The organism is Hamadaea flava, assembly GCF_024172085.1.
Classification (GTDB): Bacteria; Actinomycetota; Actinomycetes; order Mycobacteriales; family Micromonosporaceae; genus Hamadaea; species Hamadaea flava.
Genome location: NZ_JAMZDZ010000001.1, coordinates 2397397 through 2453549 on the forward strand (window position 1 = coordinate 2397397; position 56153 = coordinate 2453549).

At 70.2% G+C, this 56153-nt stretch carries 56 protein-coding genes (2 of these 56 only partly in view); 30 read left to right on the forward strand and 26 right to left on the reverse strand.

The genetic code is table 11. The features are described from left to right. From HDA40_RS11285 to HDA40_RS11300, 4 genes are all read right to left on the reverse strand, one after another. Positions 1-1378 carry the 5' portion of a carbohydrate-binding module family 20 domain-containing protein gene (locus tag HDA40_RS11285; protein ID WP_253754746.1) on the reverse strand. 848 nt of this gene lie to the left of the window's left edge, so 1378 of the gene's 2226 nt are visible here — the first part of the coding sequence; its start codon is at positions 1376-1378; the stop codon falls past the left edge of the window. Positions 1379-1807: 429 nt separating this feature from the next. After that, the gene (locus tag HDA40_RS11290; protein ID WP_253754748.1) at positions 1808-3457 is read right to left on the reverse strand and encodes a cellulase family glycosylhydrolase; all 1650 of its coding nucleotides are present in this window, start codon (positions 3455-3457) and stop codon (positions 1808-1810) included. A gap of 216 nt (positions 3458-3673) precedes the next feature. Beyond that, positions 3674-5263 (reverse strand): ABC transporter permease, encoded by a 1590-nt coding sequence (locus HDA40_RS11295; protein WP_253754750.1) that lies wholly within the window; start codon positions 5261-5263, stop codon positions 3674-3676. After that, positions 5260-6186, reverse strand: a complete 927-nt coding sequence (locus HDA40_RS11300) for an ABC transporter ATP-binding protein (RefSeq protein WP_253754752.1) — start codon at positions 6184-6186, stop codon at positions 5260-5262. Before HDA40_RS11300 ends, HDA40_RS11295 begins: the two co-directional genes overlap by 4 nt. 61 nt (positions 6187-6247) lie before the next feature. Here HDA40_RS11300 and HDA40_RS11305 point away from each other — a divergent pair, with 61 nt between their 5' ends. After that, positions 6248-6763, forward strand: coding sequence for a GbsR/MarR family transcriptional regulator (locus HDA40_RS11305; protein ID WP_253754754.1), 516 nt, complete (start codon positions 6248-6250; stop codon positions 6761-6763). A 3-nt stretch (positions 6764-6766) separates the two neighbouring features. Here HDA40_RS11305 and HDA40_RS11310 read toward each other — a convergent pair whose 3' ends face one another. Next, on the reverse strand, positions 6767-8431 hold the full coding sequence (locus HDA40_RS11310) for a glycoside hydrolase family 10-like protein (protein WP_253754757.1): 1665 nt from the start codon (positions 8429-8431) through the stop codon (positions 6767-6769). A gap of 180 nt (positions 8432-8611) precedes the next feature. On the opposite strand from HDA40_RS11310, the gene HDA40_RS11315 reads away from it, so the two are divergent. Continuing rightward, on the forward strand, positions 8612-10297 hold the full coding sequence (locus HDA40_RS11315) for a serine/threonine-protein kinase (protein WP_253754758.1): 1686 nt from the start codon (positions 8612-8614) through the stop codon (positions 10295-10297). On the opposite strand, the gene HDA40_RS11320 is transcribed toward HDA40_RS11315, so the two are convergent. Together HDA40_RS11320 and HDA40_RS11325 are read right to left on the reverse strand one after the other, a co-directional pair. After that, complete coding sequence (locus tag HDA40_RS11320) at positions 10294-11004, reverse strand: SDR family NAD(P)-dependent oxidoreductase (RefSeq protein WP_253754760.1); 711 nt, start codon at positions 11002-11004, stop codon at positions 10294-10296. The genes HDA40_RS11315 and HDA40_RS11320 overlap by 4 nt on opposite strands. Further along, positions 11004-11744 carry an SIR2 family NAD-dependent protein deacylase gene (locus HDA40_RS11325; RefSeq protein WP_253754762.1) on the reverse strand — a complete coding sequence of 247 codons (741 nt, stop codon included), beginning with the start codon at positions 11742-11744 and terminating at the stop codon, positions 11004-11006. The genes HDA40_RS11320 and HDA40_RS11325 overlap by 1 nt, the downstream gene beginning before the upstream one ends. Before the next feature lie 63 nt (positions 11745-11807). On the opposite strand from HDA40_RS11325, the gene HDA40_RS11330 reads away from it, so the two are divergent. Further along, on the forward strand, positions 11808-12455 hold the full coding sequence (locus HDA40_RS11330; RefSeq protein ID WP_253754764.1) for a hypothetical protein: 648 nt from the start codon (positions 11808-11810) through the stop codon (positions 12453-12455). Here the strand turns inward: HDA40_RS11330 and tsaA are convergent. Next, the gene (tsaA, locus tag HDA40_RS11335; RefSeq protein ID WP_253754766.1) at positions 12421-12831 is read right to left on the reverse strand and encodes a tRNA (N6-threonylcarbamoyladenosine(37)-N6)-methyltransferase TrmO; all 411 of its coding nucleotides are present in this window, start codon (positions 12829-12831) and stop codon (positions 12421-12423) included. The two genes, HDA40_RS11330 and tsaA, sit on opposite strands and share 35 nt — an antisense overlap. 230 nt (positions 12832-13061) lie before the next feature. Next, entirely contained in the window at positions 13062-13940 is an 879-nt protein-coding gene (locus tag HDA40_RS11340) for an AurF N-oxygenase family protein (protein WP_253754769.1), read from the reverse strand. Positions 13941-13997: 57 nt separating this feature from the next. On the opposite strand from HDA40_RS11340, the gene HDA40_RS11345 reads away from it, so the two are divergent. The 5 genes from HDA40_RS11345 to HDA40_RS11365 are packed head-to-tail and all read left to right on the forward strand — an operon-like array spanning position 13998 to position 18093. After that, positions 13998-14657: a TetR family transcriptional regulator gene (locus tag HDA40_RS11345; protein ID WP_253754773.1), complete on the forward strand. Its 660-nt coding sequence runs from the start codon at positions 13998-14000 to the stop codon at positions 14655-14657. After that, positions 14654-14920 carry a DUF4873 domain-containing protein gene (locus tag HDA40_RS11350; protein WP_253754776.1) on the forward strand — a complete coding sequence of 89 codons (267 nt, stop codon included), beginning with the start codon at positions 14654-14656 and terminating at the stop codon, positions 14918-14920. Before HDA40_RS11345 ends, HDA40_RS11350 begins: the two co-directional genes overlap by 4 nt. Continuing rightward, the gene (locus tag HDA40_RS11355) at positions 14917-16389 is read left to right on the forward strand and encodes a flavin-containing monooxygenase (RefSeq protein ID WP_253754778.1); all 1473 of its coding nucleotides are present in this window, start codon (positions 14917-14919) and stop codon (positions 16387-16389) included. The genes HDA40_RS11350 and HDA40_RS11355 overlap by 4 nt, the downstream gene beginning before the upstream one ends. After that, positions 16379-17296: an SDR family oxidoreductase gene (locus tag HDA40_RS11360; RefSeq protein ID WP_253754780.1), complete on the forward strand. Its 918-nt coding sequence runs from the start codon at positions 16379-16381 to the stop codon at positions 17294-17296. The genes HDA40_RS11355 and HDA40_RS11360 overlap by 11 nt, the downstream gene beginning before the upstream one ends. Next, entirely contained in the window at positions 17293-18093 is an 801-nt protein-coding gene (locus HDA40_RS11365; RefSeq protein ID WP_253754782.1) for an alpha/beta fold hydrolase, read from the forward strand. Before HDA40_RS11360 ends, HDA40_RS11365 begins: the two co-directional genes overlap by 4 nt. Here the strand turns inward: HDA40_RS11365 and HDA40_RS11370 are convergent, their stop codons facing one another. From HDA40_RS11370 to HDA40_RS11385, 4 genes are read right to left on the reverse strand one after another with little or no spacing between them, the layout of a single operon-like run. Further along, on the reverse strand, positions 18094-18771 hold the full coding sequence (locus HDA40_RS11370) for a hypothetical protein (protein WP_253754784.1): 678 nt from the start codon (positions 18769-18771) through the stop codon (positions 18094-18096). A gap of 24 nt (positions 18772-18795) precedes the next feature. Further along, positions 18796-20058 carry an MFS transporter gene (locus HDA40_RS11375; RefSeq protein WP_253754786.1) on the reverse strand — a complete coding sequence of 421 codons (1263 nt, stop codon included), beginning with the start codon at positions 20056-20058 and terminating at the stop codon, positions 18796-18798. Between the two features lie 6 nt (positions 20059-20064). Then, on the reverse strand, positions 20065-20622 hold the full coding sequence (locus HDA40_RS11380; protein ID WP_253754788.1) for a winged helix-turn-helix domain-containing protein: 558 nt from the start codon (positions 20620-20622) through the stop codon (positions 20065-20067). 29 nt (positions 20623-20651) lie between these two features. Further along, positions 20652-21089 carry an NUDIX domain-containing protein gene (locus HDA40_RS11385; RefSeq protein ID WP_253754790.1) on the reverse strand — a complete coding sequence of 146 codons (438 nt, stop codon included), beginning with the start codon at positions 21087-21089 and terminating at the stop codon, positions 20652-20654. Positions 21090-21106: 17 nt separating this feature from the next. Between HDA40_RS11385 and HDA40_RS11390 the strand changes: the two genes are divergently transcribed. From HDA40_RS11390 to HDA40_RS11410, 5 genes are all read left to right on the forward strand, one after another. Beyond that, positions 21107-22126, forward strand: coding sequence for a Gfo/Idh/MocA family protein (locus HDA40_RS11390; RefSeq protein WP_253754792.1), 1020 nt, complete (start codon positions 21107-21109; stop codon positions 22124-22126). Between the two features lie 212 nt (positions 22127-22338). Then, a complete protein-coding gene (locus HDA40_RS11395) occupies positions 22339-22815 on the forward strand; it encodes a DinB family protein (protein ID WP_253754794.1) in 477 nt (158 codons plus the stop codon). 47 nt (positions 22816-22862) lie between these two features. Then, positions 22863-25307, forward strand: a complete 2445-nt coding sequence (locus HDA40_RS11400) for a Tex family protein (protein WP_253754796.1) — start codon at positions 22863-22865, stop codon at positions 25305-25307. 177 nt (positions 25308-25484) lie between these two features. Next, on the forward strand, positions 25485-26588 hold the full coding sequence (macS, locus tag HDA40_RS11405; RefSeq protein ID WP_253754799.1) for a MacS family sensor histidine kinase: 1104 nt from the start codon (positions 25485-25487) through the stop codon (positions 26586-26588). Further along, positions 26585-27235: a response regulator gene (locus HDA40_RS11410; protein WP_253754801.1), complete on the forward strand. Its 651-nt coding sequence runs from the start codon at positions 26585-26587 to the stop codon at positions 27233-27235. The genes macS and HDA40_RS11410 overlap by 4 nt, the downstream gene beginning before the upstream one ends. Here HDA40_RS11410 and HDA40_RS11415 read toward each other — a convergent pair. The 4 genes from HDA40_RS11415 to HDA40_RS11430 form a co-directional block, all read right to left on the reverse strand. Further along, positions 27232-27858 carry an ATP-binding cassette domain-containing protein gene (locus tag HDA40_RS11415; RefSeq protein ID WP_253754802.1) on the reverse strand — a complete coding sequence of 209 codons (627 nt, stop codon included), beginning with the start codon at positions 27856-27858 and terminating at the stop codon, positions 27232-27234. The genes HDA40_RS11410 and HDA40_RS11415 overlap by 4 nt on opposite strands. Then, positions 27855-28700, reverse strand: coding sequence for an ABC transporter ATP-binding protein (locus tag HDA40_RS11420; RefSeq protein ID WP_253763607.1), 846 nt, complete (start codon positions 28698-28700; stop codon positions 27855-27857). Before HDA40_RS11420 ends, HDA40_RS11415 begins: the two co-directional genes overlap by 4 nt. Continuing rightward, complete coding sequence (locus HDA40_RS11425) at positions 28700-31771, reverse strand: ABC transporter permease (RefSeq protein ID WP_253754804.1); 3072 nt, start codon at positions 31769-31771, stop codon at positions 28700-28702. The genes HDA40_RS11420 and HDA40_RS11425 overlap by 1 nt, the downstream gene beginning before the upstream one ends. 199 nt (positions 31772-31970) lie before the next feature. Beyond that, positions 31971-33467 (reverse strand): aldehyde dehydrogenase family protein, encoded by a 1497-nt coding sequence (locus HDA40_RS11430; RefSeq protein ID WP_253754807.1) that lies wholly within the window; start codon positions 33465-33467, stop codon positions 31971-31973. Between the two features lie 125 nt (positions 33468-33592). Here HDA40_RS11430 and HDA40_RS11435 point away from each other — a divergent pair, with 125 nt between their 5' ends. Then, positions 33593-34426 (forward strand): hypothetical protein, encoded by an 834-nt coding sequence (locus HDA40_RS11435; protein ID WP_253754808.1) that lies wholly within the window; start codon positions 33593-33595, stop codon positions 34424-34426. A gap of 95 nt (positions 34427-34521) precedes the next feature. Here HDA40_RS11435 and argS read toward each other — a convergent pair whose 3' ends face one another. Then, positions 34522-36192, reverse strand: coding sequence for an arginine--tRNA ligase (argS, locus tag HDA40_RS11440; RefSeq protein WP_253754811.1), 1671 nt, complete (start codon positions 36190-36192; stop codon positions 34522-34524). 437 nt (positions 36193-36629) lie between these two features. Between argS and HDA40_RS11445 the strand changes: the two genes are divergently transcribed. The 5 genes from HDA40_RS11445 to HDA40_RS11465 all read left to right on the forward strand — a co-directional run bounded on the left by HDA40_RS11445 (position 36630) and on the right by HDA40_RS11465 (position 39570). After that, positions 36630-36887 (forward strand): DUF6232 family protein, encoded by a 258-nt coding sequence (locus HDA40_RS11445; RefSeq protein ID WP_253754813.1) that lies wholly within the window; start codon positions 36630-36632, stop codon positions 36885-36887. Between the two features lie 124 nt (positions 36888-37011). Continuing rightward, complete coding sequence (locus tag HDA40_RS11450) at positions 37012-37923, forward strand: helix-turn-helix domain-containing protein (protein WP_253754815.1); 912 nt, start codon at positions 37012-37014, stop codon at positions 37921-37923. Between the two features lie 83 nt (positions 37924-38006). Continuing rightward, positions 38007-38204: a DUF397 domain-containing protein gene (locus tag HDA40_RS11455; protein WP_253754817.1), complete on the forward strand. Its 198-nt coding sequence runs from the start codon at positions 38007-38009 to the stop codon at positions 38202-38204. A 198-nt stretch (positions 38205-38402) separates the two neighbouring features. Beyond that, a complete protein-coding gene (locus HDA40_RS11460) occupies positions 38403-38600 on the forward strand; it encodes a DUF397 domain-containing protein (protein ID WP_253754819.1) in 198 nt (65 codons plus the stop codon). A gap of 46 nt (positions 38601-38646) precedes the next feature. Then, the gene (locus HDA40_RS11465) at positions 38647-39570 is read left to right on the forward strand and encodes an ADP-ribosylglycohydrolase family protein (RefSeq protein WP_308197690.1); all 924 of its coding nucleotides are present in this window, start codon (positions 38647-38649) and stop codon (positions 39568-39570) included. A gap of 39 nt (positions 39571-39609) precedes the next feature. On the opposite strand, the gene HDA40_RS11470 is transcribed toward HDA40_RS11465, so the two are convergent. Further along, positions 39610-40161 (reverse strand): RNA 2'-phosphotransferase, encoded by a 552-nt coding sequence (locus HDA40_RS11470; protein WP_253754821.1) that lies wholly within the window; start codon positions 40159-40161, stop codon positions 39610-39612. 75 nt (positions 40162-40236) lie between these two features. Between HDA40_RS11470 and HDA40_RS11475 the strand changes: the two genes are divergently transcribed. The 3 genes from HDA40_RS11475 to HDA40_RS41440 are packed head-to-tail and all read left to right on the forward strand — an operon-like array spanning position 40237 to position 41664. Continuing rightward, positions 40237-40911, forward strand: coding sequence for an endonuclease V (locus HDA40_RS11475; RefSeq protein ID WP_253754823.1), 675 nt, complete (start codon positions 40237-40239; stop codon positions 40909-40911). 22 nt (positions 40912-40933) lie between these two features. Beyond that, positions 40934-41335, forward strand: coding sequence for a VOC family protein (locus HDA40_RS11480; protein WP_253754825.1), 402 nt, complete (start codon positions 40934-40936; stop codon positions 41333-41335). Positions 41336-41364: 29 nt separating this feature from the next. After that, complete coding sequence (locus HDA40_RS41440; protein WP_275978220.1) at positions 41365-41664, forward strand: DivIVA domain-containing protein; 300 nt, start codon at positions 41365-41367, stop codon at positions 41662-41664. Positions 41665-41723: 59 nt separating this feature from the next. On the opposite strand, the gene HDA40_RS11490 is transcribed toward HDA40_RS41440, so the two are convergent. The 7 genes from HDA40_RS11490 to HDA40_RS11520 all read right to left on the reverse strand — a co-directional run bounded on the left by HDA40_RS11490 (position 41724) and on the right by HDA40_RS11520 (position 48309). Beyond that, positions 41724-42962: an SAM-dependent methyltransferase gene (locus HDA40_RS11490; RefSeq protein WP_253754827.1), complete on the reverse strand. Its 1239-nt coding sequence runs from the start codon at positions 42960-42962 to the stop codon at positions 41724-41726. 10 nt (positions 42963-42972) lie between these two features. After that, positions 42973-44367, reverse strand: coding sequence for an FAD-binding oxidoreductase (locus HDA40_RS11495; RefSeq protein ID WP_253754829.1), 1395 nt, complete (start codon positions 44365-44367; stop codon positions 42973-42975). A gap of 82 nt (positions 44368-44449) precedes the next feature. Beyond that, positions 44450-44686 (reverse strand): DUF6158 family protein, encoded by a 237-nt coding sequence (locus HDA40_RS11500; RefSeq protein WP_253754831.1) that lies wholly within the window; start codon positions 44684-44686, stop codon positions 44450-44452. A 176-nt stretch (positions 44687-44862) separates the two neighbouring features. After that, complete coding sequence (locus HDA40_RS11505; RefSeq protein ID WP_253754833.1) at positions 44863-46038, reverse strand: ABC transporter permease; 1176 nt, start codon at positions 46036-46038, stop codon at positions 44863-44865. Next, positions 46035-46727, reverse strand: coding sequence for an ABC transporter ATP-binding protein (locus HDA40_RS11510; RefSeq protein ID WP_253763609.1), 693 nt, complete (start codon positions 46725-46727; stop codon positions 46035-46037). Before HDA40_RS11510 ends, HDA40_RS11505 begins: the two co-directional genes overlap by 4 nt. Before the next feature lie 2 nt (positions 46728-46729). Next, the gene (locus HDA40_RS11515) at positions 46730-47761 is read right to left on the reverse strand and encodes a peptidoglycan-binding protein (protein ID WP_253754835.1); all 1032 of its coding nucleotides are present in this window, start codon (positions 47759-47761) and stop codon (positions 46730-46732) included. Continuing rightward, a complete protein-coding gene (locus tag HDA40_RS11520; protein ID WP_253754837.1) occupies positions 47758-48309 on the reverse strand; it encodes a hypothetical protein in 552 nt (183 codons plus the stop codon). The genes HDA40_RS11515 and HDA40_RS11520 overlap by 4 nt, the downstream gene beginning before the upstream one ends. A 116-nt stretch (positions 48310-48425) precedes the next feature. Here HDA40_RS11520 and HDA40_RS11525 point away from each other — a divergent pair, with 116 nt between their 5' ends. The 8 genes from HDA40_RS11525 to HDA40_RS11560 form a co-directional block, all read left to right on the forward strand. Beyond that, positions 48426-49142, forward strand: a complete 717-nt coding sequence (locus tag HDA40_RS11525) for a response regulator transcription factor (protein ID WP_253754839.1) — start codon at positions 48426-48428, stop codon at positions 49140-49142. Beyond that, positions 49139-50761, forward strand: coding sequence for a sensor histidine kinase (locus HDA40_RS11530; protein ID WP_253754841.1), 1623 nt, complete (start codon positions 49139-49141; stop codon positions 50759-50761). Before HDA40_RS11525 ends, HDA40_RS11530 begins: the two co-directional genes overlap by 4 nt. A 98-nt stretch (positions 50762-50859) precedes the next feature. Beyond that, on the forward strand, positions 50860-51600 hold the full coding sequence (locus HDA40_RS11535; RefSeq protein WP_253754843.1) for a Type 1 glutamine amidotransferase-like domain-containing protein: 741 nt from the start codon (positions 50860-50862) through the stop codon (positions 51598-51600). Between the two features lie 203 nt (positions 51601-51803). After that, a complete protein-coding gene (locus tag HDA40_RS11540; RefSeq protein ID WP_253754845.1) occupies positions 51804-52388 on the forward strand; it encodes a GTP-binding protein in 585 nt (194 codons plus the stop codon). 38 nt (positions 52389-52426) lie between these two features. Continuing rightward, complete coding sequence (lpdA, locus tag HDA40_RS11545) at positions 52427-53812, forward strand: dihydrolipoyl dehydrogenase (protein WP_253754847.1); 1386 nt, start codon at positions 52427-52429, stop codon at positions 53810-53812. A 17-nt stretch (positions 53813-53829) separates the two neighbouring features. After that, positions 53830-54807, forward strand: coding sequence for an aldo/keto reductase (locus HDA40_RS11550; protein WP_253754849.1), 978 nt, complete (start codon positions 53830-53832; stop codon positions 54805-54807). Positions 54808-54897: 90 nt separating this feature from the next. Next, positions 54898-56010 (forward strand): DUF4352 domain-containing protein, encoded by a 1113-nt coding sequence (locus HDA40_RS11555; RefSeq protein ID WP_253754852.1) that lies wholly within the window; start codon positions 54898-54900, stop codon positions 56008-56010. Positions 56011-56017: 7 nt separating this feature from the next. Further along, positions 56018-56153 carry the start of an SDR family oxidoreductase gene (locus tag HDA40_RS11560; RefSeq protein WP_253754854.1) on the forward strand. Its footprint extends 647 nt past the window's final position, so only the first 136 of its 783 coding nucleotides appear in the window; the start codon lies at positions 56018-56020; its stop codon lies off the right edge, out of view.

Sequence of the window (56153 nt, forward strand, 5' to 3'; positions counted from 1 at the left end):
CGCAGTAGGTTCCGTTGGCGAGGCCGGTGGTGTAGGTGGCAGTCGACGGGCCGGCCGAGGCGTTGATGCCGACCCAGCCGAGCGACCCCCGGTGGAACCCGATGATGTTGCTCGCGGTCGCGGTGAAGTCGCTGACCGTCGTCACGGTCGCGGTCGCGTTGTGCCAGCCGACCATGCCCTTGACGCCGGTCGACTGCGTGATGCACTGCCAGGCGCCGGAGGTGCAGCTCGCGTCCGTCACGAACCCGTTGGCGTCGGCAGGCGGCGACTGCCCCGTGCTCGACGTCGAGAACGTGAATCCGTCGTAGACGGACGGTTGGCCGTACGGGTAGGCCAGCAGGAAATAGTTGGCCAAGGTGTACTTCGTGCCGTCCTGGTACCGCAGGGTCGTGCCGTCCCGCTCGAGGTCGTGGTTGGTGACCATGGCGTACGTCTGATCGCTGGTCGCGTCCAGGGACCAGGACGGGATGGTCGACAGGTTCGCGAGCGTGCCGTTGGTGAACTGCGTCTTGAGGCCCATCGCGTACGAGAAGCCGAGGACGTCGCCGTTGGAGGTGAACGCCGCCGGCTTCAGCTCGCTGTTCGACGCGCCGGTGAAGACCTCCTGCGCGATGTAGGGCGCCTTGTTCTCGGCCGTCGTGTTGTTGAGCAGCGCCCGGATCGCCGCGAAGTCGGCCACCGAGACGTGCTTGGCCGCGTCGACGCGGAAACCGTCGACGCCGAGGCCGATCAAGTCGTTCAGGTACGCCGCGATCTTCGCCCGCACCGTGCTGCTCTGCGTCTTCAGGTCCGACAACGACAGCAGCATGCAGTTCTGGACCTCGGCGGTGTTGTTCCAGTCGTCGATGACTCCGTCGTCATCGCCGCAGTAGCCGTCGTTCGGGTGATGGAAGTCGTCGTACGCGTACGGGACGGCCGGATACGTGTAGCCGGTGGGGCTGAACGTCGAACCGCCGTACGTCGTCGTCAGCGTGTTGTTCGCGCCGGCCGTGTGGTTGACGACCGCGTCGGCATAGACGCGTACGCCCGCGGTGTGGCAGGCGGTGACCATCGCGGCGAACTGCGACCGGGTGCCGAAGCGGCTGGTCAGTTTGTAGGAGACCGGCTGATACACCTCCCACCACGGGTGTACGCCGGCATCACTGGTGGCCAGGCTGACCGACTCCGCCGGCGGAGCCACCTGGACCGCGCCGTACCCGGCCGGGCCGAGATGGTTGGTGCAGGCGGCAGCCACCGAGTTCCAGTTCCACTCCCAGAGGTTCGCCGTGACGTCGCTGTCGTTGAGCGTCACTGCCGCGTTCGCGGTCAGGCTGGGCAGTGCGGTGGTCGCGAGGCCGGCCGCGATCGTCGCGATCACGGCCGCTTTTCGGAATTTCATGGGCACGGACTTCCTTCTGCGAGCGCCTGGGTGGAGAGGGGCTTGCATCCGTTGAAGGAGAGGGTGCTCGAATGTTTCAGATACGTCAATAACTTGCTGCAAGACTTTTCAGCCGTGTTACGTCAAGCGCAGGTCGCGGGGTTGTAAGTCCGCAAGAACGGCCCATCGCGCGCAACCGCGCCCCGCCGAGCGCTCCGCCGAGCGCGCAGCCCGGTGCGCAGCCGCGCCCCACCGAGCGCGCAACCGGGCGCGCTCCGCGCCACGCGGGGCGGTCACCGTGACTTCCGGAGGCTGGCGCACCTATCAGCTCCCGGGATAGGTACGTGACCGTCCGGAGATCGCCAGCATCCACACCGGACCCGCCCACGCACGACTGTGACGCTGCGCAGAAACCTGCGCAGCGTCACAATGAACGGGTCTGACCGGGGGTCAGACCGAGCAGGCCACCCCGTTGAGCTTGTACCCGCTGGGTGTCGGCGAGGACGGCCCGTTCGCCTGGAAGTTGAAGCTGACCGAGGCTCCGGCCGCCAGGTTCGGCGCCCAGGTGGGTGCGGCCGCGGTCAGCGTCTGGCCGCTGGCCGTGACCGTCGCGTTCCACCCGTTCACGAGGCTGACGCCGCTCGGCAGGGTCAGCGTGGCGACCCAGTTGTTGACCGTCGCCGTTCCGGTGTTCCTGACGGTCACGGTGGCGTTGAAGCCCTGCGGCCACGAACTGTCTACCTTGTACGTCACCGAACACGAGCCAGTGCCGCTCCCGCCCGTAGGCGAGGTGGAGGCCGAGGGTGAGGTGGAGGACGACGGCGAGGTGGAGGCCGAGGAGGTGGGCGACGAGGTGGCCCCCGATCCCACGGGAGCGATCAGGTACGGCCCGACGATGTTCTGCTTCTGGGTGTTCACCGTGACCCAGTCGTCGGAGACGATGCCTCCGGTGTCGCCGGAGTTGGGGTTCCACGCCCAGTAGGTGAACGAGATCCCGTTGACCCCGGTGCCCATGTAGGACATCAGCTTGGTCAGCCACTGGACGTCCAGCGGGTTGGCGAGCGTACTGCCGAACTCGCCGACGAGCACCGGAGCGGTGTTGTTCTTGTAGAGGTAGCCCCAGAAGTGGTCCCAGACGGCGGGCAGGTTCTCGGGGAACGACGCGTCCTTGAACCACGGCTGCCGGTCGTAGACGGAGATTCCGTAGTCGTGCGCGGAGTAGACCAGCCGGTTGGCCGTGTTCAGCTGCACCGGGTACTGCGCGGCGCCGGCCAGGTTGCCGCCCCACCAGTCACAGGTCATCGGGTCGTCCGGAACGGAGTCCCAGACGTTCGGCGAACCGCCGGATGGGCAGCTGACGCCTTCGACCACGATGAGCCAGTTGGAGTTGACCGACAGGATCGCGTTGCCGATGCGCTGCGCTGCCAGCCGCCAGTCGCGGGCGGTGTCGCCACAGCCCCAGCACGCGCCGGTGCCACTGGGATCGGTGCCCTCGGCGTGCGGCTCGTTGAACAGGTCGCCGCCGATGACGGTCGAGTTGCCGGCGTACCGCTGGGCGAGCATCTGCCAGTCGGCGATCATGCTCGCCTCGGACACCGCGGCGGTGTACCACAACGGCGTCTGACCGGCCGCGCTCGGGCGGTGCCGATCAAGGAGGATGCGCATGCCCTTCTGCCCGGCGTACGCGATGACCTTGTCGAGGATCTGGAGGGGCGAGTTGCCCACGAGGTCCGGATTCACGTAGTCGTTGATGCCCGTGGCCGTGGCGCCCGACTTGAGCGCGTCCCCGGAGTAGGGGACGCGGATCGTGTTGTAGCCGAGCTGCGCCATGTGGTCGATCTGGGACTTCCAGGTCTGGTTGGACCACAGACCGTGGAAGGTCCGGTTGTCGGTCTCCATGCCGAACCAGTTGATCCCGGTGAGCCGGACCGTGGCGCCCGTGCTGTCGACGAGCTTGTTGCCGTTGGTGTGCAGGTAGCCGACTCCGGTGCCGGCGGCCTGCGCGGGGGTGGCGGTGGTGAGCAGGGTGGCCACGACGAACGTGGCGGCGCTGACGGCGAGCGCGGACAAGGCCGCGCCCCAGCGTCTTCTGGGGGACATCGTGCACTCCGTCCGTGGAGAATGGAGGGTTGTGCCGGCCTGGGCGGGCCGGTTGGTGCCTTATCGAATGTAATCGAAAACCCCGCGCCTGTCTGCGCCACCGCGTTGATCATGCTCGCCGGGAGTTGATCAGGGTGCTGTGGACACGACACGCCGCGCGATCACGAACATAAGTTCATGATCGCGCGGAGAGAGCACGCGGACAAATGTCGAGGGTCAGCCGATGTCGCGGCGGCGGAAGCCGGCGAAGCCGGCCACCGTCAGGGCGACGGACAGCACGAACAGCCAGATCAGCGGCGGCCACGTCAGAGCCCCACCCGGCAGGTGCGGGACGTGCGTGAACGGGGACAGGTCGAGCGCCCATTGGCTGAGTCGCAGGACCGCGCCGAGCTGCCCGAGCAGCAGGAACGCCGCCAGCAGCACCCAGCCCGCGCCGACGAGTTTGGGCGCGAACCCGAACAGTGCCAGCACGATCGCGACGGTCAGCCAGATCGCGGGCAGCGCGACCAGTGCGGCGCCGACGATCCGGGGCAGCTGACCGGCGACGTCGCCCGCACTGCCCCCATAGGACAGTCCGCCGACGAGCCCGACGACCAGCATGCTCACCGCCGGCCCAGCCAGCGCGAACAGCACGTAGCCGGCGTTCCAGCGCGACCGGCCGACCGCGGTGGCCAGGATCGGTTCCAGCCGCCCGGTGGTCTCCTCGGTCCGGGCGCGTACCGCCGCTTGGATGCCCTGCCCAGCGGCGGCGATGGCGGTGATCGAGATCAGCGTGACCATGAACAGGTCGCCCAGCGCGGTCGCGCCGCCGAGCCGCTGGAACATCTCCGCCAGTTCCGGGCTGTCCTTCAGCGCGTCCGAGGCCGTGGTCGCGGCCGAGCCGAGCACCCCGCTGATCACGGCGAACCCGATCAGCCAGCCGATCAGGCCGCCCCGCTGCAAGCGCCAGGCCAGGCCCAGGGGCGAGGAAAGGCTCCGCCCGGCCCGCGGCGGTCCGGGCCGCGGGGCGACGAGGCCCGCGTCGATGTCGCGGCTGCCGGCCAACTGGTACGCCCAAAGCCCGAGCGCGACGGTCACTCCGATCAGCACCACCCCGATCCACCAGCGTTCCCCGGCGTACGGACGGATGCGCTGGGCGAACCCGATCGGCGAGATCCACGACAGCACGGAGTTCTCGTCGCCGTCGGCGTCGCCGGCCGCCCGGAGCAGGAACGATCCGCCGAGGACCGCGCCGAAGATCCACCGCGCCGTCCGGGCGCTCTGGGTCAGCTGGGCCGCCAGTCCGGCCACCGCGCCGAAGAAGGCGCAGAGGACGGCGTACTCGAGGCCGAAGGCCCAAGCACCGACGCCGGGGGCGGCCGAGGCGAGCCCCAGCGCGGCGAGCACTCCGATGACCGCGCTCGCGCCGAAGGCGAGCAGCAGCGCTGCCGCCAGTTGGGCCGGCCGGCCGACGACGGTCGCGCCGAGCAGTTCCCGGCGACCCTGCTCCTCCTCGTTGCGCGTATGCCGGATGACGGTCAGCCCGACGGCCAGCGCCGCGATGATGACGAGGATGCCGGATCGCCAGGCGGACAACTGCCCGAGGTTCGGGGCGAAGATCGGGCCGTAGAAGCCGGTGATCGACGGCGAAGCGATCATGGACTTCGCGAATTTGGCCAGCTCCACCGGATCTGGGTAGAGCGCCTTGAAGCTGCCGGCCACGCTGGCCGGGAACAGGGCCAGCAGGACGACCCAGAGCGGCAGGATGATCCGGTCCCGGCGCAGGGCCAGCCGCAGCAGCTGCCCGGTGCCCGCGAGCGCGCTCACGACTTCGCTCCGACGCTTGCGGAGTCGCCCTCGACGTCGGCGTCGCTCTGGTAGTGCCGCAGGAACAGCTCCTCCAGCGTCGGCGGCTGGCTGGTCAGCCCGCGTACGCCCAGGGAGGCCAGGTGCCGCAGGGTCTCGTCGAGGACGGCGGTGTCGACCTGGAACTTGACCCGGCTGCCCTCCACGACGAGGTCGTGGACGCCGGGCATGGTGGTGAGCCCGTCCGGCGGCGACGCCAGGTCGGCCGCGATCGACGTACGCGTCAGGTGGCGCAGCTCGGTGAGGGTGCCGGTCTCGACGGTCTTCCCGGCGCGGATGATGCTCACGCGGTCGCAGAGGGCTTCGGCCTCGGCCAGGATGTGGCTGGAGAGCAGGACGGTCCGCCCGTTCTGGCGCTCAGAGTTGATGCAGTCCTGGAAGACGGATTCCATCAGGGGGTCGAGCCCGGAGGTCGGCTCGTCGAGGATCAACAGTTCGGCGTCGCTGGCGAGGGCTGCGACGAGGGCCACCTTCTGCCGGTTGCCCTTGGAGTAGGTCCGGCCCTTCTTGCGCGGGTCCAGTTCGAAGCGCTGGATCAGTTCGTCGCGCTTGCCCTTGTCGCCGCCGCCGCGCAGCCGCGCGAGCAGGTCGATGACTTCGCCGCCGGTCAGCGTGGGCCACAGGGTGACGTCGCCCGGGACGTACGCGAGCCGCTTGTGCAGGGTCACCGCGTCCTTCCACGGGTCGCCGCCGAACAGGGTGGCGCTGCCTCCGTCGGCTTTGAGGAGGCCGAGCAGCACCCGGATGGTGGTCGACTTGCCGGCGCCGTTGGGGCCGAGGAAGCCGTGGACTTCGCCGCGGCGGACGACCAGGTCGAGCCCGTCCAGCGCCTGCGTCGGCCCGAAGCTCTTGCGCAGGCCCGACGCCTCGATGATGTTTTCCATGATTCGGACGCTACACTTGCTTCACAAACTTGTGAAGCTTGTGCCGTGTCAAAATCGTGTTGTGACGCAGGGAGCAGAGATGGCGCAGAAGCCGACGACGAACGGACCGCCGGGCCGAGACGAGGACGGCGTACGCCGCTTCGTCGAGCACACGGCGCTGACCTTCGCCAACTACGGGATGCCGCGGATGGCGGCCCGGGTGCTGATGCTCCTGATGGCCGCGGAGGAGTCCACGCTCACCGCTGCCGAGATCGCCGACGGGCTGGCGATCAGCCCCGCCGCGGTCTCCGGCTCGGTCCGCTATCTGCAACAGCTGGGACTGGTGGTGAAGGAGCCGGTGCCGGGCTCGCGCCGCGACGTCTACCGGCTGCCGGACGACGCCTGGTATCAGGGCGCGATGGTCAAGGGGGGCATCTTCGCCACCGTCGGGAAACTGGCGGCCGAAGGAGTAGCGGCCGCCGGCGGACGGGGAACCGTCGCCGGCGGCCGGATCGCCGAGATGGCGGACTTCTACGCGTTCATCCAGGACGAGATGGCGGGCCTCCTCGAACGGTGGGAAGCCCGCCGCGCCGGGTGAGCGCTAGTTGACGGTGAAGCGGCCGATGCCCGGCGCGCTCTCGTGCCACACGCGGTCGAGCGCCGTCACGACATACGTGTAGGCCGTCCCCGCGACCGCCGTGGTGTCCAGGTAGGACAGGCCACGGACCGTGCCGATGAGCTGGCCGGCGTCGGCCAGGTCGCACGGCTCGGGCAGCGGGTCGCGGCCCTCGTAGCGGTAGATCGCGAACGACGTCGGGTCCTCGAACGGGCGCCCGTGCGTTCCGGGAGCCAGCCACTGCAGGCGTACGCCCTCGGCCTCGCGGCGCAGGTGGGTGATGACCGGCGGGATCATCGGCTTCGCGGCCACCCGCTGCAGCGCCGGGGGCAGCGACGGACGCGAGTAGTACGCGGCCGCGTACAGGTCGGTCGCCCCGAGGCGGTTGGCCTTCACGTCCTTGGCCGAGAAGTGGATGCTGCCGTCGACCTCGGGCAGCGACCGGTTGAGCGCGATGTGCTTGCCCATCTCGTTCGGGTCGAACCAGGCCGCCGGCTGCCCGGCCGCGGAGATCTTGTAGTCGGCCTGGCCGATGTACAGCTGGCACTGGGTGCCCGCGACGACGTCGTTCCACCACGGCACGAGCTTGGCGTAGTCGGCCACCGCGAGGCCGATGTTCCAGTAGACCTGCGGAACGATGTAGTCCAGCCAGCCTTCCTTGACCCACTTGCGGGTGTCGGCGAAGTTGGCGTCGTAGGACTGCGTGCCGCCGGTGTCCGAGCCCAGCGGGTCGGCCGCCTTGTTGCGCCAGATGCCGAACGGGCTGACCCCGAACTTCACCCACGGCTTGGCCTCGCGGACCTTCTGCGACATCTCCTGGATCAGCAGGTCGATGTTGTTGCGCCGCCAGTCCGCCTTGGTCGCCCAGCCCGCGCCGTGTTCGGCGAACGTCGCCTCGTCGCCGAAGTCCTGGTTCGAGGCCGGGTACGGGTAGAAGTAGTCGTCGAAGTGCACGCCGTCGAGGTCGTACTTGGTGACGGCGTCCATGATGGCGTCCTGCACGAACGCGCGTACCTCGGGGATGCCCGGGTTGTAGTAGAGCCGGGTCGCCGCGTTGCCGACCGGGTAGGCCACCGCCCAGTCGGGGTGCTGCCGGACCGGGTGGTTGGGGGCGAGTTTGGTGATGTCGCCAGCCGCGCCGCCGGGGGCGGGCATGGAGACGCGGTAGGGGTTGAACCAGGCATGGAACTCGAGGTTGCGGGCGTGGGTCTCGGCGACCATCCAGGCGACCGGGTCCCAGCCGGGGCCGACGCCGTCCCGCTTGCCGGTCAGCCACTCCGACCACGGCTCGTACGCCGAGGGCCAGAACGCGTCGGCGGTGGGCCGGATCTGCACGACCACGGCGTTGTGGTTGAGCTGTTCGGCGAGGTCGAGCCAGGCCCGGTAGTCGGCCTTGAGGGTCTGCTCGTCCAGCCCGGCCGCCCGCGGCCAGTCGATGTTGACGACGCTGGCGATCCACATCGCGCGGAACTCACGCTTCGGCGTCGCGGGGTCGACCTCGCAGCTGGACGTGTCCGGGACCGGGAACGGGTTCGGCGTGCCCGCCAGGGTCGAGGGCTCCTCGGCGAACGCCACGCCGGGGAGGGCGGCGGTCAGCGGAGCCGCCAGTGCCAGAGCCGTGAACGTACGGCGAGGCAGGGATGGGGACATCGTTGTTCCTCCAGGGGCTGCTCATTCAAGGGGGTGCTCGCTGTTAAAGTTTCACCATTTCTTCCCGGTTGGCAATACTCCTTAACGACGCAAACTCCGGGTCACCACCGGCAGCCGAAGGTCGGTTTACGCCGACACCCGCAAGATGGCATGCTTGCCCACGTTCGCGGGGAGGGGTGGATGGCGGGAGTACAGGCGCTGCGGCCGAGCGACCAGCTCCAGATCGGTGGCTATCAGCTGCTGGGACGCCTTGGTGAAGGCGGCATGGGCACCGTCTACCTGGCACAGTCGCCGGACGGCTCGCAGGTCGCCCTCAAGGTCATCCGGGATCATCTGCTCGATCGCGGGGAATTTCGCGAGCGGTTCCGGGGCGAGGTCGCCCGTGCGAAGACCGTCCCGCCGTTCTGCACCGCCGAGGTCATCGAGGCAGATCCCGATCACGATCCGCCCTACCTGGTCGCCGAGTACGTCGACGGGCCGACCTTGGCCGACATCGTCAAGGAGTCGGGGCCGCTGAGCGGCGCGGCGCTGCAGTCGCTCGGCATCGGCGTCGCCACCGCGCTGACCGCGATCCACGGCGCCGGCATCATCCACCGCGACCTCAAGCCGGGCAACGTGCTGCTCCCTCGTGGGGGCGTCAAGGTGATCGACTTCGGACTCGCCCGCGACTCCGACACCCCGACCGGCATCACCCAGGCCGACCAGGTCATGGGCACCGTCCCGTACATCGCGCCCGAGCGGCTCAGCGGCGGCCTGAAGGCGGTGAACGCCAAGGCCGACGTCTTCGCCTGGGGCGCGGTCATGTGCTACGCCGCGACCGGGCACACCCCGTTCGCGGGGGACACTCCGGCGACGACGGCGATCCGCATCCTCACCGAGGCGCCCAACCTGACCGGCGTCAGCGGGCCGCTCCGCGACGTCGTCGCCCAGGCGCTGTCGAAGGACCCGGCCGAACGACCGGCCGCCCGGGAACTGCTCGACCTGCTCATGTCGGTCGGCTCGACCCGCAAGGTGCCGCAGGACGTCATGATCCCGGCACAGGCCGCCTACGAGGCGACCGCGGACGACGAGACGACGGTCAGCACCCGCGTCCCGGTCCGCAAACCGCGCCGCCGCGTACGCACTCTCGGTATCGTCCTCGCCGCCGTGATCGCCCTGGTCGCCGCCGGCATCTTCGCGTACGGCGTGTGGCCGAACGCCCGCAGCCTCGCCGGCGACCCGACCGCCTCACCGTCGGTGCAGACTTCGCCGCCGACGCCGTTGAACATTCCGGACAACTTCCAGCTCGTCCTCGACGACCCGCTGACGAAGTCCGACAACTGGATCCAGCGGACCGAGAAGGAACTGGACGCGCGGTGCTTCTACGACGCGCGCGGCTTCGTCACCGAGGTGACCGGCCCGGTCTACCGCTGCCAGGGCCCCTCCGGGAACAACTACCGCGACTTCGCCGTGAGCGTCACCGTCACACTGGTCGCCGAGGGCACCTGCGCCGGGATCTGGTTCCGCTACAACGGCAGCGTCGGCGACGCCCTGCAGATCTGCCAGGACGGCGCGTACTTCGTGCGCCACGAGAAGGACGCCAACGGCGACTGGAGCAATCCCACTCGGCTCGCCATGGCGTTCGACGAGCCGCTCGCGGTCGGCCAGTCCGCACGGTTCACTATCCTCGCCGTCGGCGACACCTTCACCTTCGGCCGCGACGGCTTCGTGCTGGACCACCGGGACGAGACCACCTATCCCAAGGGCCGGATCAACATCGGTGTCCTGCAACGGGATCCGGCGGATCAGCCGACCCAGTACTCGGCCGCCTTCAGCCACATCCAGATCTGGGCGCCGATCGACCCCTCGGGCCGCGCGACCAGCTAACGCGCCTCCGGGTCCAGACCCAGCACGGCTCGCCCACCGTCCACAGGCACCACAGCACCGTGGACGAAGCTCGCCGCGGGTGACAACAGGAACGCGACCACATCGGCCACCTCACTGGTACGCCCCACGCGGCCGACCGGATGAAGGCGGTTCAGTTCGCGCCGAACCCGTTCCGGAGCGTCGTCCAGTCGCCCCGTCGCGATGGAGCCCAGCGCGACCGAGTTGACCCGGATGCCCTGACGTCCATAATCGACAGCCAAGGCCCGGGTCAGGCCCTCGATCGCGGCCTTCGCGGTGGCGTACGGGAGGGCGCCGGGCACGGCTCGCTGCGCCTGGTGCGACGACACGTTGACGATCGCGCCGCCCTGACCGGTCGCCAGCATCCGGCGTACCGCCGTCGAGCAGCCGGTCACCGCCGGCGCGAGGTTGGCCGCGATCAGCTCCAGCACCTGAGCCGGCGGGGTGTCGTGGATGGCCGCGTCCCGGAACACTGCAGCGTTGTTCACCCAGCCCACCAGCCGTCCGGCCGCCTCGGCGAGGTCGGCCGCGCGTTCCGCCACCGCTTCATCGGCGGCGTCCCCCACGACATCGGCGGACACGGTCGCATCCTGGTCGACCACGATGACCGTGCCGTCCTGGCTCAACCGCTCGGCGATCGCCCGGCCGATCCCGCGCCCACCGCCCGTGACGACATAGGAGCGCCGCATTACGCGTACTCCTGGACAAGCGTCTGGACCAGCTTCGGGAGTGCCTCGCCGATAGGCTCGCGCACGATGGTGCTCGCGAGCGGGTCGTACGGCGTGGCCTGCGCGTTCACGATGGTGATGCGTGCGCCGGCCTGCGCGGCGATCGCGCACAGCGACGCCGCCGGTTCGACGGTGAGCGACGTGCCGACGGCCCAGAAGAGGTCGCAGGCCGCCGCGACCTGCGCGGCCCGGTCGATGGTGTCCGGATCGAGCATCTCGCCGAACATGATCGTCCCGGACTTGAGGATGCCGCCGCACTCGGTGCAGCTGGGATCGGGCTCGCCCTCCTCGACGCGGTCGAGTGCCTCGCGCATCGTCGTACGCGCACCGCAGTCCACGCACCGCACGGTGAACATGGTGCCGTGCAACTCGATGACCTTGCGATCGGCGATTCCGGCTTTCTGATGCAGCCCGTCGATGTTCTGCGTGACGACGCGCAGCGGGAAACCGTTGCGCTCCAGGTCGGCCAGCGCCTCATGGGCCGCGTTCGGCCGGGCTGTCCACGCTGGACTGTCCTTGCGCGCCAGCCAGGACGCCTTCCGCACCTCCTCGTCGGCCAGGTAGTTCTGCAGCGTGAACAGCTTCTCCTTGGCCGGGTCGCGGGTCCAGACGCCGTTGGGGCCGCGGAAGTCGGGAATGCCGGAGTCGGTGGAGATCCCGGCCCCGGTCAGCACGGTGATCAGCGGCTTCTGCTTGGTCATGGCTCCATGATCCCAGCCCCGGCAACGCATATCAGGCAGCGACTCTTCCCGTACGCTGTCGCGATGCCCTCCGAGCAGCCTCGAGTATTCGCGGCGAAAGACCTGGTCGTTCTCACCGGCGCGGATGTCGTCCGCAAGCGGCCACGCATGTACTACGGCGTCGACCAGGACGACCCCGCCCTCCCCGGGGCGGTGCTGCGGAGCGTCGTGCAGGGCGTCCTCCACGTGCCGCCGGCTCGGGAGTCGCTGGAGATCGTGGTGACGATCAGCGGCGATCTGGTCTTCAGCGTCCACGACAACGGCGGCGGAATGTCCCCGCACACCGGGCACCCGGCTCAGCGACCAGACCCGGAGGCGATGCTGACCACGATCCATGCCGGTCACGATGATCGGGCCGGCGAGATCGGTCCTGCGGCCACCTTGTGTCGGCGGGTGGAGGTGTGGACACACTGGGAAGGCGTGGCCTACGCGACCGAGATGGCCGCCGACCGCACTGTTACCCCGCTCCGGGAGCTGGGTCCGGCTACGGAAGAGGGCACGAAGATCCGGATGTGGCTCGATCCCGAGTATTTCGCGCCCGGCGCCCGGCTGCCGGTCCCGACGAGCGAGCTGACGGACTCGTTGCTGGAAGCCCGTAAGCGTCCCGCGGATCGGGTCACCTTCATCGACGAGCGACTCAGCGGTCTGAGATCGGGTCGAGGACAGGTTTGACATCGAGGACCGGCGTGCCGTCGATCGCTTCCAGGCCACTGACGCGCAGACGCAGGCCGTCGACCTCGCGCACGGTCACCCGGTGCAGGCCGATCGGGTTCGGGCGATCCGGCGACCGCGTGCTGAACACGCCCTGTTCCGGACGGGCGAGGTCGCCGCGCGGGTGCACCACCTGAACGGTTCGATCGGCGCGGTCGAGCCAGGTGAGCAGCAGAATGTCCGCTCCCGGGCGCATATCGCGGGCGGCCTCGGCGTACCGCGGGTCGACGACGAGCCAGGCGTCGGGCGCGCCTTCGTCGCCCTGCCGGGGCGCGTCCGCCAGCGACGTCAGCGGCGACGACACCGTCGCCACGGCGTACGCCGTGAAATCGCTCATGAGTGTCATAGTCTCACGCCGATGGAACACGGCTCGGGCGCTGTCGACGATGTCGACACCATGATCAGGGTCATTTCCACGTCGCCATGACGCGCCATGACGACACAGAAATGACCATGATCATGACTGGCTTGGGGAATCGGCGCACCGCTCATGATCAGCGGAAGTTCGGTGGGGTTATAGCACCGCGAAACTTCCGCTGATCATGAGCGAGCGCCTGGAGGAGCGGGTTAGACGAGGCCGGCGCGGGACCAGAGCAGGCGCGCGGGTCCGCGTACGAGGCCGAGGTCGCCGAGGTAGCTGGAGACGCGGGAGGCGGACCAGCGCAGGGTCTCCTGGAATCGCGGGTTCGCCCGGGCGGCGGCCTGGCCGTCGCGGGGCCGGATGCCGACGGCGGCGTAGACGCGGGGGTGCACGAGCCGCCCGGCGATCGAGTACGCCGCCCGCGCGATCACGATCCGGGCGTACGCGCTGCGCAGCGGGCCGGCGGCGGCGACCTGGCGGGCCAGTTCCTCGCGGGCGTACCGGACGTGGCGGGCCTCTTCGACGACGTGGATGCGGGAGACCATGCGGATCAACGGTTGCAGCGTGTCGTCACCCATGATCTCGCGCTGGAACGAGTCGAGGATCTCCTCGGCGATCAGGATGGAGGCGTACATGTGCGGGCCGCGCGCGGTCGCCTTGAGCCAGCGGCCGAGCGCGTGGTCGAACGGGCTCGCCGGGTAGACCGGGCAGCCCATGGCCTCGATGAGCCGGCCGAACATGATCGAGTGCCGGCATTCGTCGGCCACCTCGGTCAGGGCGTACTGGGCGTGGCGGCTGGTCGGGTCGCTGTCGTAGTACTGCCGGATCAGCATCTCCATCAGGATGGTCTCGAACCAGAGCCCGGCGCTGGCGGCGCTGGCCACCTCGTGCTTGGTCAGCTCGATCCGCTGCTCTTCGGTCAGCCCGTCCCACAGCGGCGTGCCGTAGAGGCTGCTGCGTTCCGGCGGCAGCCAGTAGCGGCCCGGCTCCGGCGGCGCGGACCAGTCGATCTCGACGATCGGGTCGTAACTCGTGCGCAGCGAGGACTCCAGGAGTCTCTCGGCGGTCAGCTCCCGTGCCTCCATGCCCGCGCCTCCACCAAGGTATTGACGTTACGGTTCGTAACTGTTACGAGTAGTAGCATGCAAGGCGAGGGCACGGAAGTCAATGGACGCAAGCAGCGCTGGGCCGCCCATCGGGAGCAGCGCCGGGTCGAGCTGATCCAGGCCGCCATCGCGGCGGTGCTGGAGCACGGGCCCGAAGTCGACATGGAACAGGTGGCGGCCACGGCCGGGGTCAGCAAACCCGTGTTGTACCGGTACTTCGCCGACAAGTCCCAGCTGTGGATCGCGGTCGGGCAGCACCTGGCCGGGGTCGTCGTGAACGCGGTCGCCCCCGCCGTCGAGCAGGTACGCGAGGAGCGCACGCTCATCGAGGCGACCATCGACGCGTACCTGGGCGTCATCGAGGCCGAGCCGAATCTGTACCGCTTCGTCATGCACCAGTCGGGGATTCCCGGCGTGCATCAGCTCATCGTCGGGGCCAGCCGGGAGGTGGCGGTCGAACTCGCCCGCGTCATCGGCGATCGGCTGCGGGCGCTGGGGCTCGACGCCGGTCCGGCCGAGCCGTGGGCGTACGGGCTGGTCGGGTTCGTGCAGTCGGTGGGCGACTGGTGGATGCAGCACGGCCGGCCGATCCGGCGCGAGGCGTTGACCGACTATCTCACCGAGCTGCTGTGGAGCGGGTTCGACGGGCTGCGGCGGCGTGCCGACCTTCCGCTGGAGATCCGGACGATGCGATGAGCTACGAGGGCGAGGGCCGCATCGGCGACCTGCCGGTGACCGTCCACTTGAGCGGCCGGTGGGAGCCGGTCGACGGCCGCTTCCATTGGGGCGGCCGGATTTCACCGTCCACCGAGGTCGCCCAGCTTGTTCGGAGCGGCCGAAGGGACGTGACGGTCCACATCGGAGAGCAGACCGCTCCGGGTCGCCTCGGCGAGGTGGACCCCTGGGGCGGCGTACGCGTCACCGGAGTCGGCGCACCCCCGTGGGAGGACGAGGAATGACCCAGCACGTCGACATCGCCATCGTCGGGGCCGGCTTCGGCGGGCTCGGCGCGGCGATCCGCCTGAGCAAGGCCGGGTTCGGCGACCTGCTCGTGTTCGACGACGGCGACGACGTCGGCGGCACCTGGCGCGACAACACCTATCCCGGCTGTGCCTGCGACGTGCCGTCGCACCTCTACTCCTTCTCCTTCGCCTCCAATCCGGACTGGTCGAACACGTTCTCCGGGCAGGCCGAGATCTGGGCGTACCTGCGCGGCTGCGTCGAACGGTTCGGTCTTCGTGAGCGCATCAGGACCGGGCATCGGGTGACCGACGCCGCCTGGGACGGCACGCGCTGGGTGATCACGACGAGCCGGGGCGAGTACACCGCGCGCGTCCTGGTCGCGGCGGCCGGCCCGCTCAGCGACCCCGCCATTCCGGACATCCCTGGGATCGGCGACTTCGAGGGCACGGTCTTCCACTCCGCGCGCTGGCGGCACGACCACGACCTGTCCGGCAAGCGGGTGGCGGTCATCGGCACCGGCGCGTCGGCGATCCAGTTCGTCCCACGCATCCAGCCCGAGGTCGCGAAACTGTCGCTGTTCCAGCGCACGCCGGCCTGGATCATGCCGCGCCTGACCCGCCGGATCAGCCGCGTCGAGCGCCTGATCTACCGGCACGTCCCCGGCGCGCAGCGGCTCGCGCGCCTGGGCATCTACTCGGTCCGCGACGCGATGGGCGTCGGCTTCCTGCACCCGCGCGTCAACCGGCTCGCGTCCCGCCTCTCGCTGCGCACGCTCCGCCGTCAGGTCCGCGATCCGCAACTCCGCGACAAGATCACGCCACGGTACGCGATGGGCTGCAAACGAGTCCTGATATCCAATGACTACTGGCCGACGCTGACCAAGCCGAACGTCGACGTCGTGACGTCGGGCATCGCCCGGATCACGGCGAGCGGCCTGATCACGGCGGACGGCATGGAGCATCCGGCCGACACGATCATCCTGGGCACCGGGTTCCACGTCACCGACTCGCCGATCATGCGGCACATCCGCGGGGCGGACGGCCGAGCGCTGAGCGAGGCCTGGACGCCGAGCATGTACGCGTACCGGGGGACAACGGTGCCCGGCTTCCCGAACTTGTTCTTCCTGCTCGGCCCCAACACCGGACTCGGGCACACCTCGGTCGTGCTGATGATCGAGTCGCAGCTCAACCTCGTGGTCAAGGCGCTCAAACACATGCGGGCGCGGGGCCTGACCGCGATCGAGCCGACCCCGGCGGCGCAGCGCGACTGGTCGGCCACGATCGCGAAGAAGATGCGCGGCACCGTCTGGGAGACCGGCTGTTCGAGCTGGTACCTCGACGCGACCGGGCGCAACACCACCATCTGGCCCGGCTTCGCGACCAGCTTCCGATGGCGTACGCGGCATTTCCGGGCCGCGGACTATGTCGCACCGAGCGCAGTGAAGGAGCACGCCGATGCGCTATGACCTGGCGGGCAAGACCGTTCTCATCACCGGCGCGGCCCGCGGCATCGGCGCCGAGGTGGCCCGGCTCGCTGCCGCCCGGGGCGCGAAAGTCGCCCTGGTGGGTCTCGAACCGGCGCTGTTGGGCGACGTCGCCGCGGAGGTCGGCGGTTTCGCGTACGCCGCCGACGTCACCGACCAGTCCGCGTTGGACAGTGCGGTGGCGGCCACGGTGGACCACTTCGGGCGGCTCGACGTCGTCGTGGCCAATGCCGGGATCGCGAACCTCGGCACCGTCGCGACCGGCCCGATCGACGCGCTCGTGCGTACGGTCGAGGTGAATCTCGTCGGAGCGATGCGGACGGTCGCCGCCGCTCTCCCCCACGTCGCCGAGGCGAAGGGGCACGTCCTGATCGTGTCGTCGGCCGCGGCGTTCACGGCGATGCCCGGCATGGCGGCGTACTGCGCGTCGAAGGCGGGTGTGGAGCAGTTCGGCAACGTGCTCCGGCTGGAGGCGTACCACCGGGGCGTCACGGTCGGCACCTGCCATCCGATCTGGATCGACACCGACCTCGTCCGCGACATCCGCGACGACCTCGCCTCGTTCCGGTACGCCCAGAAGCGGCTGCCGTGGCCGCTGAACAGCGTCATCTCGGTCGAGCAGTGCGCGGAGTCGATCGTGCGTGGCATCGAACGCCGTAAGCGCAAGGTATACGTCCCCCGGTCGATGGCGCTGGTGCAGGCGCTGCGCCCGATCGTGCTGTCGGGCTTCGCGGACCGCGTGATCCGAGCCGGGGGCGCCGGCCGACTGGTCGGCCAGATGGAGGAAGAGGTCCGGGGTTTGGGCCGGGCCTTCGGCAAGACGTCGGTAGGGACGCCGCCTGCGGAGGCGTCCCTACCGGCACCTGAGCGGGCGGGAGCGGACGCGTGAAGGTCAACCACAAGCGGGCCGGCACCGGGCCGACCCTCGTGCTCGTGCACGGCATCGGCCACCGGCACCAGGCCTGGGAACCCGTCTTCGACGCGCTCGCCGCCCACCACGACGTCATCGCGTTGGACCTGCCGGGGTTCGGCGCGTCCCCCGTCCCTGACGGCGGCATGCCCCGGAGCATGACCGCCACCGTCGAGGCGATGATCGCGACGTTCGACGAATGGGGGCTGGACCGGCCGCACGTGGCCGGATACAGCCTCGGTGGGGCGATCAGCCTGGAACTGGCCGCGGCGGGAGCGGTCGCGTCAGCGACCGCGTTCTCGCCCGCCGGGTTCTTCACCGAAGCCGAGCGCCGCCGCGCGCTGCGCATTCTCACGACGCTCCGCGTGACGACGTTCGCCCCGACTCCCCTGGTCCGTCTGACGTGCGGGCGACCGGCGTTGCGCGCCACGTCGTTCGGCTCGCTGATGGCGTACCCGGGGAATCTGGACAACGACCGGGCCCTCGGGGACGCCCTGGCGCTGCGGCGCGGCAAAGGTTTCCGGGCGGTGGCGCGGGCGTCGAAGGGCTACCGGTTCGACGCGCCGAGACTCGACGGTGCGATCCCGGTCGCGATCGGCTGGGGCGAGCACGACCGGATCTTCGGCGTGCACATGGCCGACCGCGCCCGCGCGGAGATCCCGGCCGCCCGCGTCGTCCGCCTCGCCGGGTGCGGGCACGTCCCGATGAGCGACGACCCGGCCGCCGTCACCGACCTGATCCTGCAGACCACCGGAGCCCGCGCCCAGCTCGCCTGATCAGATCTCCACCGGAAAGGTCGCCAGGGTGACGATCGCGGCCACGAGCGCGACGACGGCGAGCCCGGCCAACGCGAACCGCGTACGCGCGACTCGGGCCCGGCCGGCGACCCCCGCGAAGAACAACACCAGCGCGAAGATGACCGCGGTCAGCACGTAGTTGTCCCCGCGTTGGTTGGCGCTCTGCGCCTCGTGCGCCAGCGCGTCCGCCTGGGCGTTCAGGTCCGCGGCCCGGTCCTCGTCCGGCAACTGGTACGCGTCGAGGTCGAACGGGGTGGCCGGGGCGTTCGGGTTCACCAGCGGCTTGGTCGCCACCCACGCCTTGATCACGGGTTCGAAGCCGGGCCGGAACCGCTCGTAGAGAAAACCGGACAACGTTCCCGGAGTGGGCGTGTAGTCACCTGATGGACGCGTGATCTTTCCGGCGAGCAAGTCCTGATTGAGCGCCTCCAGCCAGGACGTGAAGTTGACGGCGTCGCGGATGCGCTGCTGGCCGGCTCGGTTGGCGGCCCGGCCCGCTTCGGCCCGCACCGCGCCGGCCTCGGCGTACGCGTTGGCCTGGACGCCGCCCCACTTCGTGCTCTCGAACCCGGCCCAGGCGGTGCCGACCGCCGCGAGCGCCATCACGACGGTCAACACCAGGTCGAGCCGATGACCTGGCTCCGCCTCGTCCTCCACATCGGCTGTAACTGCCGAAACGGATCAGAGGGTGCGCATCTTCGGCAGCGGGGAGAAGAACAGCCAGCCGACGGCGAGCACGCCGCCGATCGCGCTGACCCACAACGTCGTATGCACGCCGAGCAGCGTGCCGAGGGTGCCGCCGAGCACCGCCCCGATCGGCCGGATGCCGTAGTTGACCGTGCGGTGCGCGCCGGAGACCCGGGCCCGCAGTTCGTCCGGGACGGCGGCGGTCTGGATCGACCCGCTGCAGATGTCGAGGATCATCACGCCCGCGCCGGAGAGGAACTCGGCCGCGGTCAGGATGACCAGTACGGTCAGGCGGCTGCCGGACGCCGCCGGCATCAGCAGCAGCGGCGCGGGGAACAGGACGTAGCCGAGGATGAGCGCCGGGCCGACCCCGATCCGCTGGGCCAACCGGCTCGCCACCGCCGCGCCGAGGAGCGCGCCGATCGACGCGATGCCCAGCACGAGCCCCAGTACACCCGGCGAGATGCCCAACGTGGTGGCCGCGTACAGGATGATCAGCGCGGAGAACATGTAGTTGAAGAGGTTCAGCGTCGTGCTGCCCGCGAGCATCATGCGCAGCAGCCGCGAGCGCCACAGGAACCGCAGGCCCTCGCCGAGTCCGAGACCGGGCGTGGTGCTCGGCGGCGGCTCGGTGGCCTGGATGCGCGCCAGCAGCAGACCGGAGAACAGGTAGGAGACGGCGTCGGCGATCAACGCCACCGGCGCGGTGAGCACCTGCACCAGTACGCCACCCGCCGACGGCCCGGCCACATAGGACATGGCGCGGGCCCCGTTGAGCAGCGAATTGGCCTCCAGATACGACTCCTTGCCGACCAGCGAGACGAACAGGGTCGTGCGGCACACCTCGAAGAGGACGGAGAGCGTGCCCACCCCGAATGCCACGAAATAGAGCTGGGGCATCGTGAGCAGGCTTAGGGCGTACAAGAGGGGGATCGCGAGCAGGAGGGCCGCGCGACCGAGGTCGGCCGCGATCATGATGCGCCGTTTGATCGGCCGGCGGTCGACCCAAGCCCCCGCGAGCAGGGAGAAGAGCAGGCTGGGCAGCAGCCCGGCGGCGGTGAGGTAGCCCATCTCCGCGGCGCTCGCGCCCGCGCCGAGCACGGCGAGCAGCGGCAGGGCGAGCCCGGAGATCTGGTCGCCGAACAGCGAAATGGTCTGGCCGGTCCAGAAGCGACGGAACTGCCGCTCGCGCAGCAGCCGGGGAAGCCAGCTCTTGCGGGTGGGTGTGGGGGTTTCCGGGGCGAGGGTGGTGGTCATGCCGGGCTACTCCTCGGTCGGGGGTGGCGCCTGCGTGAGGACGAACTGGAGGATGTCGACGGCTCGCACGCCCGGGCGCTGGGGATCGCGGTAGCCGGAGACGAGCGCTTCGACGGCCTGGCCGAGCTGGTCGAGCTCCTCGGGCGTGACGTAGACGGTGACGTCGTGGGGGCCGGTGAGCCGCCGCCACTCGACGGGTTCGGCGTCGGCGCGCCGCAGGAACTCCTGCTCACGCTCCAGGTAGCGGGCGGCGATCATCGCCTCGAGGTGGCCGACCGCCTCCCGCGTAGGCGCATCCTCGGCGTCGCTGCGCCAACTGGTCACCTCGGCGGTGGCCCGCCACGGCTTCTCCCGGTTGTCGGCGCCCTCGGCTCGTTCGACGAGCCCGTACTTGGCCAGCATCCGCAGGTGGAAGGAACAGTTGGGCACGCTCTCGCCCAGCTTGTCGGCAGCCTGGGTCGCCGTCAGCGGCCCTTCCCGGCGCAGCAGCCCCACGAGCCTCATGCGCACCGGGTGCGCGTACGCCCGCAGCGCGACAGCGTCGTCCAAGCGTTTCTCGGTCACATCCTAAAGATAGCTTTAGAAAGAAGTCTCTACAATATGCGGGACACCTCGTCGACGTGTTCGCGCAGGTAATCGGCCAGCTCCGGCGGGAACAGCCGGCAGTCCGTCAGCGCCTCCTTCGTGAGCGGGATCCGCTCGACGGCGTACTCGCCCTTCGACGGGTCGCTGAACTCCGGGCCGTGCCGCTTGGCGAAGTCCAGTGAGATCAGCCGGGCGGCGAACAGGTGCTGCAACGGCGACTTGCCATCGGCGTACGGGGTCTCGCGGCTGGTCAGCAGGACCGGCTCGCCGATCTCCGCCTTCATCTCCTCGTCCAGCTCCCGGCGCAGCGCCGCGACGAGGTCGGCGTCCTCCGGCTCGACACCGCCGCCGGGCAACGCCCAATAGACCGGTACGCCCGGCCGCTGCCGCCGGAACACCACCAGGTTGTCACCTTCCAGCAGAGCTGCGCGTACGCGTTCCTTCATGCGCTGAGTCTGGCACGATGATCCATGTGCGGGTAGGAATAGCCGGATACGGCGTCGCTGGGCGGATCTTCCACGGCGGGCTGCTCCGGCAGACACCGGCGGCCGAAGTGGTCGCGGTGGTGACCCGGAACCCGGACCGCCGGGCCGAGGTCGCCGCCGACTTCCCGGCCGCCGCCGTCCGGGACGACCTGACCGGGATGCTCACCGACGACCGGCCCGACCTCGTCGTGCTCGCGACGCCGACACGATTCCACGCCGATCTTGCTCTGGAGTGTTTTGCCTCGGGCGTACCGGTCGTGGTGGACAAGCCCATGGCGCTGGACGCCGAACAGGCCCAGCAGATGGTCACCGCGGCCGAAGTCGCCGGCGTCGCCTTCACGCTCTTCCAGAACCGGCGCTGGGACAGCGACTTCCTGACCGTGCGGCGGCTGATCGCCGAACACGAACTGGGCGAGGTGCTGCGCTTCGAGTCTCGGTTCGAACGGTGGCGGCCCGAGCCCTCGCCCGGCAGATGGCGCGAAGACCTCCCGCCGGACGAAGGCGGCGGCTCGCTGCTCGATCTGGGCAGCCACCTCGTCGACCAAGCCGTTCAACTGCTCGGACCCGTCCACTCCGTGTACGCCGAAGTCGCGTCCCGGCGCGGCACCGCGGCCGACGACGACGTCTTCCTCGCGCTGACCCACCTCGGCGACGTCCACTCACACCTGTCCTGCGGCAACCTCGCCGGCGCGCCCGGACCACGGATGCGCGTACTCGGGAGCGGTGGGGCGTTCGTCGTCCACGACCTCGACGGGCAAGAGGAGGCGCTGCGTACCGGGCGGCGGGTGGTCACCCCGGTCGGCCGACTGTGCCGAGGCGCCGAGTTCACGCCGGTCGAACCGACCCCCGGCGACTGGGCCTCCTACTACCCGGCCGTCTTCGCCGCCGTCGAAAGCGGCAGCCCGATGCCGGTCGACCCGTGGGACGGCGTACACACGATGGAGGTGCTGGACGCCGCCCGCGCGTCGGCCGCCTCCGGCTCCACCGTCTCCCTGTAGCCCCGCTGCTTCCCCGCTGCTTCCCCGCTGCTTTCCGCGCGGCTTCCCCGCTGGTTCCCCCGCTGCTTTCCCGCTGCTTTCCCGCTGCTTTCCGCGCGATCATGAACTATCGGTCGTGATCGACCGGCGTGTCGCGTCCCTAGCACCCTGATCGTTCCCGCGACGGACTGATCAACATCAAGAGTGTCGTACCCCGGCGATACTTTCGTGAGGTGTTTTCACCGCTCACCGACGACCGCACTCCGTCGTCCGTCGTGACCGGCCTGGTCGACGACGTGCTCGCCCTCGCCGAGACCTGGCCCGCCTGGGACGGCACGCCCCGCCCCTCCGGCGACCGCGTCTACACGCCGCACAAGGCGATCCGGCGCGTCGCGGACCACCTCGTCGATCACCTCGCCGAGCTGGAGGCGACCCTGGCCGGCGTCGACCCGCTGCCCGATCACTGGCATGCCTCAGCCGTCACGACGGCGGCGGATCTGGCCGAGTTCACCGCCGAGGATCTGGCCGAGGCGCGCAGCCGGCTGACCCGGCTGGCCGAGATCTGGCGGCTGCGGCTCGACTCGCTGACCGACGAGGAACTGGACAAGAGCACCGGCGGCTGGTCGCCTCGGGAGCTGGCTTTCCACGTCGCCGAGTCGGTCTATTACGCCGAGGTGGTGGGCAACTTGGCACCGAGAACGCCCGCCTAGCGTGTCCCGGCGCGGCGGAGGGCCGACCGACCGGGCAGAATGCACCGGTGACAACCGACGCCCAGACCACCGCTCCGACCGTGCCGCAGCCCCGGATCGCCGCTCAGATCGCCACCGAGCTCGGCGTACGCGAAGGGCAGGTGACCGCGGCCGTCGATCTGCTCGACGGTGGCGCCACCGTGCCGTTCATCGCCCGGTACCGGAAGGAGGTCACCGGAGCGCTCGACGACGCCCAGCTGCGTACGCTCGAGGAGCGCCTGCGCTATCTGCGGGAGCTGGAGGAGCGCCGGGCGGCCATCCTGGAGTCGATCCGGTCGCAGGGCAAGCTCGACGACGCACTGCAGGCGCAGATCCTCTCCGCCGACACCAAGGCCCGGCTGGAGGACATCTACCTGCCGTTCAAGCCGAAGCGGCGGACCAAGGCGCAGATCGCCCGGGAGGCGGGGCTGGAGCCGCTGGCCGACCAGCTGCTCGGCGACCCGACGCTCGATCCGGTCGCGACCGCGTCCGGCTATCTGACCGAGGCGGTCGCCGACGCGGCGGCGGCGCTCGACGGCGCCCGCGCGATCCTCATCGAACGGTTCTCCGAGGACGCCGACCTCATCGGCGAACTGCGGGAGCAGGTCTGGAACCGCGGCCTGCTCGCGTCGAAGGTACGCGACGGCAAGCAGGAGGCCGGCGCGAAGTTCGCCGACTACTTCGACTTCTCCGAGCCCTTCACGAAGATGCCGTCGCACCGCGTACTGGCGATGTTCCGGGGTGAGAAGGAGGAGATGCTCGACATCGCGGTCCAGCCCGAGGCGCCCGAGGACGCCCCGGAGTTCGGCCCGACCCGGTTCGAGCAGCTCATCGCCCGCCGCGTCGGCGTCTCCGACCAGGGTCGCCCGGCCGACAAGTGGCTCTCCGACACCGTCCGGTACGCGTGGCGTACGCGGATCCTGACGCACCTCGGCATCGACGCGCGGATGCGGCTGTGGCAGCAGGCCGAGGAGGAGGCGGTTCGGGTGTTCGCCGCGAACCTGCGCGACCTGCTGCTCGCCGCCCCGGCCGGGACGCGGGCGACGCTCGGTCTCGACCCCGGTTTCCGCACCGGCGTGAAGGTGGCCGTCGTCGACGCCACCGGCAAGGTCGTCGCGACCCACACGATCTACCCGCACGTCCCCCACAACAAGTGGGACGAGTCGGTGGCGATCCTGGCCCGGCTCTGCCAGGTGCACCAGGTGGAACTCGTCGCCATCGGCAACGGCACCGCCTCCCGGGAGACCGACAAGCTGGCCGCCGACCTCATCAAGCTGTATCCGCAGCTCAACCTGACGAAGATCGTCGTCTCCGAGGCCGGCGCGTCGGTCTACTCCGCCTCGGCGTACGCCTCGTCCGAGCTGCCGGGGATGGACGTGTCGCTGCGTGGCGCGGTGTCGATCGCCCGGCGCCTGCAGGACCCGCTGGCCGAACTCGTGAAGATCGATCCGAAGTCGATCGGCGTCGGGCAGTACCAGCACGATCTCGCCGAGGGCAAGCTGTCCCGGTCGCTGGACGCCGTGGTCGAGGACTGCGTGAACGGCGTCGGCGTGGACGTGAACACCGCGTCGGCTCCCCTGCTCACCCGGGTCTCCGGGATCACCGAGAGCCTCGCGAAGAACATCGTCGCGTACCGGGAGGAGAACGGGCCGTTCCGCAACCGCCGGACGTTGCAGCAGGTGCCCCGGCTCGGGCCGAAGGCGTTCGAGCAGTGCGCCGGCTTCCTGCGTATCCGCGGCGGCGACGACCCGCTGGACTCCTCCAGCGTGCACCCGGAGGCGTACCCGGTCGTGCGGCGCATGCTCGACGGCGAGGGCGCCACGATCGACACGCTCATCGGCAACTCGACCGCGCTGCGCAAGATCAAGCCCACGGCGTACGTGGACGACACGTTCGGTCTGCCGACCGTCACCGACATCCTGAAGGAACTGGAGAAGCCGGGCCGGGACCCGCGACCGGCGTTCAAGACGGCGACCTTCGCCGACGGCGTCGAGAAGATCTCCGACCTGGTTCCCGGCATGCTCCTGGAGGGCGTGGTGACCAACGTCGCCGCGTTCGGGGCCTTCGTCGACGTCGGCGTCCACCAGGACGGCCTCGTCCACGTCTCGGCGCTGTCGAAGACCTTCGTCAAGGACCCGCGCGACGTCGTGAAGTCCGGCGACGTCGTACGCGTCAAGGTGCTCGACGTCGACGTACCCCGTAAGCGGATCTCGCTGACGCTGCGCCTCGACGACGTCCCCGGCGACGGGGCCGGCTCGGGCGGCGGGCAGTCCCGCGACCGGGGGCCCCGGCAGCCGGGCGGCCAGCGCCAAGGCGGACAGGGGGGCCAAGGCGGCCAGGGCGGCCAGCGTCAGGGCGGCCAAGGCGGGCAGCGCGGTGGGCAGCAGGGCGGTCAGCGTGGTGGCGGTCGTCAGCAGGGCGGCAGCACGGATACCGCGCTCGCCGACGCGCTGCGCCGAGCCGGCCTCGCCTGATCCCCCGCCGCTGCGCCTCGCCCGAGGTCCCCGCTGCCGCGCTGACCGGCATACGTTTCCCAGCAGATCACGGATAAGCAGGCCAAAACCGGCCAAGATCCCATGCGTATCCGTAATCTGCCCGAAAAGCGGGCCGCGGAAAGCGGGCCGCGGAGTGGGGAATGGGAGACTGACCGCGTGGGGTTGGAGGTCTCGCTCTGGCGGGCGGTCGCGGTCTTCCGGTTCGCCGCGTTGGCGTACGCCGTCGTCCTGCTCGCCACCGGCCGGGGCGAATACCTCCGACCGTGGTTGGGACTGGGCGTCGTCGTCGTGATGCTCATCTGGTCGGTCGTCGCGGCTGTCGCGTACGCCGAACCCGCCCGGCGACGCTGGCCGTTGCTCAGTGCCGACATGCTCGTCACGCTGGGCTGTCTGTTCGCCAGTTCGTGGGTCGTGGACCCGGCCCGGTTGAGCCAGGGCGCCGCGACACTGCCGATGGCGTGGGTCGCCGGGGCCGTGCTCGCCTGGGCCATCGCGGGCGGCCGCCGCTGGGGCCTGTTCGCGGCGTTGCTCGTCGGCGCGGTGGACCTGACTCTCCGCGGCCGGGTCACTCCGACGACGCTCAACGGGACCGTCTTGTTGCTGCTGGCCGGGTTCAGCATCGGCTATCTCGTCCGCCTCGCCGGTGAGGCCGAGTTGCGGTTGCAGCACGCGGCCGAGTTGGAGGCGGCGACCCGGGAACGGGAGCGGCTGGCCCGTGGCATCCACGACTCCGTCCTGCAGGTCCTCGCCTTGGTTCAGCGGCGAGGCGCGGAGATCGGCGGTGAGGCGGCCGAATTGGGCCGGCTCGCCGGGGAGCAGGAGGAGGTCCTGCGGTCCCTCGTCGGGAACGCGCCGCACGCGCCCACCTCGGACAGCGGAGTGGATCTCAAGGCGCTGCTGAGCACGCAGACCTCGAATCGCGTCACGGTGAGCGGCCCGGCGACGCCGGTCTGGCTCCCGGAGCAGATCGCCGACGAGATCGCGGCGGCAACCGCGAGCGCCCTGGACAACGTCCAACGACACGGTGGGCCTGGCGCGCGCGCCTGGGTTCTGCTGGAAGAGGAGGATTCCGAGGTGATCGTGACCGTACGCGACGACGGGGCGGGCATCGCGCCCGGCCGCCTGGCCGAGGCCGCGGCGGCCGGCCGGCTCGGCGTCGCGCAGTCCATCGAGGGACGCGTACGCGATCTCGGCGGGGCCACCGTCATCACCAGCGCACCGGGGGAAGGAACCGAGGTCGAGATGCGGGTACCGAGATGACGACGCGCGTAATGGTGGTCGACGACCATCCGATGTGGAGAGAGTCGGTGGCGCGGGACCTCGCCGAGGCCGGTTACGACGTCATCGCGGCCGTCGGCGACGGCGCCCAGGCCGTACGCGTCGGGACGTCGTTGCGCCCGGACGTCGTCGTCCTCGACCTGCAACTGCCCGACCTGTCCGGCGTCGAGGTCATCACCGCGTTGTGCAAGGGCGATACCCCTGTACGCATCCTGGTGCTCTCGGCCAGCGGCGAGCACCAGGACGTCTTGGACGCCGTCAAGGCGGGCGCGACCGGATACCTCGTCAAGTCGGCCGGACGTGACGAATTCCTGACCGCCGTTGCGCGTACCGCTGAAGGAGACGCCGTGTTCACGCCGGGCCTGGCCGGACTCGTGCTGGGCGAGTACCGGCGGCTGGCGTCGTCGCCCGCGGACGGCGACGACACGCCGCGCCTGACCGAGCGCGAGACCGAGATCCTGCGGTTGGTCGCGAAGGGCTTGTCCTACAAGCAGATCGCGGAGCGACTGGTCTTGTCGCCGCGGACCGTGCAGAACCACGTGCAGCACACGCTGGGCAAACTCCAGCTCCACAATCGAGTGGAGCTGGTCCGCTACGCGCTGGAGCGCGGCCTCGACACCGACGGCTAGGCCAGCGCCACCACCTCGTCGCAGGCCTCGGCGGCTTGCGGGTCGTGCGTGGCGAAGACGACGGCGACGCCGCGGCGGCACTCCTCTTGGAGCAGTTCGAGGACGAGCCGGCGGTTGACCGCGTCCAGCTCGCTGGTGATCTCGTCCGCGAGCAGCACCTTCGCGTTCGCGGCCAGCCCGCGGGCGACCGCCGTGCGCTGCTGCTGCCCGCCGGACAGCTCCTCCACGAGCTGGTCGGCCTGCCCGGACAGGCCCAGCCGCTCGAGCGCGGCGGCGGTGCGCGTCTCCGCCTCCTCGCCCGGCATCCCGCCCGCGATCAGCGGCAGCAGCACGTTCTCACTCGCCGTGAGGGTGGCCTCCAGCCCGTTGCCCTGCGGGATCAGCGCCACGCCGCGCGCGATCGCGTCCTGCCGCCCGCGCAGCGGCTCACCGTCCGCGGTCACCTCGCCGGCCTGCGGCCGGATCAGGCCCGCGAGGGTCCACAGCAGCGTCGTCTTGCCCGCGCCCGAGGGCCCGGTCACCGCGATGATCCTCCCCGGGTACGCCGAAAGCACGAAGTCGGCGAGCACCGGTCGATCCGGCTCGTACGCGACGGTGACGCCGTCGAGCTTCAAGAACGTCATCGGTCGTCTCCCTCGATTTCGGGCGCCGGGACGAGCAGCGCGCTGCCGTCCGGCTGGTCCACGATGCGCAGGTGGGTGCCGGGCGGCATGCGGTCGAGCAGCTCCTGCGGCAGGTGGATCGAGCCGTCCCGGCCCACCACCGCGAACTCCTCCCCGCGTACGCCTTGCGCACCCACGCGGCCGTCGCGGATGGTCACGGTCCGGCCCATCTGCTCGCCGACGGCCGGATCGTGGGTGACCACGACGACGGTCGTGCCCGCGTCGTGTACCGACCGCAGGGCGTCCACGACCTCGTCGCGGGCGTCCGCGTCCAGTTGGCTCGTCGGCTCGTCGACCAGCAGAAGACCTGGCCGCCGCGCCAGGGCGACGCCGATCGCCAGCCGCTGCCGTTCGCCGGGGCTGAGTTTCGGCGGCTCGACGGCGACGCGCTTGCGATCGGTCAGCCCGACGAGGGCCAGCACGTCGTCGGGCGGCAGCAGGTCCCGGCCGACCGCCGGGCGCTGGGCGAACCAGACGTTCTGCCGGGCCGTCAGATATGGCAGCAGACCCCGGTCGGCGTTCTGCAGGCATACGCCGACTTCTCCGGCGCGCATCCGGGCGAGCTCGCCCTCGGTCGCCTTGGCCAGGTCGACGCCGCCCACGTGAACCCGACCGGCCGACGGCCGCAACAGTCCGGCCAGCACGGAGAGCAAAGTCGACTTGCCGGAGCCGGACGGGCCGAGCAAGGCCACCGCCTCGCCCGCCCGGATGTCGAGGTCCACGCCGGCCAGGGCGACCACCTCGTACCCCTCCAGCCGGTAGATCGTGACCAGTCCCCGGCAGCTCACACCGACCGCGTTCATCATCGGGCCTCTCCTCGCAGCAGCTCCGGCCGGGCCTGGCGGATCAGGCGTACCGCCACCGGCAAGGCGATCAGCAGACACCCGAGGCACGCGATCGCGACGACCGCCAGCGCTCCGGGCGCCGGTTGCCAGTGCGCGTCGCCGGTGACCCCGGTGGTCACCAGCGGTATGCCGGGCAACAGCAGGACGGCGACCGCCACCCCGGACAGGAATCCGAGCCCGGCCGGCCAGCCGAGCAAGGTGACGAACTCCCGGCGTACCGCCTTGCGCAGGACGGTTTCGGGCACCCCCGCGACGAGCAGCGCGGCGGAGCCGTAGCGGCGTTGTTCCGCGCCGACGCGTACGGCGAGCAGCACGATGCCCAGCGCGAGCAGGATCGCCACCAGCGCGCCGATGCCGTAGAGGCGCAGCGCCAACGCCGGTGCGCGGCGGCCAAGCCGATCCTCGTACGCCGACAGCGTCTGGCTCGACCGGACCTGGATGCCGTGCGCCGCCAGCCGATCGACGAGATCCTTGGGTGCTCCGTCGCCGGCCCACACCTCGTAGACGATCGAGGTGCCGTTGTCGACCGAACCGGTCAGATCCTGCGCCTGCGCGAGCCCGTAGTCGACGTCGACCAGGATGCCGTGGCCGGACGCGCCCGGAACGATTCGATCGGTGCCCAGCGTGGTGAACGTCTGCGGCTGCGTCGCGAACGCCATGAACGGCCAGCCGTCGTCGGCGACCTCCACCGCCGGAACCGGCCCGGCCAGCAGACCCGGCAGCGCCTTCGGGGCGTGCAGGCGGGCGATCCGGATGTCGCCGTTGCCGTCGGCCTCGATCCGGGCGGACAGCTCCGTGTCCCCGGTGAGGCCCACTTTCACTCCGGCCGGCAGGATCGGTTGCCACCCGCCCTCGCCGCCGATGGGCACCTCGCCGGCGGCCGACGAGAGGCGTTTGATCGTCAGCGTCCCCACGACCGCCTCGGCCTGGGCCGGCGGCCGGATGAGCTTCAGCACGGCGAGTTCGCCTTCGGGCACCTCAGCGGCGTACTCGTGCAGGCCCTGCTGCAGCCTGCCGAGTTCGACGGTCTGCTGCCGCTGGCCGGTACGCACCTCGACGGCGACCACCAGCGGCACCTGGTCGAGCCCGGTGGCGTCGAGGGAGACCGTCAACCGCCCGCTGACCGGGGACGGCGCCGGCGGGGTGGGACGCAGCTTCGCGGCGATCGCTTCGAGGTCCACGTCGGAATGCCCGAACCAGGTCGCCGTCTTCGCCAGGCGGTCGCTCTGCACGCCGATGACGTTCACGACGTTGCCGTCGAAGAACTCCGCGCGGCGTACCACCCCCATGGCCGACCCGTCCGGGACCGCCGCCGTGACGCCTTCGAGCAGTTGCTGCGGACCGGCGGCGGAGACCCGATAGACCGACGGCGCGCCGACGACTCCGTTGGCGGCCTCGGCGCGCGCCTGGGCCGCCACGTCCCAGGCGACGGCGGAGAACCCCATCAGCGACGCCGCGACGGCGACCACCACGACGATGCGCTGCCGTCCGGGGCGGCGGGACAAGGATGCGCTGGTCAGGACGCCGACCGGATCGGCCCGGCGGCGCGTCTGGCGTACGCGGGCCGCCGCGATCAGGCTCAGCAACCGGCCCCCGGCGACCCCTACGACGATGGCGAGCAGCGGAGCGGCGAGCACGGCCAACCCCGACTCCTGATCCTGAACCGTCGTCACCAGCGCCGCGACGGCCAGGGCGACTGCGGCCCCTTCCAGCGCGCCCGCCCGCCACGTAGTGCGCTGCGGAACCCGGCGCAGCAGGTTGATCACCTTTGTCCGGAACACTCGCCGGGACGCCACCGCCGCTGCGGCGTACGCCGTCAGCAGGGCGGCGCCGACCGCCACGAACGCCGTCCAACTCCACGGCGTCGGAGTGCCCGGGGCGAGCCACAGTCCCGCCACCGTCGCCAGGACGAGGCGGCTGAGCAGGAGCCCGAGCGGCGCCGCGACGGTGATCAGGCTCAGCACCTCGGCCAACCCGAACGCGGCGACCCGGCCCCGGGCGTACCCGTGCAGGCGGGCGAGGGCGATCTCCGGGCCGCGCTCCTCGGTCAGCGCGGCGACCAGCACCATGAGCACGACGAGGGCGAGCACGAGCAACGGCACCGCGCCCACCGGGACGGTCTGCGCGATGGCGTCCTGGTCCTTGCGGATCTCGACGATGACCGAGGGGATCGCCGACCGCGCCGACATCTGCTGCCCGCTCAGCCCGCTGGTGACGTCCCGCAGGGCCACGTCGAGCCGACCGACGCCAGCATCGTCCACAGTGGTCAGATCGAGCCGGAGGACGACGGTACGCCGCACGACCGCGCCGGCGACCTTCTCGACGTCGTCCGGCGTGCCGGTGTAGATCCCGTCGACGGTCCAATACCGGGCGCCCAGATGCGGATCCGGCACCGGCGAGTACTGAAGCTGTGAGCCCCACGCGGAGTCCAGCGCGTCCTTCGGCGTGAAGAGCCCCACGACCAGTGGCCGGTGGGTCGTCCCCGCGAGCGGAACGCCACCGCCACCGCCCTTCGACGTACGCCCGAGGTCGGCGGACGGGCCGAGCGCGATCGGCAGCCGATCCCCGACCGCGATCTTGTAGTGCTCGGCGGTCCTGGTGCTGACCATGACCTCGCCCGCGGCAGCCGGGCAGCGCCCGGTCAGGGTGGCCAGCTCGCAGATGCCCGGCTGGTAGACGAGGTGCCCGGTCACGACCTCGGCGATGCCCACGTTGGTGAGCTTCAGGTTCGTCTCGGCGTACGCCGTCCGCCCGGTGCGCAGCCCGGCGAGGTAAGGCGAGCTACCGAGGACCAGCTCGGCCCGCCCGATCCCCTCGGCCAGCGTCAGCGGCTGGCCCACCTGGGCACCGACGCCCGTCGTGGGCAGTTGGACGGTGATCGTGGGGTCGGTCGCCGAGCCCGGCCCCAGCAGATCCCGCACGACCGACTCCTGAGCCGCCCGCACGTACGCCGGGACCGCGGCCGCCGCTGTCGTCGCGACCGCTGCCATGAGCAGCACGAGCAGGGATCGGCCTGCTCGATGCCGCATCCCTCGCCAGAGAAGAGTCCACCTCGTCACGGGAGGAGGAACGCGCGGGCCACCCGATCAGGTTGTCACTCCAAGCGAACTGGATCATGGTCCGCCTGACGGCGCTGCGCCGCTGATCCGCCTACAGGCGCTGCGCCGCTGATCCGCCTACAGGCGCTGCGCCGCTGATCCGCCTAGAGGCGCTGTGCCGCTGATCCGCCTAGAGGCGGAACGAGAGATCGGCTGGCAGGATCGCGACCTCCATCTGGGCTTTCTGGAGCCGACCGGAGTAGTCCCAGTTCATCGCCTGCCAGCGGGTGAACTGGTCGAGCACCCAGACGCCGGACTGCCGGCTGCCGTTGCCCGAGCGGCCGTTGCCGCCGAACGGCAGGTGCGCCTCAGCCCCCGAGGTGGAGTTGTTGACGCTGACCATGCCGGCCGAGATCTTCCGGCGAAAGGTGAACGCCTTGGTGGGATCGGTCGTGTAGATCGAGCTGGACAGGCCGTAGCCGGGCCCGTTGGCCAGCTCGATCGCCTCGTCGAGCGTCCGGTACGCCGTCACGCCGACGATCGGCCCGAACGTCTCCTGCTGGAACAGCTCGTCCCCCGGGCGTACGCCGTCGACGATCACGGGGTGGTAGAACAGCCCGGTCGCGGGGTCGCCGACGAACCCGGCGCGCGGGTTCTGCGCCGTGATCCGGCCGATCTGGCCGCTGACCCGGTGGTGCGGGGCGATCCAGCCCAGGTGTTTCTCGTACGCCGCCGCGAACTTCTCGTCCAGCAGCGGGCCGTAGAGGACGTCCTGCGTCGGGTCGCCGATCCGGGCGTCCGCGACCGCCGCGGTGAACCGGGCCAGGAACTCGTCGTGCACCGCCTCGTGGGCGATCACCGTGCCCAGGGAGGTGCAGCGCTGCCCGGCGGTGCCGAAGCCGGAGAACAGCGCGCCCTCGACCGCCAGGTCCAGGTCGGCGTCCTCGGTGACCACCATCGGGTTCTTGCCGCCCAGTTCGAGACACGGCGTCTGGAGGTAGCGCCCGCACAGCTCGCCGATGGCCCGCCCGACCTCGGTCGAGCCGGTGAAGCCGACCTTGTCGATCAGCCCGTCCTCCAGCGCCGAGCCGAGCCCGGTGAAGGTCTCCGGCCCGTCCGCGTGCACCACCGTCAGTACGCCGTCGGGCAGCCCACCGCGGACGAACAGCTCGGCCAGCGCGTCGGCGCAGGCGGCCGCGTACAGGGCGGGTTTCCACACCACGGTGTTGCCGCAGAGCAGCGCCGGCACGAGGTACCAGCTCGGCACGGCCACAGGGAAGTTGCCCGCAGTGATGATCATGGCTGCGCCGACCGGCGTACGGAAGGTGAACAGCTGCTTGTCCGGCATCTCCGAGGGAATCGTCTGCCCGTACAGCCGACGCCCCTCGCCCAGGAAGAACTGGCAGGTGTCGACGATCTCCTGCACCTCGCCCCGCGCCTCGGCGACAGGCTTGCCGATCTCCCGGGTCACCAGTCGCGCCAGCGCCTCCGCGTTCGCCTCGACCAGCCGCGAGATGTTCGCGATCACCTGGCCGCGTACGGGGGCGGGCACGTCGGCCCAGGCCGGCTGGGCGGTCTTCGCCCGGCGAGCCGCCGCCACGATCGCGGCCTCGTCGGCCGGGCGCACGGTGGCGACCACGTCGTCGAGCCGGGCCGGGTTGGTCGAGGTGTAAGCGTCGTTGATCACCTGCTCATCATGCCGCCCCGGGCTTCCGGCGCGCTAGGCAACCCCGCACAGGGCATCGCTCGTCATCGAAGTAGGCCGTCCTACCAACGGCCGGCACGCACCTTCGGAGTCGAAAGGGGAACAACGTGCACAACCCACGAAGACTGCTCATCCAAGGCGGCGCAGCCGTCCTGGCGGCGGCGATGACGTTGGTCGCAGCGGTGCCCGCGTACGCCGCGGCCCCGGCGAACGACACCATCGCCGGCGCGGTCGCGATCGGGGCGCTGCCGTTCAGCACGACGCTCGACACGACGGAAGCGACCACGGAGAAGTCGGACGCCGAGGCCAACCCGGCCGACTGCGGAGCGCCCTCCACCGACGCCAGCGTCTGGTACGACCTCACCCTCCCGGCCGACGACATCGCGCTCGTCGACGTCTCCGCCTCGAACTACGGAGCCGGCGTACTCGTCGTCAACGGCGACCCCGGCTTCTTCAAGTTCGTCACGTGCGGACCCGGCGCCGTCGCGTTCGACGTCACTGCCGGCACCACCTACCACCTCATGATCATCGACGACCAGCAGGACGGCACCGGCAACGGCGGCGACCTGCACCTGTCGGTGACCACCGCCCCGCCGCCGCCGGACCTCTCGGTGACGGTCGACCCCACCGGCTCGTTCGACAAGGCCACCGGCGCCGCGATCATCCACGGCACCGCCACCTGCACCGGCCAGGTCGACTTCGGCGGCATCCTCGCCGACGTGATCCAGAAGGTCGGCCGGGGCGTCGTCTACGGGTTCGGCGAGACCGAACTCGCCTGTGACGGCACCACCGAATCGTGGTCGATCACCGCGATCCCCTCCCTCGGCACCAAGTTCGCCGGCGGCAAGACCGCGACGGTCTCCCTCGCGTACGCCTGTGGCCCCGTCTTCTGCAACGAGTCCTACCAGGAGTACACCGTCCAACTGAAGCACAACGGCTGACCGAGGTACCTCACGTGCGGATCAGGGTTGTGCATGCTTCGGAGGGCTCCGGAAGCATGCACAACCCTGATCCGCACCCGAACACTGCCCATGGGCTAGAGGGGAGTAGGGGTGCGGATGCCCAGCAACGACAGGCCGAGGGTGAGCACCCGGCCGGTGAGGTCGGCCAGCCCGAGCCGCCCGGCCCGGATCTCGGCGGTCGGCGCGCGCAGCACCGGGCATTCCTCGTAGAACGCCGAGTACGCCGTGGCCAGCCCGTGCAGGTAGCCCGCCAGCCGATGCGGCTGCAACGCCGTGGCCGCCGCCGTGACGGCGGACGGGAATCCGAGCAGCTGCAACGCCAGCGCCCGCTCGGACGGCACGTCCAGTGAGAAGGCAGGCTCGACCGCGCCGCCCTTGGCGAGCAGTGATTGGATCCGGGCGTACGCGTATTGCAGGTAGGCACCGGAGTCCCCGGTGAGCGACAGCGCCCGGTCCCAGGCGAAGACGTAGTCTTTCACCCGGTCGGAGGACAGATCGGCGTACTTCACCGCGCCGATGCCGACCGAGTGCGCGACGTCGGGCGTCGGGGCCAGCGCCGCCGCTCGCGACACCGCCTCGTCCAGGAGTGCGGAGAGTTTCACGGAGTCCCCCGCCCGGGTCTTCAGCATCTTGCCGTCCGGGCCGAGGATCGAGCCGAACGCGATGTGCTCGACCTGCCCCGGCTGAACCCAGCCGGCCGCCACCCCCACCGCGAAGACCATCGCGAAATGCTGTTTCTGCGGCGTTCCGACGACATACACGGCCCGCTCGTACGCCCGGCAGCGCCGCCGCAAGGCGGCGAGATCGGTGGCGCTGTAGTTGTAGCCGCCGTCCTCCTTCCGCACGATCACCGGCATCGGCGCGCCGTCCCGCCCGGTGAACCCGTCGGGGAACGCGCACAGCGCCCCATCGCTCTCCCGCAACAGCCCGAGCGCCGACAACTCGTCCACCACATCGGCCAGCTCGTCGTTGTACGTGCTCTCGCCCTGGAAGTCGGCCGCGCTCAGGGTCACGTCCAGCGTGGAGTACACCGACAGGAAGTACTTCTCGGACTCGTCGACCAGCAGCCGCCACAGCCGCCGGGTCGTCTCGTCGCCGGATTGCAGCGCCACGACCCGCAGCTGCGCCCGCCGTTTGAAGTCCGGATCGCCGTCGAACTTCCGCCGCGCAGCCTGATAGAACCCGGTCAGGTCGCCGACCGACAACTCGTGCGCGGCCTCCTGCTCGCCGACGTCCACCAGGTGCTCGATGAGCATGCCGAACGGTGTGCCCCAGTCGCCGAGATGGTTCGCCCGGGTCACGTGGTGCCCCTGGAACTCCAGCAGCCGCACGATCGCGTCGCCGATGACCGTCGACCGCAGATGCCCGACGTGCATCTCCTTCGCCACGTTCGGCCCCGAGTAGTCGACCAGCACCGTCTGCGGCGCTGCCACCGTGGGAACGCCGTGCCGGCTGTCCGCGTACAACTTGAGGAGGAGTGAGTGGACCGCGGAGGTGTGGACGGTGATGTTGATGAATCCCGGCCCGACCACTTCGAGGTCCGCGAGCCCGGCGAGGTCGGCGCGCGCCACGACCTCCGCCGCCACCTCGCGCGGCGCCCGGCCCAGCCCGCGGGCCAGGGCCAACGCGCCGTCTGCCTGGTAGTCGGCGTGCTGGGACCGGCGCACGGCCGGGTCCGCGGTACCGCCCGCGACCTGGTCGAAAGCCGGCCTCAGCCGCGCGGCGAGAAGCTCCTCGATAGACATGCAAACCCCTTGAAGATACGCACAACGGACCGCCCGTCATGGCGGCGAGAGAAGGGTGCGGAAACGGCGTTACTGGGAGAAGTCAGCAAGCCGTGAATCGTCGTCGCGCCGGGCGCAGGGCAGCACGAGAGTGGCTGCGGGCGGCCGAGTACGCGAACATGTCGCCACCCTACCTACTCAGCGGCCTACTTCTCCACCGTGAATGAACCACGAGAATCTGCTACACCGCAGATCGCAGTATGGCGATCAAGCGTGAGGAGATCTCATACTCAAGGCAAGCACCGAAACAGCGAACGCCCGGCGGTCACCGGGCGTCGCTGAGGACCTCACCATCGCGAGGAGGGAGGACCCATCCGATGCCATCTTCCCGCATCCGCAACTCGCTTGCAATGCCCTCCGTCGCGCCGGCTGAGGTCGCCCGACCGAGGAGGGAGTGGATGCCTACCTACTACCGCGGCCCGACCGCCCACGTGACCCACGAGGTCTTCCTCGTCCGAGACCCCGGCGCCGCCTTCGTCATCAGCGAGCTGCGGGACGTGCATGTGGAGGTCTACCGGCACCGCCGGCCGGTGTACGAGCTGCGCGCCGTCTACTACGGCAGGTCGATCTGCTTGTTCTCGACCACAGACGAACGGCTGTTCGGCCAGATCAAGAGAGCGCTTATCCGGGCGCTGGAACACCGGGACACAGTTTGACAACGCGTTGACGACGACGTCTAGCGGGTGACGCAGTCACCTATCTAAGGTGGCTGCGTTATCCCGGATGGCGATATGGCGGGCTGCCGTATCGCACTCGAGCGAAAGGGCCTGACCAGGGCCGATGGCTGTTCAGGGATCACCGGCAGTAGCCCGGCACCGGCTTCGCCTCGCGCTTCGCAAGGCGCGCGAGGTTAGAGAGCTGACGCAGGGTGAGGTCGCGGCCTCTTTGGACTGGTCCCTCAGTAAGCTTCAACGAATCGAGGGCGGGGAGAATTCTGTCTCCCCCACCGACACACGCGCCCTCCTCCAGATCCTCGGCGTCACCGACGCGGCCGTCGTCGACCAGCTCGTGAACGAGGCACGCCAGGCGCGCAAGCGCAGCACCTGGGACGACCCCCGTTATCGCGACTTCCTGACCGGGCCGACGAAGGCGCTCTTCCAGTTCGAGAGCGAAGCGCGCGTCATGCGCGTATTCCACACGATCCTTGTTCCGGGGGTGTTGCAGACGCGAGATCTCGCCGAGCACATCCTCGGCTTCTGGCGCGAGGAACTCGGCCCGAGCGAGCTGGAACTGCGCTTGGAAACGCGATTGACCCGCCGCCAGCACGTCTTCGAGCGCCCCGAGTCGCCGGACTATCGGCTATTGCTCGACGAGTCGGTCCTGCATCGCCTCGTGGGTGGACCCCGGATCTACGCGGATCAGCTGGAGCAATTGCTCGGCGACGCCCACGCGGACCGGATCCAACTGCGTATCGCACCGTTCGAGGTGACCGCCCAGTTCATCGTCGGCCTGCCGTTCACGGTGCTGTCGCTGGACGAATCCGACGGCGGATCATTGCTATATCGCGAAAGCTACTTGGTGGATGAGCTGATCCATGACACTGAGAAGGTCAGCCGTCACATCGAGATATTTGATCAACTCTGGACCCGGAGTTACAGCGGGCAGGAGACCGAGCGCCTGATCGGCGATCAGGTTGACCACCTGCGAAAGAGACTCAGACGCGAAAAGCGCTCGGAGAGTCTCGATCGCTAGGAAACACCACCGTCAGTGCGTGTTTCCACCCACGAGTACGCACTGCGGGCTGGCATCTCATGAGCTAAGACGAAAGGATTCCCGTGGAAACGGAAATGCCGGCATGGAAGCGCAGCACGCGCTGCGATTCGGGTACGTGCGTGGAGGTCGCGTCGCTAAAAGACGGTGTCGTGGTCCGTGACTCCAAGGACCCCGAGGGCCCCGTTCTCCGCTTCACGCACGACGAGTGGCATGCCTTTATTCTCGGCGCACAGCAGCAGGAATTCAACTTCTTCAACTGAATAGCGGGTTTCACCGCCCCGGTGAGAACCCGCAAGGCAAGTCGATCCGGGGCACCAGTGATCATGCACGTTCGTCGGCGATGACGTAGCTCGCCCGCACGGTCGGCGACCCGACCGTGCCAATCCGTAGATGAATGCTTCCGGAGCGTGGCGTCTCCTTCGTACGCTGAGGTCCAGCCTTGGCCGGAGGTGACTCCCATGCCCGCGATCCCCGACCCCCTCCCTTGGCGCAGCTCTCCTCGCTGCGACACCGGTGCCTGTGTCGAGGTGGCCCTCCTCGACGACGAGGTACTGGTCCGAGATTCCAAGGACCGTCAAGGTCCCGTCCTGCGCTTCTCCCGCGCCGAATGGCAGGCGTTCCTCGCCGGCGTACAGGAGGGCGAATTCGACCGTTGAACGAACCGGTTCGCGCGGTGTCGGTGGTATTAGGCATTATTCGTGCGTGACCGCGTACGACGACGCCGTGTTCAGGCCGGCCGCGCTGGAGAGAGCCGCGCTCGACTCCTTGCAGGGGCTCGCCCTCGGTGACGCCTTCGGGCAGACGTGGTTCCGGCCGGAGGGCGACGTCACGGCGATGCTCGCCCAGCGGCGGCCGCAACGCGGGCCCTGGCCGTGGACCGATGACACCGCGATGGCGATCGTGCTGCTCCGGTTGCTCCTCGACAAGGGCCAGGTCGACCAGGACGAGCTGGCGCAGCGGTTCGCCAGCTCCTACCAGTCCGATCCCTACCGCCAGTACGGGCCGTCGATGCACGGCGTACTGCGGGAGATCTTCGAGGGCGAGTCGTGGGCCGAGGTGACCGGCCGGCAGTTCGACGGGATGGGCTCCTGGGGCAACGGCGCCGCGATGCGGGTCGCACCATTGGGCGCATGGTTCGCCCAGGACATGACGCTCGTCGTGGAACAGGCGACGCTGTCCGCTCAGGTCACCCACGCGCATCCGGAGGCGGTCGCGGGCGCGGTCGCCGTCGCGGTGGCCGCGGCGCTGGCGGTCCGCGGCGTCTCCGGGCCTTCGTTGCTCAAAAGCGTCCTCGCGCGTACGCCGGACGGCGAAGTGGCCGCGCGGCTGCGGAGGATCGAGGACGCGCCGTTCTCCCTGCACCCACAGTGGATAGCGTCCACCGTCGGCTCGGGCTGGCAGGTGTCGGCTCCCGACACGGTTCCGTTCGCCATCTGGTGCGCGGCGCGGCATCTCGACGACCTGGCCGACGCGCTCTGGGCGACCATCTCGGCCGGCGGCGACGTCGACACCACGTGCGCCATCGTCGGCGGCATAGTCGGCGCGCGCACCGGGCTTTCCGGCGTACCAGCTGAGTTGCTCGCGGCCCGGGAGCCGCTGCCGGAGTGGGCGGGCCGCGTAGGGTGACCGCCGTGGACGATCAGACGTGGCGTGGCGGGGTGACGGTCAGCTGACCCGCGCGGCGGTCCGCACGACGGTCAGGTGGCGGGCCGGAACGTGATCGGTCAGCCATACGCCGTTCTCGCTGCGGTAGAAGAGCAGGCCCTCGGCCGTCATCGCGGCCGCGTCGACCGCCAGCACCACCGGCGAGCCGTGCCGGGCGCCGACCTTCAGCGCGGTCTCCTCGTCGGCCGACAGGTGCACATGGTGCCGATTACCCCGGACGAGTCCGTCCAGGAAGATCGGGTCCAGGTTGTGCCGGGCGGTGCCGTGGTAGAGCCGATCCGGGGGCGTCACCGGGGCGAGGCCGAGATCGACTTCCACCGAATGCCCCTGGTTGGCCCGGATCCGGTCGCCGTCGATGATGAAGCGGCGCTTGTCGTTGTGGGCGACGACGTACTCCAGATCGTCGCGGGTCATCCGGGTGCCGTGGCGCGCCAAGGCGTGCAACAGCTCGTCCACCCCGACCCAGCCGCCCGCGCCGAGCGTCAGGCCGACGCTGTCCGGCCGGTGACGCAAGACGTACGACAGGCGTTTGCTGGTTCTGACCAGATCCATGAGACCGACGGTAAGAGCGGAATATCACGGCTGTCGCGGCAATTTCCTGGATATTGACTGTAAGGAGATCTGACGGTGACATTTCCCGCCACCCCAGAGGAGGCGATCGCGCTTCAGGAACGCCTGCGTGATCGCGTACGCGTCGATGTCCCGCTGCCGGGGAACCCGGCTTTGGTGGCCGGAGTGGACGTCGCGTACGCCGACTCCGAGGACACCGAAGGGCTGGTCGCGGGCGCGATCGTGATCCTCGACGCGGCCACCCTCGACGTCGTGGAGTCCGCCTCGCTGGTCGGCCGCGCGGAGTTCCCGTACGTGCCGGGGCTGCTCGCCTTCCGGGAACTGCCCACGCTCCTGAGCATCTGGGAAGGACTGCGGCACCGCCCGGACGTCGTGGTCTGCGACGGCTACGGCGTGGCCCATCCGCGCCGGTTCGGGCTGGCCTGCCATTTCGGGCTGCTGACCGGCGTACCCACGTTCGGCGTGGGCAAGACCGCCTTCGTCGGCTCCCACGCTCCCGTCGGCGACGCCCGGGGCGCCTCCGCCGATCTCATGTTCGAGGGCGACGTCGTCGGGCGGGCGCTGCGGACGCGTACGGGGGTCAAGCCGGTCTTCGTCTCGGCCGGGCACCTGATCGACCTCGACGGGGCGTGCTCGGTGACGCTGAGCCTGACCTCCGGCTACCGGCTGCCCGAAACGACCCGGCAGGCCGACCGGCTGTCTCGCGACGCCCTTCGCACCGCCATGTCATGACCGCCGTGCCATGATCGGAACCATGGCGAAGGTGAAACAGCTGCGGCTGGTCGTGACGGCCGACGACTATGACGAGGCGCTGCGGTTCTATCGGGACGTGCTCGGACTGGAACAGGAGGCGGCGTTCGTCAGCGACGGCGGCCACGTCACCATCCTGGACGCGGGCCGGGCCACGCTGGAGATCACCGACCGGCGGCACGCCGAATACATCGACGAGGTTGAGGTCGGCCGTCGCGTCGCCGGACACATTCGGGTGGCGTTCGAGGTCGCCGACTCCGCCACCGTGACGGCCGAGCTACGGCAGGCGGGTGCCGAGGTCGTCGCGGAGCCGACGGTGACCCCGTGGAACTCGCTCAACGCCCGGCTCGACGGCCCAGGAGACCTGCAGCTCACGATCTTTCAAGAGCTGGGCGAACCCGAGTGAGGCTTGCGCAGCGGCACTAGCCTGCGCTCATGGGGCAGCTATTGACGCCGGACGACGTCCGCCAGGTCGCCTTCCGCAAGCCGGCGTTCGGCAAGCGAGGCTATGACGAGGAGGACGTCGACACCTTCCTCGACGCGGTCGAGCACACGGTCACCGCGCTCTACGACGAGATCGCGCGGCTGCGCGCCGCCGCCGGCGAGTACGCGGGGCCACCGAGACCGTCCACCGGCGACGGCGCCGTCCTGGCCGAACTGAGCCAGATCCGGGGAGCCCTGGCCCGCATCGAGGCCGCTGTCGGTCGCCAGCCCGGCGGCAGCCCGCTGTTCTGACGGCCTTCGAGTGGGAACGGCGGGGCCGCGGACGACCGCGACCCCGCCGAGGAACTGGATCAGGCGCCCCAGGTGGGCCGCAGCGGCATCCCGCTGGACTGGTCGGCGTGCAGCTTCACGCCCAGCACCTGATGCAACTGGATGTTGTTGCGCTCGAACCCGATCTGGCAGCCGACCAGATAGAGCCGCCACGTCCGCGCCCGTGCCTGCCCGACCTCGGCGACCGCCTCGTCCCAGTGCTCGTCGAGGTTGGCCGACCACGCGTTCAGCGTCATCGCGTAGTGCTCGCGCAGGTTCTCCTCGTGGCGTACCTCGAAGCCGACGTCGTGCATCTGCGACACGAGATGGCCGACGCCGTGCAGCTCGCCGTCCGGGAAGATGTAGCGGTTGATGAACTGCCGCTCCCGGATCGCCGGCTCCAGGTTGTTGGGCCGCGTGATGCAGTGGTTGAGCAGCCGCCCGCCCGGCCGCAACCGGCTGTAGAGGCTGCCGAAGTAGCCCGGCAGCTGGGCGCGCCCGATGTGCTCGGTCAGGCCGATCGAGCTGATCGCGTCGAACTGCTCCTCGCGCACGTCCCGGTAGTCCAGATGCCGGATCTCGGCCAGCTCGGTCAGCCCGGCGTCGGCGATCGCCTTCTGACCCCACTCGGCCTGCCGCCGCGACAGCGTCACGCCGACGGCGCGTACGCCGTAGTGCTGGGCGGCGTGGATGACCATCCCGCCCCAGCCGCAGCCGACGTCGAGCAGCCGCATGCCGGGCTCGAGGCCGAGCTTGCGCGCGACGAGGTCATGCTTGGCCCACTGCGCCTCTTCCAAGGTGGACGTCGCGGTCGGATAGACGGCGCAGGTGTACGCCATCGACGGGCCGAGGATCCACTCGTAGAACTTGTTGGAGACGTCGTAGTGGTGGGCGATGGCGGCCTGGTCGCGGGCCTTGGAGTGACGCCGGCCCCGGAGCTTGACCTCCATCGGCGGGATCGGCGGCGGCCTGAGCAGCTTCAGCCCGCCCAGCTCCCGCAGCGCCCGGAACCGGGCCGGCCAGGACATGTCGAAGTCCAGGTCGGTCAGGCTGGTCATGGCGGTGTAGAGGTCGCCCTGGACCTCCAGGTCACCGCTGATGTAAGCGCGGGCCAGGCCGAGGCTCCCGGCGGCCGTCGCGATGTAGTTCAGTGCCCGCGGCGATCTGATCTCGACGGTGACCGGCGCGTCGGCGTTTCCTCCGCTGCTGCCGTCGAACGCCGTGATCCGTACGCCCGGCGCCCGGCCCAGGAAGGAGCCGACCGCGTTCGCTACACCCATGTTTCCCCCTTCACCCCATCCGCACGCACTTCTCATAGAGATCCGGCAGCCGGCGCTCACCGTCGTACGCCGCCTTGACGGCCGCGTACTTCTCGCCGTTGTAGAGCCGCCAGAACTCGTCCTGGTCGTAGTGAACCGTCGAGTAGAGCGACTTATGCCCGCCCGCCGCGGTCACCGCCTCCTCGATCAGCCGGTTGTGGAAGCCGTCGGCTTGACCGGGCTGAAGGTCCACCGTCGACCAGAAGCCGACGTTGACGTAAAGCTCACCGGGTTCGAGCGGATACAACGGCCACGCCTGGCCGGAGCGCAGCCGCAGCGGGCACAGCCAGACCGGCTCGATGCCGATCTCCCGGTGGAAGAAGTCCATGAACTTCGGCCCGGCCGTCACCGGGACCTCGACGTCCTGGATCACGGCCTCCTGCGCCGGCTGCTTGCGCAGCCGGGCCAGCCGCGCCGTCAGCTGGTGCCGCCGGTCGAACGCGACGATCTTCCGGTAGACGTCCGACCGCCGGTAGCGCTGTGGCCACAGCCTGCGAATCCTCGGATTCTGTACGCCGAAGGCACGTGAGCACCAGAACCAGTCGGTGTCCCACCGCCAGATGTAGTCGTGCACGGTGAGGTGGTCGACCGACCGTTCGCGCAGCGACTTGTAGTACACCGACATCCCGGTGTAGTCGCTGACCGTGCCGGTGCCGTCCGGCAGGACGTCGGTGAACCGGGCGAGCGTCAGATACATCTCGTCCGGCCCGAACACGGTGCCGTCGATGAAGTCGACCGGCCGGCCGTCGTGCTCGCCGGCGGCGCAGATCTCGGCCATCGCCGCCCAGCACGCCTCGGCCTCGTCGAACTTGAGATGCCGCAGCTCGACATAGGGCTGCACCGGCTCCAGCTCGATCTTCAGCCGCAGCGAGTAGCCCAGCGTGCCGTAGGAGTTCGGGAACGCGCGGAACAGCTCCGCGTGCTCGTTGTCGGCGGTGGCCGTCACGATCCGGCCGTCACCGGTCATGATCTCCATCTCGAGCACCGACTCGTGCGGCAGTCCGTTGCGGAACGAGGTCGACTCGATCCCGAGCCCGGCCACCGCCCCGCCGAGGGTGATCGTCTTGAGCTGCGGCACGACGAACGGCATGAGCCCGTGCGCCAGCGTCGCGTCGACGAGCTTCTCGTAGGTGACCATGCCCTGCACGTCGGCGGTCCGGGTCACCGGGTCGACGCTGAGCACCTCACTGAAGGAGTTCACATCCAGCCCCGGCGCCGACGGCTTGCCGGAGGAGGAGAAGCGGAACAGATTCGACGTCTTCTTGGCGAGCTTCACCGGAGCGCCCGGTGGCAACGCCTCGTACGCCGAGAGCAGCGCGCGTTTCGCGCGGTCATGTTCGGCGTACCGATCGGTAGGTCCTCCCACGAACGAACCCTAACCGCGTCCCCCGACACTTGTCAGGTGATTTGAACCGGTCAATGTCGAGTGATGATCATCACGCACCGGATCAGCCCTCCGGCCGTAACCGGTCGGGATCGACCGCCCGTTCCGGGAACCGCCGGAGGTATTCGTTCTCCAACTCGACCATCCGCTCGGTGTGGTGGGCCAGCGCCTGGGGCGAGCCGTGCAGGAACGTGTCATGCCGGGTCCGGTGCAGGCTCTCCAGCTCCTTGAACAACTCGCCGTCGCTGAGGTCCTGGGCGGGAATCGCCCCGGTCAGCTCCGTGGTGGTGACCTCGTCCATGGCGCTGCCATACCCGCCCCCGCCAGCCGCTAATCCCGGCCCGCCCGACGCCGAGTTGATCACCCGGTGAGGGAGTTGATCAGGGCGCTGCGGACACGACACGCCGGTTGATCACGACCGTTAGTTCATGATCGCGCGGAAAGCCACGGGAGGCGAGCGGGGGCGGAGGGGTGGGGTCAGGCGGTGGCTAGGGCGGTGGCGGGGGTGACTCGGGCGGCGCGTACCGCTGGGTAGAGGCCGGCGATGCCGCCGATGATCAGGGTCGCGCCGAGTCCGCCGAAGGTGGCGTAGAGCGGCATGACCGAGGGCCAGTCCCGGGTGGCGGCGTACACCCCGGTGACGAGGATGCCCAGAGCCACCCCGCCGCCGCCGCCGAGCAGGCTGAGCAGCAGCGATTCGGCGAGGAACTGGAGGCGTACCTGGCCTCGGGTGGCGCCGAGGGCGCGGCGCAGGCCGATCTCGGAGCGTCGTTCGAGGACGGAGATGACCATCGTGTTGGCCACGCCGACGCCGCCCACGAGCAGGGCGACGCCGCCGAGCCCGAGCAGCAGTCCGGTCAGCGCCGAGTCGGTCGCCTGTTTGGCGGCGAGCGCGTCGGACGGGCGGGAGACCGCGACCTCGTTCGGGGCCGCCGGGTTCGCCGTCGGCCCGAGGACCGATCTGACCTGCGCGATCTGGCTTTCCACCGCGCGTACGTAGATCTTGGTGGGGTGGCCGTCGAACCTGGCGAACTGCTGGGCCGAGGCCCAGCCGATGAGCGCCGCGCTGTCCAGTTCGGGCGCGAGGGGTACCGGATTCAGGACGCCCACTACGGCGTACCACTGCTGGGAGAGCCAGACCAGCGCGCCGGGTGACCGGATGTCGAGTCGCGCGGCGGCGCGGGAGCCGAGGACGACGGCCGGGACCCGCGCGGTGGCGTCGGTGAGCCACGAGCCGGTGCGGAGTGTGGCGCGGACCGTGCCGGGCAGGTCTTTGTCGACGGCGAGGACCGAGATGCTGCCGGTCTCCCCCGGCGGGATGTGATCGTTGCGGTAGACGGCGGTGTCCACGAGGCCGGTGGCCGCGACCGCCTCGACCGGGGCGATCCGCCCGACCATCGCGGTGGCCGAGACCGGGAGTTTCGCGTCGTCGCCGCCGAGGGTGCTGCCGGGCGCGACGGTGAGCAGGTTCGTGCCGAGTCGGCTGAGTGTGCGGTCGAGGTCGGCGCGGCTGGACGAGGAGATGCCGACGACCGCGAGCATCGCGCCGATGCCGATGGCGATGCCCAGCGCGGACAGGAACACCCGCAGCGGCCGGGACCGCAGGCCGCTCGCGCCGAGCCGGGCGACGTCGGCCGGGCTCAACCTGGTCATGACGCTCCTGACAGTTGGTGGGAGTCGTGCACGATCCGCCCGTCGCTCAGCTCGACCCGCCGGGGCAGCTGTTCGGCGAGTTGGCGGTCGTGCGTGATGACGACGACCGTCGTGCCGGCCGCGTGCAGGTCGGTGAGCAGCCCGAGGACGGTCGTGCCGGAGGCGCTGTCGAGGTTGCCGGTCGGCTCGTCGGCCAGCAGCAGCACCGGCTCCCCCACGATCGCCCGCGCGATCGCGACCCGTTGCCGCTCGCCACCCGAGAGCTGGTTCGGCAGGTGGTCCAGCCGGTGCGAAAGACCCACGCTCCGCAGCGCCTCCTCGGCCCGGTTCCGCCGGGCTCGCTGTGGGACCCCGGCATACAGCAGCCCGTCGGCCACGTTGTCCCGCACTGGTACGCCGGAAGCCAGGTGGAACTGCTGGAAGACGAAGCCGATGACGTCGGCCCGGAGCCGGGACAGCTGCTTGTCCGGCAGTACGCCGACTTCGCGCCCGTCGATGCGTACGCTGCCGGTGGTCGGGCGGTCGAGGGTGCCGAGCAGGTTGAGCAGGGTGGACTTGCCGGACCCGCTGCGGCCGACGATGCCGACCAGTTCACCCCGTTCGATGGTGAGGTCGACGTCGGCGAGGGCGGAGACCCCGCCCGGATAGACCTTCGACACGTTCCGCAGCTCGACCGCGGGCGTGCTCATGCTCATGCTGGGACCCTGACCGTCGTGCCCTCGGCTACGCCGCTGCCGGTGATCTCGACCCGGCCGCCCGCGAACAAGCCCACCCGGACCGCCACCACGGTGGACTTCCCGCCGTCCACGACCTCCACGCCGTAGCCGCCTTCGGCGAGGGCGAGCAGGGCCGCGATCGGCACGGTCAGCACGTCCTTGCGTTCCTGGGCGGCATGGCGGACGGTGACCGTGCCCCGGTCGAGGCGGCCGAGCGCCTGCTGGTCGGCGACCGCGACGAGAATCGTCACGCTGGGACCGTGGCCCTCCGACTCGGGCGCGTCTCCGATCGAGTCGACCTTGCCTTCGGCCGTCGTCCCGTCGGGCAGCTCGATCGTGACCTTCGCGGCGCGTACGGCCCAACCGGCGTCGGCGGTCTGCGCCGACACGGTGATCATCTTCGTTGTTCCGGTCGCCGACACCACGTCGCCCGGGCTGGCCGCGCCCAGCCGGACGAGCTGCTGAGCGACACGGACGGCGGCGGGGGCGTACACGACCTGACCGGCCGCGACGACGCCTGTCTCGGGCAGGCCGAGGTCGGCCTGCCAGCGTTTGACCGCCGTCGTGGTGGACGCCGAGAACTCCTTGTCGACGGTGAACCCGGTGTAGCCGAGCGCTTTCAGGTTGGTCTCGAACTGGGCGACGTCGGCGCCTTCGACGCCGGCCTGCAGATCCCGATACATCGGCAGCTGTCCGTAGAGGAGGACCACGGGCTTGTCGTCCACGCGGACGAACGGCTTGCCCCGCGTGATTGTCGTGCCCGGCGTAGCGAGCCAGGTCACCGTGCCCGCCGCAGTGCTCGCGATCGGCTGGGCCAGGCCGAAGCCCATCTGCCCGTCCATCGTCACCCAGCTGACCAGAGTCTCCCGCTTGACCGGCACGTTCTCGGCCCGGCTCGGCTCGGTCCCGGCCGCGTCGGGCGTACCGCCGCCGAAGCCGACCGAGGCCCAGGCCGCCGCCCCCGCCACGACGGCGACGGCGACGGCCACGACGACGGAGCGCCTCATCCCTGGGCCTTGCTGGGATCGGTCCGCACGCCCCCGTTGATGATCGGCGAGCAGATGACCTGCGCCCGGAGATCGGCGTCCGAACCGCTTCCGGCATACGGCCCGTCCTCGGGGTAGTACCCGTCCGGACCCGGGTCGGGGAACTCTGGCATCCCGTTGTCCCGCATGCACTTGGCGTACTTGCGGGCGTTCTCGATCTCCTCGGCGGTCAGGACCGTCTTCTCCTGCAACTCCGCCGGCACCGGTGGCAGCAGACCGCCGCACTTCTGCTGACCGGCGCGGAACTTCGGGTCCGCCTTGAGTTTGCGCAGGTCGCCTTCGAACGTGTACCGGCCTTTGGCGTCGGGGTCGGTGACTTTCAAGCCCTCGGCCCGCAGGCACGTCACATACACCCGGACTGCCTCCACGTACGCGCCGACGACGTCGGAGGTCGGGGCGACGGTCGGGCTGCCGCCCGCGCTCGCCACCTTCGGGTCTTCACCGCTCTGGCCGCACCCGGCGAGCGCGGTCGCGAGCGCCGCCACCGCGAGGATTCGTGTGATCTTCACGGCGACGGACGCTAGGGCCCCGGTCATGAAGATCTTGTGAAGAACCTGTGCGGGCGGCATGCGGCGCTGTTGCCGCAGCTACCGGCCATGTTCACGGCCCGCATAAGGTGGCCCGCATGGGAGCGCGCGTACTGGTGGCGGAGGACGACCGCAAGCAGGCCGACCTGCTGCGGGTCTACCTCGAACGGGAGGGGCACAGCGTGCTCGTGGTCGGCGACGGCCGGGCCGCGCTCGACCGGAGCCGGGCGTACCGGCCGGACCTGGTGGTGCTCGACGTGATGATGCCGCTGGTCGACGGGTTGGACGTGTGCCGCATCCTGCGAGCCGAGTCCGACGTGGCGATCCTGCTGCTGACCGCGCGCAGCGCGGAGGACGACTTGTTGCTCGGCCTCGACATCGGCGCCGACGACTACATGACCAAGCCGTTCAGCCCCCGGGAGCTGACCGCCCGCGTACGCGCGCTGCTGCGCCGGTCCGGGCGGATCTCGTCGCCGGAGGAAGAGGTGCTGACGGTCGGCGAGCTGACCGTCGACCCCGGCCGGTTCGAGGTACGCGTCGCCGGCCGCCCGGTCGCCGTGACCGCCAAGGAGTTCGGCATCCTGCAAGTGCTGGCGGCCGAACCGGGCCGGGTCTTCACCCGCGCCCAGATCATCGACCGGGCGTTCGGGTTCGACCACTACGTCGAGGAGCGGACGGTCGACGCCCACGTGATGAACCTGCGCCGGAAGATCGAGGACGATCCGGCCGCGCCGCGCTACGTCCAGACCGTGTACGGCCGTGGCTACCGGATCTCGCCGGGCTCGCCGGGCTCGCCGGGGCAGGTCGCGGCATGAGTTTCCGGCTGCGGGTCCTCCTGCTGACGGTGGTGCTGGTGGCGACGTCGTCGGCCGCCACCGCCTGGTTGACCCTGCAACAGGCCAACCAAGCCCTGACGAGCTACGTCGCGGCCAGCCATCGCGACGTCGAGGACGCGGTCGCCGAGCTGGCCGCCTATGGGCGTACGCATCCGACCTGGTCCGGCGTCGAGAATCCGGTGCGGACCCTGGCCGGACGGCTCAACCAGCGCATCCGCGTGGTCGCCGATTCCGGGGCCGTCCTCGCCGACTCCGACGTGCTCGCCGGCCGGACCGCCCGGCCGACCGTCGGCGCTCCGTCGCTGGTGGATGCCCGCCCGGTCGTCGGCTTCCCGTCCGGCTTGGACGCATACGGCCGATTCCGATTCGTCATGACCGTCGCGGACAACTTCTACCGCGGCTGGATCATGACGGCCTGCGCCGCCGAAGCCGGTGCCGACGTACGTGTCGTCGAGACCAAGGGCAAGCCGCCGTACTTCGAGATGATCGGCGGTGCGGAGGCGACCCGCAGCGCATGCAACCGCCGAGCCAAAGAATCCGACCGGCCGCGGGGGCCGATGGACACCCGGGGCAAGGAGTGCCTGAATCGCGACGAGGACGGCTCCTGTCTGATCGGGTTGCTGAACGAGGACCTCGCGGCGTACGCCCCAAAGCCCGTCCAGGTCTATCTCGGCGCGCTGGACGAGGTCCCGGCCCGGGGCATCCCGGCGCGGGCCATCGGCCTGGCAGCGGCTGCGGTCGTGCTGGTCACCGCGGTGAGCGCCGTCCTGCTGAGCCGCCGGGTGCTGCGGCCCATCGGCGCGCTCACCACCGCCTCCCGCGCGATGGCGACGCAGGGCCGGGCCGACCCCGTCCCGGTCACCGGCCACGACGAGCTGGCGGAACTGGCGCGGGCCTTCAACCGCATGGCCGGGTCGCTGGCGGCCAGCGAGGAACGGCAGCGACAGCTCATCGCCGACGTGGCCCACGAACTGCGTACGCCCCTGGCGAACCTGCGCGGCTATCTCGAGGCGCTCGAAGACGGCGTGATGCCGCCGAGCCGCGAGCTGTTCGCCTCCCTGCACGAGGAAGCCCTGTTGCAGCAGCGCATCGTGGACGACCTGCAGGACTTGGCGATGGCCGAGGCCGGCGTGCTCGCGTACCACCGGACGACGGTGGATATCGCCGAGCTGGCGGAGACCGTGCGGACGGCCCATGCCGCCGTCGCCGAGGCGGCCGGGCTGAGTGTGGAAGTGCGCACCGACGGCGAACCGACCGTGTACGCCGACCCGGACCGGCTTCGCCAGGTCTTGGGCAACCTCCTCCGCAACGCGATCACCGCGACCCCGGCCGGCGGCCGGATCACCCTGACCGTCACGGCGGACGGCTCGGCCGCAACCGTGGCGGTGAGCGACACGGGACGCGGGATCGCGTCCGCCGATCTGCCGCACGTGTTCGACCGGCTCTGGCGGGCCGACCCGGCCCGGAAACGCGGCGGCAGCGGCCTCGGGCTGGCCATCGCCCGGCAACTCGTCAGCGACCACGGCGGCACGATCGACGTGACGAGCACGGTCGGCGTCGGCACCACCTTCACCGTCCGCCTCCCCCACCCCACTTGATAGCTGCGGATCACGGTTACGCATGCCTCCCATGGGTTCGGAGGCATGCGTAACCGTGATCCGCGGGAAATGCGAGTCCGCGCAGTACGCTGAATCGCATGGCAGGACCCATCGCCCTGGTCGGCTCCGGCGAGTACACCGACGCCATGTTCGACGTCGACAAGCACCTGCTCGACGGGCGTCCGCGGCGGTACGTCCAGATCCCGACGGCCGCCGCGCCCGAGGGCGACGGCAGCCTGAACCGCTGGATCTCGCTGGGCCAGCGGCATGCCGAGAAGCTGGACGCCCAGCCGGTGCCGCTGGTCGTGCGTACCCGGCAGGACGCCGAGGATCCCGCGTTCGTCGAGGAGCTCACCCGGGAGACGCCCGGCCTGATCTACTTCTCCGGCGGTAATCCGCTCTACCTCACCGAGACCTTCCGCGACACGAAACTGTGGGCGGCCATCGTCACGTTGTGGGAGAACGGCGCCGCGCTGGCCGGGTGCAGCGCGGGGGCCATGGCCTTCGGCGGCTGGGTCCCCGACATCCGGCATCCCACCAAGGCCGGCGCGCCCGGTCTGGGGCTGGTGCCGGGGTTGCGGGTGTTGCCGCACTTCGACAAGTTCCTGGGCCGGATGCCGAATCTGATGCTGCGGCCGCTGCTGCGACCCCGCGAGGGCATGAGGACGCCGGGGAGCCTCTCGGGTGAGCCGCCAGAAGTGCGGTCAGTCGGGATCGACGAGGACACCGCGCTGGTCGGCGACGGCCGCGAGTGGACCGTCTGGGGCCGATCGCAGGCGTGGCTGCTCGACGGCGGACATCGCGAGGGCATCGCGTCAGGTTCCGCCGTGACCCTGTAACGGTCTGCGGAAACCGGACAGCTACCCATTGCGCGAACCAGATGCCCTGGTAGGGTCGGTCCACAACGGACTCACACATCTCGAAACGTTGTGAGAATCGCGATGACACCTGCCGCCTTGCGGGGGCGCGAGTGTCGCGCGGGAGTAATATCACCGCGTTCGACGTCAGGTCCGCAAGGACAACCCACTACCGGCGGTGATCGATGGTCTCCGGACTTCGCGAAGACGGCAGCAGCCCCGCTTACGCCGTGCCGACCTCTTTGAAGGTCGTCGTCGCGGGCGGCCTCGGCGCCGGCAAGTCCACCCTGGTCGGTTCGGTCAGCGAGATCACGCCGCTGCACACCGAAGAGGTCTACACCACGAAGGACCCGCGCACCGGCGTACGCCGATCGAGCACGGTGACGATGGACTTCGGCTGGCTCACCTTCGACGAGGATCTCGTCCTCTACCTGTTCAGCGCGCCGGGCCAGGAAGGCCTGTGGCCGCTGTGGGACGAGGTCGCGCTAGGCGCCCTCGGGGCGATCGTGCTCGCCGACACCAACCGGCTGAGCGACTGCTTCGCCGCCATCGACTACTTCGAGCAGCGCGGCACGCCCTTCATGATCGCGGTCAACCCGTTCTTCGGCCGTCAGTCGTTCGACCTGCCGACCGTGCGGGCCGCGCTCGCGCTGCGGCCGGGCGTACCGGTCGTCCAGTGTGACGTCCGCGACCCGCGCGCCGGCCGCGAGCTGCTGGTGACCTTGATCGAGCACGTCCACACCCGGACCATGGCCGAGGCAGCCGCTTAGCGGCGAAAGCGCCCCTTCGGCGGGGTAATCTGGCGATCATGAGTGAGCACTTCGACGTCGTCGTGCTGGGCGCCGGGCCCGGCGGATACACCGCGGCGGTCCGCGCCGCCCAACTGGGCAAGAAGGTCGCCGTCGTCGAGGAACGCTTCTGGGGCGGCGTGTGCCTCAACATCGGCTGCATCCCGTCGAAGGCCCTGCTCCGCAACGCCGAGCTGGCGCACATCTTCCGGGACGAGCAGAAGCTGTTCGGCATCCAGGTCGAGGGCACGGTGAAGTTCGACTACACGGCGGCGTTCGAGCGCAGCCGCAAGGTCGCCGACGGCCGGGTCAAGGGCGTCAACTTCCTGATGAAGAAGAACTCGATCACGCAGTACAACGCGCGCGGCACCTTCCTCGACGACCACACGCTGCAGGTCGGCGACGAGCGGATCACGTTCGACAACTGCATCATCGCCACCGGATCGGTGACCCGCCTGATCCCCGGCACCCGGCTCTCCGAGCGCGTCGTGACCTACGAGGAGCAGATCCTCACCGACCAGCTCCCCGGGAGCATCATCATCGCCGGGGCCGGCGCGATCGGCGTCGAGTTCGCGTACGTCCTGCACAACTACGGGGTCAAGGTCACCATCGTCGAATTCCTCGACCGGCTCGTCCCGCTGGAGGACGAGGAGGTCTCGGCCGAGCTGGCCAAGCGCTACAAGCGCATGGGCGTCGAGATCCACACCGGCACCCGGGTCGACGCGATCGAGGACAGCGGCCCCAAGGTCCGCGTGACGGTCACCAAGGACGGGCGACAGCAGGTGCTCGAGGCCGACAAGGTGCTCCAGGCCATCGGCTTCGCGCCCCGCGTCGAGGGTTACGGTCTCGAGAAGGCAGGGGTACGCCTGACGCAGCGCGGCGCGATCGACGTCGACGGCCGGTGCCGGACGAACGTCCCCCACATCTACGCCATCGGGGATGTGACCGCGAAGCTCATGCTGGCGCATGCCGCCGAGGCGATGGGCATCATCGCGGCCGAGACGATCGGCGACGCGGAGACGATGGAGCTGGACTACGTCATGATCCCGCGGGCGACCTACTGCCAGCCGCAGATCGCCAGCTTCGGGTGGACCGAGGCGCAGGCCCGCGAGCGTGGCTTCGACGTCAAGGTCGCGAAGTTCCCGTTCTCCGCCAACGGCAAGTCCAACGGGCTCGGCGACACGGTCGGCTTCGTCAAGGTCATCAGCGACGACAAGCACGGGGAGATCCTCGGCGCGCACCTGATCGGCCCGGAGGTGACCGAGCTGCTGCCCGAGCTGACCCTGGCCCAGCTCTGGGATCTGACCGTGCACGAGGTCGCCCGCAACGTGCACGCCCACCCGACCCTCGGCGAGGCGGTCAAGGAGGCGATTCACGGCCTGTCCGGCCACATGATCAACATGTGATCGGTAGAGTCGGGGACGTGGAGACCGCGATCCTGGGGCGTACCGGCCGCATCGTCGGCAAGGTCGGGCTCGGCGCCTGGCAGCTGGGCGCCGACTGGGGCGAGGTCGCCGAGGACGACGCGGCCGAGGTGCTCGGGGCCGCCGTCGACTCCGGCGTCACCTTCATCGACACGGCCGACGTCTACGGCGACGGCCGCAGCGAGCAGATCGTCGGGAGGTTCGTCCAGGACCGCCCGGGGCTGACCGTGGCGACCAAGATGGGCCGTCGGGTGCCGCAGGAGGTGTCGGCGTACACATTGGACAACTTCCGGCGCTGGACCGACCGGTCCCGGGAGAACCTCCAGACGAACACGCTCGACCTGGTCCAGCTGCACTGCCCGCCGACCCCGGTGTACGCCTCCGACGCCGTCTACGACGCCCTGGACACGCTGGTCGCCGAGAAGCGGATCGCGGCGTACGGGGTGAGCGTGGAGACCTGCGACGAGGCGCTGACCGCGATCGCCCGGCCCAACGTGGCGACCGTGCAGATCATCCTCAACGCCTTGCGGCTCAAGCCGCTGGAGCGCGTACTGCCCGCCGCTCAGGCGGCCGGGGTCGGGATCATCGCCCGGGTGCCACTGGCCAGCGGGCTGCTGTCCGGGCGATACGACGAGCACACGACGTTCGCCGCGAACGACCATCGGAACTTCAACCGGCACGGTGGGGCCTTCGACGTCGGCGAGACCTTCTCCGGCGTGCCGTTCGAGGTCGGGCTGGAAGCCGTCGGCCGGCTGCGGTCGCTGGTGCCGGCCGGTGCGACGATGGCGCAGTTCGCCTTGCGCTGGATCGTCGATCAGCCCGGGGTCAGCGTCGTCATCCCGGGAGCCCGCTCATCCGAGCAGGCCCACGGTAACGCCGCCGCTGCCGATCTCGCGCCGCTGAGCGCCGAGGCGCAGCAGGGTGTCGCCGAGGTCTACGACGAACTGATCCGGCCACTCGTGCACAACCGCTGGTAACGGGCCACCCTAAGCGAGACCCGCCGGTAGCGGGTGGGATTGGACAAACCCGGGATTCGGCGTACTGAAGGTGGCAGCGTCACCATCGCTATGACGATCCTGACTCTCGGGGTGGCCGTCGCCCAGGCGCTTCTGCCGGCCGCGGCCCCAGTCTCCGCACCCGCAGCAGCCGTCCCGGACGCGCCGGTCCAGGTCGCCTTGGAGACCCAGTCCGCCGGCGCGAACACGGTCTACCAGATCGTGCTGACCAACACCTCGGCGCTGCCGATGACCACCACCGTGATCCAGCGTATGCCGGACGGCACGACCAGTCTGGTCGCCGACGGCGCGAAAGTGGACGGTGACCGCGTGGTCTGGTCGGCGAAGGTGGCGCCGAAGGCGCAGACCACGCTCCAGAGCTCTGGTGCGCTGCCCGTGCCACACGCGTCCGAGCCGGCCACTGCCTGCGTCAACGACGCCGCGTCGGGGCGCCTGCTCGACTGCGCCGCCGCCGACGTCGTCGCGGTGGCGGGTCCGGAAGCGCCCTGGTGGCGCCGTTGGCTGCCGTTCGTGGCCCTGGTCGCCGCGCTCGGCGTACTCGTCTGGTTGGGCCGGCGAGCCTGGCAACGCCGCGCGGCACGACCGGCCCGCGAAACCCGGCCCGCCGACGAAGCGCGAACGATCCGCGAAGCGCAACCGGAGCGGCCCAGTCGAGAGCCCGCCTGGTGGGTGCCCGTGGGCCTGGCCGCGGTCGCGGTGATCGTGGTGAGCGCGGTGGCGTTGCTGGTGTTCGTGCCGCGGATGGCGGCCGCGGTGGAGAACGCGCAGGGCGTGCGGGCACACGCTTGGAACGGGCCGCAGTCCGAGGCCGAGGTGGGTCAGGAGGCGTCCGACGGGACCGCCCACTTCACGATCTACTCGGCGAGCTGCACCAAGGGCAAGACCACGACGTGCGATGTCACCCTGTCGATCCGAGCCGGTGACCAGCCCGTTCAGCTCTATCGGACCATGCAGCGGTTGTACACATCGGACAAAACCTGGGTCGAGCCGGATCCGGCCGCCGTCCTCGCGGCCAACTACGGCGACCCCTTCACCCTCGCCGTCCCGCCCGGGCTGGAACGCGTGATGGCGCTGCGGTTCAGCCTCCCGGCCGGCGCGCAGCCGGACCGGCTCGAACTCCACGACGGAGCCTTCGCCGGAGGGATTTACCTGAACCTGGAATGATGTCGCGATGGCGCACTACAAGCCCACCGACGGCATCGTCGTGGTCACCGGCGGAGCAAGTGGCATCGGCCTGGCCCTGGCCCAGCGGTTCGCCGCGGACGGGGCCAGAGTCGTGCTGGCGGACCTCGACGGCGCTCGCGCCG

Excerpts from the sequence above, each read along its gene's own strand:
- HDA40_RS11290 (WP_253754748.1), bottom strand. The coding sequence starts at position 3,457 with ATGTCCCCCAGAAGACGCTGGGGCGCGGCCTTGTCCGCGCTCGCCGTC.
- HDA40_RS11300 (WP_253754752.1), bottom strand. The coding sequence starts at position 6,186 with ATGGAAAACATCATCGAGGCGTCGGGCCTGCGCAAGAGCTTCGGGCCG.
- HDA40_RS11310 (WP_253754757.1), bottom strand. The coding sequence starts at position 8,431 with ATGTCCCCATCCCTGCCTCGCCGTACGTTCACGGCTCTGGCACTGGCG.
- HDA40_RS11315 (WP_253754758.1), top strand. The coding sequence starts at position 8,612 with ATGGCGGGAGTACAGGCGCTGCGGCCGAGCGACCAGCTCCAGATCGGT.
- HDA40_RS11320 (WP_253754760.1), bottom strand. The coding sequence starts at position 11,004 with ATGCGGCGCTCCTATGTCGTCACGGGCGGTGGGCGCGGGATCGGCCGG.
- HDA40_RS11325 (WP_253754762.1), bottom strand. The coding sequence starts at position 11,744 with ATGACCAAGCAGAAGCCGCTGATCACCGTGCTGACCGGGGCCGGGATC.
- HDA40_RS11330 (WP_253754764.1), top strand. The coding sequence starts at position 11,808 with ATGCCCTCCGAGCAGCCTCGAGTATTCGCGGCGAAAGACCTGGTCGTT.
- tsaA (WP_253754766.1), bottom strand. The coding sequence starts at position 12,831 with ATGAGCGATTTCACGGCGTACGCCGTGGCGACGGTGTCGTCGCCGCTG.
- HDA40_RS11340 (WP_253754769.1), bottom strand. The coding sequence starts at position 13,940 with ATGGAGGCACGGGAGCTGACCGCCGAGAGACTCCTGGAGTCCTCGCTG.
- HDA40_RS11345 (WP_253754773.1), top strand. The coding sequence starts at position 13,998 with ATGCAAGGCGAGGGCACGGAAGTCAATGGACGCAAGCAGCGCTGGGCC.
- HDA40_RS11350 (WP_253754776.1), top strand. The coding sequence starts at position 14,654 with ATGAGCTACGAGGGCGAGGGCCGCATCGGCGACCTGCCGGTGACCGTC.
- HDA40_RS11355 (WP_253754778.1), top strand. The coding sequence starts at position 14,917 with ATGACCCAGCACGTCGACATCGCCATCGTCGGGGCCGGCTTCGGCGGG.
- HDA40_RS11360 (WP_253754780.1), top strand. The coding sequence starts at position 16,379 with ATGCGCTATGACCTGGCGGGCAAGACCGTTCTCATCACCGGCGCGGCC.
- HDA40_RS11375 (WP_253754786.1), bottom strand. The coding sequence starts at position 20,058 with ATGACCACCACCCTCGCCCCGGAAACCCCCACACCCACCCGCAAGAGC.
- HDA40_RS11385 (WP_253754790.1), bottom strand. The coding sequence starts at position 21,089 with ATGAAGGAACGCGTACGCGCAGCTCTGCTGGAAGGTGACAACCTGGTG.
- HDA40_RS11390 (WP_253754792.1), top strand. The coding sequence starts at position 21,107 with ATGATCCATGTGCGGGTAGGAATAGCCGGATACGGCGTCGCTGGGCGG.
- HDA40_RS11410 (WP_253754801.1), top strand. The coding sequence starts at position 26,585 with ATGACGACGCGCGTAATGGTGGTCGACGACCATCCGATGTGGAGAGAG.
- HDA40_RS11415 (WP_253754802.1), bottom strand. The coding sequence starts at position 27,858 with ATGACGTTCTTGAAGCTCGACGGCGTCACCGTCGCGTACGAGCCGGAT.
- HDA40_RS11420 (WP_253763607.1), bottom strand. The coding sequence starts at position 28,700 with ATGAACGCGGTCGGTGTGAGCTGCCGGGGACTGGTCACGATCTACCGG.
- HDA40_RS11425 (WP_253754804.1), bottom strand. The coding sequence starts at position 31,771 with ATGCGGCATCGAGCAGGCCGATCCCTGCTCGTGCTGCTCATGGCAGCG.
- argS (WP_253754811.1), bottom strand. The coding sequence starts at position 36,192 with ATGTCTATCGAGGAGCTTCTCGCCGCGCGGCTGAGGCCGGCTTTCGAC.
- HDA40_RS11445 (WP_253754813.1), top strand. The coding sequence starts at position 36,630 with ATGCCTACCTACTACCGCGGCCCGACCGCCCACGTGACCCACGAGGTC.
- HDA40_RS11450 (WP_253754815.1), top strand. The coding sequence starts at position 37,012 with ATGGCTGTTCAGGGATCACCGGCAGTAGCCCGGCACCGGCTTCGCCTC.
- HDA40_RS11460 (WP_253754819.1), top strand. The coding sequence starts at position 38,403 with ATGCCCGCGATCCCCGACCCCCTCCCTTGGCGCAGCTCTCCTCGCTGC.
- HDA40_RS11470 (WP_253754821.1), bottom strand. The coding sequence starts at position 40,161 with ATGGATCTGGTCAGAACCAGCAAACGCCTGTCGTACGTCTTGCGTCAC.
- HDA40_RS11480 (WP_253754825.1), top strand. The coding sequence starts at position 40,934 with ATGGCGAAGGTGAAACAGCTGCGGCTGGTCGTGACGGCCGACGACTAT.
- HDA40_RS41440 (WP_275978220.1), top strand. The coding sequence starts at position 41,365 with ATGGGGCAGCTATTGACGCCGGACGACGTCCGCCAGGTCGCCTTCCGC.
- HDA40_RS11490 (WP_253754827.1), bottom strand. The coding sequence starts at position 42,962 with ATGGGTGTAGCGAACGCGGTCGGCTCCTTCCTGGGCCGGGCGCCGGGC.
- HDA40_RS11500 (WP_253754831.1), bottom strand. The coding sequence starts at position 44,686 with ATGGACGAGGTCACCACCACGGAGCTGACCGGGGCGATTCCCGCCCAG.
- HDA40_RS11505 (WP_253754833.1), bottom strand. The coding sequence starts at position 46,038 with ATGACCAGGTTGAGCCCGGCCGACGTCGCCCGGCTCGGCGCGAGCGGC.
- HDA40_RS11510 (WP_253763609.1), bottom strand. The coding sequence starts at position 46,727 with ATGAGCACGCCCGCGGTCGAGCTGCGGAACGTGTCGAAGGTCTATCCG.
- HDA40_RS11515 (WP_253754835.1), bottom strand. The coding sequence starts at position 47,761 with ATGAGGCGCTCCGTCGTCGTGGCCGTCGCCGTCGCCGTCGTGGCGGGG.
- HDA40_RS11525 (WP_253754839.1), top strand. The coding sequence starts at position 48,426 with ATGGGAGCGCGCGTACTGGTGGCGGAGGACGACCGCAAGCAGGCCGAC.
- HDA40_RS11530 (WP_253754841.1), top strand. The coding sequence starts at position 49,139 with ATGAGTTTCCGGCTGCGGGTCCTCCTGCTGACGGTGGTGCTGGTGGCG.
- HDA40_RS11535 (WP_253754843.1), top strand. The coding sequence starts at position 50,860 with ATGGCAGGACCCATCGCCCTGGTCGGCTCCGGCGAGTACACCGACGCC.
- HDA40_RS11540 (WP_253754845.1), top strand. The coding sequence starts at position 51,804 with ATGGTCTCCGGACTTCGCGAAGACGGCAGCAGCCCCGCTTACGCCGTG.
- lpdA (WP_253754847.1), top strand. The coding sequence starts at position 52,427 with ATGAGTGAGCACTTCGACGTCGTCGTGCTGGGCGCCGGGCCCGGCGGA.
- HDA40_RS11555 (WP_253754852.1), top strand. The coding sequence starts at position 54,898 with ATGACGATCCTGACTCTCGGGGTGGCCGTCGCCCAGGCGCTTCTGCCG.